The following is a 56563-nucleotide window of genomic DNA, read 5'->3' on the forward strand; positions in this document are numbered from 1 at the left end:
CCGCCAGCCGCGCCGGTGGTTCCGCCTGCCCAAGCCCCAGCGGCGCAACCCGGCGTCCCGCCCCCCGCCATCGCCTCACCGCGCCGGACGATCGATGCCGGCACCGCGCGCGCGGCGGTCATCGGGCGCGATGTCGCGCTGGCGATCGCGCGCCATGCCAAAAGCGACGGCGGGAATACGCTGACGATCCGGCTCGATCCGGTCGAACTCGGGCGAGTCGAGGTGCGGATGCAGATCGACGCAACCGGCAAGCTGACCGCCACTGTCTCCGCCGAGCACGCGAGCGCGCTCGACCTGTTGCGGCGCGATTCCGCCATGCTCGCGCAAACGCTGTCGCAAGCCGGGGTGCAGGCCGACGCCGGCAGTTTCCGCTTCGACACCCAATCCGGCGGCAACGGTGCGGGTCCCGGCAGCGGCAGCGAGCGCGGATGGGTCTTCGCCGCCCCATCGCGCAGCGCCGACGACGAACCGGACGACAGCCGCAGCGCGCCGTCCCCCACACGCCCGGGCCTGCGCGCCAGCGGGCGGATCAACCTCGTAGCTTGAGGACGCCCCGATGACCACGACCACCGCCGCCACCGCCGCCGCAACCACCCCAACGGCACCATCGTCCGCGCTGACGAAGCTGACCAACGACTCGACCACGTTCCTGAAGTTGCTGACGACGCAAATGCAGAATCAGGACCCGCTCAAGCCGATGGACACCTCCGAATATACCCAGCAACTCGTCCAGTTCTCGCAAGTCGAACAGTCGATCCAGCAAAACCAGTCGCTGAAGGACATCCTTGCCAAACTGTCGTCCGCGGATCTGTCCAACGCCGCCGCGCTGATCGGCCATGTCGCGAGTTTCGACAGCAGCATCGCTGGGCTGGGTTCGACCGGCGACGCCACTTGGCGCTTCGCCGCCGACCGGACGCCGCAAACGATGCTCGCGACGATCAGCGACGCCAACGGCAATACGGTCACGACGCAGCCGGTCGATCCCGCAAGCGGACAGGTCCGCTGGAACGGCACCGACAGCCACGGCGCACGTGCCCCGAACGGTACCTATACCTTGTCGCTCACTGCAACCGATGCCGCCGGGTCGAGTATTCCGGTGACGATCGCGGCGGAAGGCATGGTGAGCGAGGTATCCGTCGAAAACGGCAAGCTGACATTACTGGCGAATGGTCAGCACTACGCCGCCGACAGCCTCGCGCGTCTTGCGGCGACCAGTGGAGCTTAGACCTCCTCCGAATAGCTTACACTGTTCGTATCATAGATTTGCACTCTTTCGATCCGTATACATCGGGTGCGTCTTCGCTGTTCCCCTGTCTCCAGCACATATTGGCCGATCGTGATCATGTGGTCCGTAAAATCCGACGGAAAAAGGCTGTCCGGCCAATCCCCGCGCGATCCCGCACCGGACGACGGCCTTTGGCGACTCCGGCGCGAACCGGTGCCGCAACGACGGCTCCGGCACCGCCGTAGTCGCACCCGGCCACGGCCATGAAAACAGGACGTTAACGCCTATCGTTTAGCGGAATATGTGTCGGGGGTTTTTCGCAATGCCGTTTTCCAGGATCCATCTGCCGCCGGGCGAGCAACCGCTGGTCGTCGCGACGCTGCTGCACTTCCGCCGGCAAGTCCCGTGGATGTACACACTGCTGATCATCAACGCGGTTGCGTTGGCCTATACGCATGCGAACCTCGCCCCGCGGTGGCTGACCCACGCCATTCCGGCGATGCTGATCCTGCTGATCGCCTCGCGCCTGTTCCGCTGGCTGATGCCGCCGACCCCCGACATGCTCACCGAAAACGGGGCACAGCGGGTGATCCGGCAGTCCACCATCCTCGGGTCGGTCATGGCGGTCGCGTTCGTCGCCTGGGCGCTGTCGCTGGGCGCCTATGGCGGCCCGTATGAGCAAGGCCATGTCGTCGTGTTCGTCGGCACGACCGTACTGTGCTGCCTGTTCTGCCTGACGCACCTGCCCGGGGCCGCCGCCGCGGTCGGCACGCTCGTCAGCCTGCCGTTGGTGACCTATTGCCTGGTCAGCGGGAATCCGGTGTTCGTCGCGGTCGGCATCAATCTCGCGCTGGTCACCGTGGTGTTCCTCGTCATCCTGCGGGATGCGCACAAGGTGTTCCAGGGCCTCGTCATGTCGCGCAATGCGCTGATCGTGGAGCGCCAGCAGGCGCAGCGGTTGAGCGACGAGAACCAGCAACTCGCGCATACCGACCCGCTGACCGGGCTCCCCAACCGCCGCTTCTTCTTCGGCGCGCTGGAAGCCTTACTGGCCGCACGCGGGACGGCGGCGGATTCGGCGGAAGTGGCCCCCTTTTGCGTCGGCGTGCTCGATCTCGACCGGTTCAAGGCGATCAACGACACCTACGGCCACGTCTATGGCGATCGCCTGCTCGATGCGATCGGGCATCGCCTGGCGTTGCGCGCGGGCGGCGCGGTGACGATCGCGCGGCTCGGTGGCGACGAATTCGGCGTGCTGTTCGACGGACCCGCCGAACAGGCGGAACCCGCGATCGCGGCGCTGTGCGCAGCAATCCACACGCCCGTCGCGATCGACGGCATGGAAGTGACGCTCGGGTGTTCCGCAGGGATCGCGGTCTATCCCGAAGCGGGGACGACCGCGCACGCGCTGTTCGACCGGTCTGATTACGCCCTGTACCACGTCAAGGCGCACCATCGCGGCGGATGTGCGGTGTTCTCGCCCGAACAGGAAGCGCTGATCCGGGTCGAACAGCGCGTCGAGGCGGCGTTGCAGGTCGCCTCGCTCGAACGCGAGCTGGAGGTCCATTACCAGCCGATCTTCGACACGCGCTCGATGACGATCAGCAGCGTCGAGGCGCTCGCGCGGTGGCGGTCTCCGGTCCTCGGCGAGATTGCCCCCGCCACCTTCATCGCGGCGGCGGAACGCATGGGGATCATCAACCGGGTCACGCTGATCCTGTTCGGAAAGGCACTGGAAGGGCTGGCCGCGCTCCCCGATCCGATCGCCTTGTCGTTCAACCTGTCGGCCCAGGACCTGATGTCGCCCGCGACGATGCGCGAGATCGTCCGGATGATCGTGGCGACCAACGTCGCGCCGCGCCGGATCGTGTTCGAAGTCACCGAGACGTCGCTCGTCACCGACATGGCGACCGCACGCGAGGCGTTGCAGCGGTTGCGCAGCTTCGGCGTGCGCACCGCACTCGACGATTTCGGGACGGGCTATTCGAGCCTGTGTTCGCTCCACGAACTCCCGCTCGACATTCTGAAGGTCGACCGCACCTTCGTTACCGGCATGGCGACCGGATCGGGCCGCAACATGGTCTCGGCGATCCGCAACCTCGCACAGTCGCTGTCGCTCGAGTGCACGATGGAGGGGATCGAGACCGAAACCCAGCTGATCGAGATATCGCTCGCCGGCTACCGCTATGCGCAGGGGTTCCTGCTCGGCCGTCCGATGCCGATCGACGCGCTGTTGATGACGATGCGCGAGCAGACGATGCAACTGCCCGAAGCAACGCGGCTCGGCGTGCGCGGCGCCGCATAAGGTCGAACTGGGCTGCCCCTACCCTCTGCCCCTTACTGTCGAACCGCATCGCGCCGACCGCAGCTGCGACCCCCTTGTTCACTCCGAAAAGAGGGCCGTCAGCGCGCCTGATCGAAAGCCGCGCATTCTCCTGTTGCACCGCACCGACATTTTCGTATACGTTATATAAAGTTCAAGCGAGAAAGGTCGAGACGCAATGTCGGTTGCATGGAAGGGTGTTTTTCCCGCGGTAACGACGCAGATCCGTGAAGACCTCTCGGTCGATTTGGCGGACACCCAGCGCGTCGTCGATGATCTCATCAAGGACGGCGTCACCGGCGTGATCGCGCTCGGAACGGTCGGCGAGAACAACTCGTTCGAATATGACGAAAAGGTCGAAGTGCTGACCGCAATCGTCGAGGCAGTCGCCGGGCGCGTGCCCGTCATCACCGGCGTTTCGGAATATGACACACGCCGCGCGGTGCGCTACGCCAAGGCCGCCGAAACCGCGGGCGCGGACGGGCTGATGCTGCTCCCGCCGATGGTCTATGTGCCCAAGCCGCACGAACTCGTCGCGCATTTCAAGGGCGTGGCGGACTCGGTCGGCCTGCCGATCATGCTCTACAACAATCCCCCGGCGTATCGGACACTGATCGACAATGACGTGCTTGCCGCCTTGGTCGATGTCGCCAACATCGTCGCGGTCAAGGAATCCGCCCCCGACACGCGCCGCTTCACCGATGTGAAGACCGCGTTCGGCGACCGCTACGTGCTGTTCGCCGGGCTCGACGACGTCGCGCTCGAGGGGCTGTATCTCGGCGCGCAGGGCTGGGTCTCGGGCCTGACCAACGCCTTCCCGCGCGAATCGGTCGAGCTGGTCAACGCCTTCGCACGCGGCGACCATGCCAAGGCGATGGAAATCTATCGCTGGTTCATGCCGCTCCTCCACCTCGATGCCGAGCATGACCTCGTCCAGTCGATCAAGCTCGCCGAGCAAGTGATGGGCCGCGGCTCCGAACGCGTCCTGCCGCCGCGCTACCCGCTGATCGGCGCACGCCGCGCCGAAGTGATCGCGATGGTCGAGAAGGCCGCCGCCACCCGTCCAACGCTTGCCCCCCCGGCACCCCTCGCGTCCCCTAAAGCCGCCTGATAGCCTCCGCCGATGCGCCATACCTTCTTCTGCATCGACGGCCACACTGCCGGAAACCCCGTCCGCCTCGTCGCGGGCGGGGCACCGCTCCTGAAGGGGGCCTCCATGTCGGAGCGGCGGCAGGATTTCATGACTCGCTTCGACTGGATCCGCACCGGGCTGTGCTTCGAACCGCGCGGGCATGACATGATGTCGGGCGGGTTCCTCTACCCGCCGACGCACGGCGATACCGACGTCGGCATCCTCTTCATCGAGACGAGCGGTTGCCTGCCGATGTGCGGGCACGGTACGATCGGGATGGTGACGTTCGGGCTCGAACACGGGCTGATCCAGCCCGCCGAGCCGGGCCGATTGCGGATCGAAGTCCCTGCGGGCGTGATCGACGTCGCCTATGAGACGCAGGGTGACAAGGTCACCGCGGTGCGGATCACCAACGTCCCCGCCTATGTCGCGGCCAAGGGCATTCAGGTCGATGTCGACGGGATCGGCCCGCTGACGATCGACGTCGCCTACGGCGGCAATTATTACGCGATCATCGAGCCGCAGGGCGACTACACCGGGCTCGACGCGATCGGCGCGGCGCGCCTGATCGACCTCAGCGGCAAGATCCGCGACGCGGTGCGCGCGGTGTACGAACCCATCCACCCGCTCGACCCGACGATCCGCGGCGTCAGCCATATCCTGTGGGCGGACGTCCCCCGCGGAGACGGCGCGGATGGCCGCAACGCCGTCTTCTACGGCGACAAGGCGATCGATCGCTCGCCCTGCGGGACCGGGACCTCGGCCCGGCTCGCGCATCTCGCCGACCAGGGCCGGCTCGCCCCCGGCGACCGTTTCGTCCACGAAAGCTATATCGGCAGCCGCTTCATCGGCCGGGTTGAGGCAGCGACCACGCTTGGCGACCAGGCCGCGATCATTCCGTCGATCGAGGGATCGGCGATTGCCACCGGCTTCAACACGATCTGGATTGATCGCAGCGATCCGTTCTGGGAAGGTTTCCAGGTTACGTGAGCCGCGGCGTCGCCAGCAGCTTCGTCCCTTCCATCGGAGCTGACCGTTCATGAGCATCGTCGTCCGCACTCTGTCCGAACAGGTGTTCGAGATCGTCCGCGAGCAGATCGTTACCGGAAAGCTCGCCGGCCACACCCCGATCCGCCAGGACGCGCTGGCGAGCGAACTCGGCGTCAGCAAGATTCCGCTGCGCGAAGCGCTCGCGCGGCTCGAACAGGAAGGGCTGCTGACCAGCCATCCCAATCGCGGCTATGCGGTCCAGCCGATGTCGGCGGCCGAAGCCGACGACATCTTCGCGCTGCGCCTCAGCATCGAACCCGCCGCCGCTGCCTATGCCGCCACCGTCGCCACCGAAGCGGACCACGCGATCGCGCAGAGTGCCTTCGAGGAACTCGACAGCGCCGCGAGCGACCGGCTTGCCGAAGTCGCGATTCGCAACCGTGTGTTCCATACCGCGCTCGTCCGCCCGGGGCGCCGGTTGCTCACCACGCAAATGGTCGAGCGGCTTGCGATCCTCGCCGAACGCTATGTCGTCGCGCACCTCCAGCCCGCCGGGCGCGAGGATCGCGCGCATCTCGAACATCGTGGGTTGCTGGATGCCTGGCTCGCTCGCGATCAGGCGCTGATGACGACGTTGCTCGCAAGCCACATCCAGTCGACGCTGACCGATCTCCGGGGCCAGCTCGGCACCCAAACGAACTGACGGAGACTGGGGATGGGGACTATGTTCGGACCGCGCAAATCATTTGAGTCCCCCGTTTCCGACAAACATAGCCTCGCCAAGACGTTGAGCTGGCCGCATCTGATCGCGCTCGGCGTCGGCGCGATCGTGGGCACCGGAATCTATACGCTGGTCGGCGTGGGGGCCGAACGCGCCGGGCCCGCCGTCATTCTCGCCTTCGTCATCTGCGGGATCGTCTGCGGGTGCGCGGCGCTCGCCTATACCGAACTCGCCACGCTGATCCCGGCGGCGGGCAGCGCCTATACGTTCAGCTATACAGCCCTCGGGGAGACCGTCGCCTGGGTCGTCGGGTGGAGCCTGATCCTCGAATATTCGCTCGCCTGCTCGACCGTCGCGGTCGGCTGGTCGGGCTATCTGGTCGGCTGGATCGAGGCGGCGGGGGTGCATTTGCCACACGCGCTGCTGGTCGGGCCGCATGGCGGCGGGCTGATCAACTTGCCCGCGGTCGGGGTCGCGCTCGCGGTGATGGGGATGCTGATCCTCGGCACGCGGCAGAGCGCGACGCTCAACATCATTCTCGTCGTCATCAAGCTCGTCGCGCTCACGCTGTTCGTGATCTACGCGCTGCCCGCGTTCAACAGCGCGAACCTCCACCCGTTCATGCCCTACGGCTTCGGCTCGGTCGAAAGCGGCGGGCACAAGCGCGGGGTGATGGCGGCGGCGGCAATCGTGTTCTTCGCCTTCTACGGCTTCGATGCGGTCGCGACCTCGGCGGAGGAGACCAAGAACCCCAAGCGCGACCTGACGATCGGGATCGTCGGCTCGATGCTGGTCTGCACGGTGATTTACATGGCGGTCGCGATCACCGCGATCGGCGCGCTCCCCTTCACCGCGCTCGCCAATTCGCCCGAGCCGCTCGCCTTGGTGCTGCGCCAGCTGGGCGAGCCGTTCGCGGCGCAGCTGATCGCGCTGGCGGCGGTGATCGCGCTGCCGTCGGTCATCCTGGTGATGATGTACGGGCAGAGCCGGATATTCTTCGTGATGGCCCGCGATGGCCTGCTCCCGCGCGGGCTCGCGACGGTGAGCAAGCGCACCGGCTCGCCGACGCTGATCACGCTGCTCACCGGCCTGTCGATCGCCGCGGTCGCGGGCTTCTTCCGGCTCGACGAGATTGCCGAGCTGGCGAATGCGGGGACGCTGATTGCGTTCATCTCGGTCGGTGTGTGCCTAATCGTGCTCCGCCGTACCGCGCCGCTGATGCCGCGCGTGTTCCGCTGCCCGGCGGCGTATGTCGTGGGGACGCTGACCGTGCTGGGCTGCCTGTATCTGCTCGCGAGCCTGCCGACATCGACTCTGGTGCGCTTCGTCGGGTGGAACGTGATCGGGCTGGCGCTGTATTTCATCTACGGCCGTCGCCAGAGCAACATCGCAAAGCACGGCGCAGCGGCCGCGATCTGACCCGTGCTCCGGCGCAAGCCGGAGCCCAGGGTTACTGAGGACCGCGCTCACCCCACACGCCCGTCATCCTGAACTCGTTTCAGGATCCAGCCCTCCACGAGTCCGGACCAAGCCCGCCGCACGGTGGATGCTGAAACAAGTTCAGCATGACGGCAGAAGGGGAGAGGCGAGCGCCAAGAACGATTCCGTTTCCTTGCAATAGCGACTAGGCCAGCCCCATGCCCGCGCAATTCCCCTGGCAATTCGGCTCAGTCCTTCCGTGGCTCGACCTGTTCGGGATCGCCGTGTTCGCGATCACCGGCGCGCTCGCCGCGATCCGGCACCGCCAGACGCTCGTCACCGCGACCTTCTTCGCGCTCATCACCGGCACCGGCGGCGGATCGGTGCGCGATCTGCTGATCGGCGCGCCGGTGTTCTGGGTGCATGACCGACTCGTCGCGGGAACGTGCCTCGCGGTCGCGGTGCTGGTGTGGACGACCCCGCAACGCTGGTGGAAGGGCACCGCGCTCGACTGGCTCGATGCGGTGGGCCTCGCGGCCTACGCGGTGTTCGGCGCGGCGAAGGCGCTCGCGTTCGGCATCCCCCCCGTCCCCGCCGCGCTGATGGGCGTGGTGACGGCATGCATCGGCGGCGTCATCCGCGACGTGCTCGCAGGCGAACCGTCGATCCTGATGCGACCGGAATTGTACGTGACCGCGGCGGCGCTGGCGGCGGGGCTGTATGTCGCGCTGGTGATGGTGGGGGTATCCCCCAACCTCGCCGCCCCGATCGCCGCAGCCTGCGGATTCGCGCTGCGCGCGGCGGCGATCCGCTTCAAGCTCGCGCTCCCCGCCTATGGCGACCGCTAGGCCGTTTCCTGCGGAACCCTCGTAACCGGCCGCGCGCTTTCCTATTTCCCTATCTGGCGCTCCCATCAGAACAGAAGTAGAACTCGCCTTATGCTGACTCATATTTCCGTGCGCGGCGCGCGCGAGCACAATCTCAAGGACGTGTCGGTCGATATCCCGCGCGATACGCTGACGGTCATCACCGGGCTGTCGGGGAGCGGCAAGTCGAGCCTCGCGTTCGACACGATCTACGCCGAGGGCCAGCGCCGCTACGTCGAATCGCTCAGCGCCTACGCGCGCCAGTTCCTCGAACTGATGCAGAAGCCCGACGTCGACCATATCGAGGGCCTCTCCCCCGCGATCAGCATCGAGCAGAAGACCACCAGCCGCAACCCGCGCTCGACCGTCGCGACCGTTACCGAGATCTACGATTACATGCGCCTGCTATGGGCGCGCGTCGGCATCCCGTACTCCCCCGCGACCGGCGAGCCGATCGCCGCGCAGACCGTCAGCCAGATGGTCGACCGCGTCATGGCGCTCCCCGAGGGCACGCGGCTCTATCTGCTCGCGCCAGTCGTGCGCGGGCGCAAGGGCGAGTATAAGAAGGAGCTGCTCGAATGGCAGAAGGCGGGGTTCACCCGCGTCCGCATCGACGGCGAGATCCACGAGATCGACGAAGCCCCCGCGATCGACAAGAAGTTCAAGCATGACCTCGAGGTCGTCGTCGACCGCCTCGTCATCGGTCCCGACATCGCGACGCGCCTCGCGGAAAGCTTCGAGGCCGCGCTGAAACTCGCCGACGGGCTCGCTTATGTCGACCCCGCCGATCCGGTCGAAGTCCATACCCCCAAGCAGGAAGTGCTCGGCGACAACGCGCCCCCCGGGCGCATCGTGTTCAGCGAGAAGTTCGCCTGCCCGATCTCGGGCTTCACCATCGCCGAGATCGAACCCCGGCTGTTCTCGTTCAACGCCCCCCAGGGCGCGTGCCCGGCGTGCGACGGCTTGGGCGAGAAACTGCTGTTCGACGAGGATCTCGTCGTCCCCAACCATGCGCTCAGCATCAAGAAGGGCGCAGTCGTCCCCTGGGCGAAGTCGAACCCCCCGTCGCCCTATTACATGCAGGTCCTCGGCAGCCTCGCGCGCGAATTCGACTTCAGCCTCGAAACCCCCTGGGAAGACCTGCCGGACGAGGCGCAGCGCACGATCCTGCACGGCACCAAGGGCAAGCCCGTCACGCTGACCTTCATCGACGGCAAGAAGTCCTACGACGTCAAGAAGCCGTTCGAAGGCGTGATCGGCAACCTCAACCGCCGCATGCTCTCGACCGAGAGCGCGTGGATGCGCGAGGAACTCAACAAGTACCAGAGCGCCGCCCCGTGCGAAGTCTGCCACGGCGGCCGCCTCAAGCCCGAGGCGCTCGCGGTCAAGATCGGGATGCGCGACATCTCGAGCGTCACGCGCCTGTCGGTCGTCGACGCGCTGAAATGGTTCGAACAAGTCCCCGCCGACCTCAGCGACCAGCAACGCGCGATCGCCGAGCGGATCCTCAAGGAAATCCTCGAACGCTTGGGCTTCCTCAACAACGTCGGGCTCGATTATCTCAACCTCGATCGCACCTCGGGCACGCTGTCGGGCGGTGAATCGCAGCGCATCCGGCTCGCGTCGCAGATCGGCAGCGGGCTGTCGGGCGTGCTCTACGTGCTCGATGAACCGTCGATCGGGCTTCACCAGCGCGACAACGACATGCTGCTCAAGACGCTGCGGCGTCTGCGCGATCTCGGCAACACCGTGCTCGTCGTCGAGCATGACGAGGATGCGATCCGCACCGCCGATTATGTGATCGACATGGGGCCGGGCGCGGGCGTGCGCGGCGGGCATATCGTCGCGCAAGGCACGTTCGAGGAAGTCCTCGCCAACGAAAACAGCATCACCGCGGATTATCTGTCGGGCCGGCGCGAGGTCGCGGTGCCCAAGACCCGGCGCAAGGGCAATGGCAAGAAGATCACCGTCCACAACGCCACCGCCAACAATCTGAAGGGCGTCACCGCGAGCCTCCCGCTCGGCACCTTCACCTGCATCACCGGGGTCAGCGGCAGCGGCAAGTCGAGCTTCACGATCGACACTTTGTTCGCCGCCGCATCGCGCACCCTGAACGGCGCGCGGATCGTCCAGGGCAAGCACGACAAGATCACCGGCCTGCAATATCTCGACAAGGTCATCGACATCGACCAGTCGCCGATCGGCCGCACCCCGCGCTCCAACCCCGCGACTTATACCGGCAGCTTCACCCAGATCCGCGACTGGTTCGCCGGGCTCCCGGAATCGCAGGCGCGCGGCTACAAGCCCGGGCGGTTCAGCTTCAACGTCAAGGGCGGGCGCTGCGAGGCGTGCCAGGGCGACGGGCTGCTCAAGATCGAGATGCACTTCCTCCCCGACGTCTATGTGACGTGCGACGTGTGCCACGGCGAACGCTACAATCGCGAGACGCTCGAGGTGAAGTTCAAGGGCAAGAGCATCGCCGACGTGCTCGACATGACGGTCGAGGACGCGGTCGATTTCTTCAAGGCGGTCCCGCCGATCCGCGACAAGATGGCGATGCTGCAGGAAGTGGGCTTGGGTTACGTCAAGGTCGGCCAGCAGGCGACGACGCTCTCTGGCGGCGAGGCGCAACGCGTCAAGCTCGCCAAGGAACTGTCCCGCAGGGCGACCGGGCAGACGCTGTACATCCTGGATGAGCCGACGACGGGGCTGCATTTCGAGGACGTGCGCAAGCTGCTCGAAGTGCTCCACCAGTTGGTCGAGCAGGGGAATACGGTGGTCGTGATCGAGCACAATCTGGATGTCATCAAGACCGCGGACTGGGTGCTGGATCTTGGGCCTGAGGGTGGGGTCAAGGGCGGCGAGATCGTCGCGCAGGGGACGCCGGAGGTTGTGGCGAAGGCTAAGGGGAGCTTTACTGGGAAGTATTTGGCGCCGTTGTTGGGGAAGCGGTCGGCGAAAGCGGCAACACAGTAATGGTGCCTGTGCCTAGCGATTGCTTCCTACACGATTTGGAATCGATAGGAGCCCCGCACGGGCGCAAGCGTTGGCGAAGTTACGATGGCAAGCGATTATACGAGTGGGATTCACAGCACGGCGAAGTTGAGGTATATACGAAACGTGGTTTCCATATTTTCGTCGGTGACCCCGTAACCGGGTCACCGATCAAGCCTGCGGTAGAAGGAAGGCGGATTGATGTTTGATTTCTCTCGCTCCTTCATGGAGCAGGCACTGAACGGTGAACTGTTCCCCGATGAGATCGAAGCGTTCATCGAGCGATGGCACGAGGGCGGCACAGGAAAAGAGCTGCATGACTATCTTGGCCTCTCGTGGGACGAGTTTAGTTGGTGGGGGATGGACGCAGATCAGATGCCCTTGATAATAGCGGCTAGGCATCAAAATCGCTCTTTTCTTGACGCAGCCAACGATAATATGTTTGAGCAGCGTTTAGCAGCACGATCGGATCAAACCGCCAAGATAGCGCGCTTAAGTGCATGGCTATCAGAGCGCGGCACACTGCCTGAGTGATGCGTCCTGAAGAGAATCTTGCGAAAAGGTTGGTTTGGCGGCATAGTTTATCTCCTCGTATCGATGTTATGCACCTTGCTAGTCTTTACGCCACGGTGGAGGTTTGTAGGTTTCCCGTCGATGTTGACGGAGTTAGCCTGTTTCTTAAGAACAAGCAGCGCAGACCTCACATACTTGTAAGTGAAGCATTATCTCCACGACGGCAGAGATTTACTCTTGCTCATGAACTTGGGCATGTTCTGATACCTTGGCATCTTGGGTCTATTGTCGATGAGACGGATCTGATCAATTCGATCGAGCGCTCGACGTATTGGGATCTTGAAGGCGAAGCCAATCGTTTTGCGTCGGAATTACTGATTCCGACAGACTGGATGCAAAGCATAGTCGCAAGTACGTCTGATGCAGCAGCATCAACTAGGATAGTAGTAGAGTCAGCTGACGTATCAATTCAAGCAGCCACGGTAAAACTGCTAAACAGCCTTCCAGCCGGATATGTATTCGCTAGAGTTCACGCAGGCGAAGTGACTTGGTCCGGAAATAGCATCGGCACTTTGGCAAGTCGCGTGCCGTACGGACCAGTTGACGTTGATTCACTGTTTCCGGCTGCGGAACAGCATAGCTGGGCGGCCGGAAGCGACGGATATTATCATTGGTGGCAACTTAAAGACGCTTTGCCACTTCCGGATATTGAGGAAGGCGATGACTGGCGTCTGCTACTGCAACAGATATTAGACGACATACCCCTTTTCGATCCAAATAAACTCAGATCATCGATCCACGGTGTCATAGCCGCAGCAAATGGGAGTGTTAGGGAAAATCGTTCCACTGAACGAATATATGCTGTGTGCCTAAACAGATTGGAAGGACGGGCTAATGACGCGAGCGGCATTCAGCAAGTGATTAAGCACGCCCTATTCAGTAGATTTTTGGTTGCAAAGGTCCGGGACTTTAGAGTGTGAATAATCGTGCATGAGCGATAAAATAATCGTGCATGCGCTATAAATAGTGTTTGTATTATCACTACCCTGCCGCCTTCAGCAAAGTCACATTGCTCGCCCCCTTGCCAGACCAGCCCTTTTGACATGAACGTGGTCGGTTACGTCGGGGTCGAAGCACAGCACTTACCGCTTGGTTACGGCGCGCTGCAGCGGGCTGCTTCGCATGACGCCGTTAGGGCCAAGATAACCCGTCGCCGGGCGGACCACCGCCCCGCCGACCGACACTTCCGCCACATCGAGCAGATCGTCCGTCAGCTCGGGCGCATCGTCCGCTGGCTCAAGCCAACCGGGATCGGAATCTCGCGCGCTCTCGGTCATTGGCCTTTCTTATCACAAGGAGCCGTCGTCCGCGCGGGGGAAGCAACGCCAAGACTTCCCGACGCATGCCCTCCCACCCCCGCCGTCACCATGAACTCGTTTCAGGGTCCACCGCTCCACAGGGGCGGTCCGAGCGTGTTGCGCCGTGGATGCTGAAACAAGTTCAGCATGACGGAAGAAGGGAGATCAGCGCCGTCTCGGCGAAGCGCGCGCGCGCCCCGCGTGGGGTCGCGCTTGGCCGGGTCGAAGCTGACCTCCACCTGCCCTTCATGGAACTCCGAAAAGGCGAGAGTCAGCCGACTGCGCACCCTTCGCCTCAGAAGCTCCCTCCCGGATCAGCGCCCCGCCATCGCCGCTGTCCTACACGCCCCCGAAAGCCTAAGCTCCCGCCCGCTCTTTGACACCACCGCGCCCCAAGATTTCGCCCGCACCACCGGGCGATCCGCACCCCGCGTCCGCCCGACGCGCTACCCTTCCACAGCGCCCGCCGCCCCCGTCGCCAGCACCGACCGCCGCCGCGAATAGCCGAAGTACAGCGCCGCCGCCCCGCCCAGCCACACTGCGAACAGCAGGTACGTGTCCTTCGGCAACCCCGCGATCAGATACAGGCAGAAAGCGGCGCTCGCGATCGGCAGAACAGGGTAGAAGGGCACGCGGTAGCCGCGCGGCAGGTCCGGGCGGCTGCGGCGGAGCAGGATCACGCCGATCGACACCGAGGCGAAGGCGATCAGCGTCCCCATGCTCGTCAGGTTGACCAGCACGTCGAGCGGCACCAGGGCTGCGAGCAGCGCGACCCCACCCGCGACGACCCAGGTGTTCTGCCTAGGCACCTGCCGCACCGGGTCGACCCGGCGGAAGAAGGCGGGGAGCAGCCCGTCGCGGCTCATCGCGTACAGGATCCGCGTCTGGCCGTAGAGCACCACCAGCGTGACGCTGAAGATCGACGCGATCGCGCCGAGCGACAGCGCGAGCGCGGGCCACGCCGCCCCGGTCAGAGTGTGGAGGATCACCGCGAGCCCCGCCTCCTGCCCCTTGAACGCGGTCCACGGCTGCGCGCCGACCGCGGCGACCGAGACGAGGATATAGGCGGCGGTGACGATCAGCAGCGACAGGATGATCGCGAGCGGCAGATTGCGGCGCGGATTGTCGACCTCCTCGCCCGCGGTCGAGACCGCGTCGATCCCGATGTAGGAGAAAAAGATCGACGACGCCGCCGATCCGATCCCGATCAGCCCGCGTGGCGCGAAGGGGTGGTAATTATCGACTGAAAAGTGTGCAAAAGCGACGCAAACGAACAGCAAAAGCACCGCAATCTTGAGCAAAACGAGCACGGAATTGACTGTTGTCGACTCCTTTGCGCCACGCAGCAGCAGCGTCAGGCACAGTCCGACCAGCACGACCGCGGGCAGATTGACCACCCCGCCCGCCCCCGGCGGCCGCGCGATCGCATCGGGAATTCTCCAGCCGGTGGTGAGGCTTAGCGCCTCGTTGCAATATTGCCCCCACCCCACCGCAATCGCCGAGGCCGACACGCCATATTCGAGCAACAGGCACGCGCCGATCAGGAAAGCGGCAAATTCTCCCATCGTTGCATAGGCATAGGAGTAAGAAGACCCCGCCACCGGCACCGCCGACGCGAGCTCAGCATAGCAAAGCGCGGTCAGCGCAGCGGTAATCCCGGCGATCACGAACGACACGCTCACCGCCGGCCCCGCCTCGGGCACCGCGGTGTTGAGCGCGACGAAGATCCCCGTCCCGATCGTCGCGCCGACGCCGAGCATGGTCAGCTGGAACAGCCCGAACTTGCGCCCGAGGCCGTGGCTATGCCCTTCTCCGGCCACGATAAAGTCGGCGACGGGCTTGCAGCGGAACAGCGTCGTCCACAGCGATGGGTTGGTCAAGGCGGCGGTCCTTCATGCCCGGGCTGGGATGCCCAAGCCGCTCGCATAGAAGCGTTTTCCCCGCCGCGAAAGCGCAGCCGCTACCCCCGCTTCGCCGCGATATAGCGGTTCACCTGCTCGTCGAGCACGTCGAGCGGCAACGCCCCTTGGCTCAGCACCGCCTCATGAAAATCGCGGATATCGAAGCGCGGCCCCAGCGCCTTCTCCGCGCGCTTCCGCAGCTCGGAGATTTTTAGCTGGCCGATCATGTAGCTAGTCGCCTGCCCCGGCCAGTTGAAATAGCGATCGACCTCGCGCGCGATGTCCTTGTCCGCCACCGAACTGTTCGCCTTGAAGTACGCGATCGCCTGTTCGCGGGTCCAGCGCTTGGAATGGATTCCCGTATCGAGCACCAGGCGGATCGCCCGCCACACCTGGAGCGACAGCATCCCGAACCGCGCATACGGGTCCTTATAGACCCCCATCTCGTCCGCAAGTCGTTCAGAATACAGCCCCCATCCCTCGCCATAGGCGCCGTAGAAGCCGAACTTGCGGAACTTCGGCAAGCCCGTCAGCTCCTGCTGCCGCGCGAGCTGGAAGTGATGCCCCGGCGCGCCCTCATGCGCCGCGATCCCGGCGACCTGCACCTTCTGCGTCTGGTTCATGTCGACCAGATTGACGTAATAAATCCCCGGCCGCGACCCATCTGCCGAGGGCGGGTTGTAGAAGGCGGTCGACGCAGTCCCCTCGCGCCACTTTTCGACCGCGCGCACTTCGAGCGGGATCTTGGGCAAAATGCTGAAGTAGCGCGGCGCGACTTTCATCACCGATGCGATCACGGCGCGCGCATCGGCAAGATAGGTTTCGCGCCCTTCCGCGGTGTTGGGATATTTGAACCGGGGTTCGGTGCGGATGTACGCGAAGAACTGTTCGAGCGTCCCCTTGAAGCCGACCTTGCGCTTAACCGTCTCCATCTCCTGCCTAATTGCCGCGACCTGGCGCAGGCCGAGGGTATGGATCTCGTCCGCGGTCAGGTTGGTCGTGGTCGAACTTTTCAGCTGATCGGCATAATAGGCCGCGCCATCGGGCAAGCTCCACGCACCGAAATTGCCCTTGGACAGCGGCTCGATCGCGTCGAGCGATGCGAAAAGCGTGTCATACCCCTTGCGAAACGGCCCAGTCAGCGCCGCAGTCGCGTCGGCAATCAGTTTCGTCTTGGTCTCGGCGGGCGCATCGAGCGCGCCGACCTTCTTGCGGAAGTCGGCGAGCAGCGTGGAATCGGGCCCGCTGTCGAACGGCGCTCCGGTGATGACCGCACGCGCATCCGCCCGCGCAGGCGCGAAGTTGACCTTGTTGGGAATGATCCCGGCGGCCGCCTGCGCGCGCATCGTCGCCGACACTTCGCGCATCACGCGCTCGGTCTCGCGCAGCCGGGCGATGTACGCCTGCGCGTCGGCGACCGTATCGACCTTGTGGTTGTTGATCAGCAAGACGGGGATGTCGCCCGCCGGGCTGCCATTGGTCGAGACAGGAAAGCGCAACTTGCGGAATTGGAACGACTCCCGCCCCCGCGCGACCTGATATTCGAACAGGCGATAGCTGACCCGCGCGCTCTCGCCGAATTGATCGGGGCGGAAACGGGCGTGGAGGTCCTGCAACTGCCGTTCGGATAGCGCCTGCGCGCGCACCGCGGCCGCGTCGGTATAATCGTCGAGGCGATCGTAATGCGTCTTGAGACCGAGCTGTGTCAGCGATTCCGGGCTGAGATCGAGTTGCGCGTCATACGCCTGGTCGAGGAATTGCAGCAGCGCCGCGTCCTGCGCCTGCGTCGCCGCCGGGGCCTGTACCGGACTGGGCGCTTGCGCCTGGATCAGTGGAGCGGCGGACAACAGCATGACTGCAAGGGCAAGACGCATCGAGATTTTCTCCTGAGGACGCGCCTTGTCGCGCGCCGGTGATCGCGGCGCAATCGGCCAACACCGATGCCACTGGCGTTGGACGCCCCTTAAAGCATCGTGCGTTCGACTGCCTTGCGCCAGCCGGCGATGAGGTCGGTCCGCAGGCCGTCGTCCATCGTCGGCACGAAACGGCGCTCGCACGACCAGGTGCTGGCGATCGCATCGAGATTTTCCCAAACGCCCGTGGCGAGCCCAGCCAGGAAGGCCGCACCCAGCGCGGTCGTTTCCACGCCGACCGGGCGTTCGACCGGTGCGACCAGCACGTCGGACAGGAACTGGCACAGCCAGTCGTTGACCGCCATGCCGCCATCGACGCGCAAAGCTGGTGAATCCGGGTGCGCGTCCGCGCGCATCGCCTCAATCAGGTCGCGCGTCTGATAGGCGACTGATTCGAGCGCGGCGCGCGCCAGATGCGCCTCGGTCGCATCGAGCGTGAGCCCGCAGATGAGACCGCGCGCATCCGGATCCCAATGCGGCGCCCCCATGCCGACGAAGGCGGGCACCATGTAGACACCGTGGTTGTTCTGCACCCGCAGCGCCATGTCATGCGTGTCGGACGCGCGCGTGATGATCCTGAGCCCGTCCCGCAGCCATTTGACCGCGGCCCCGGCGACGAAGATCGCCCCCTCCAGCGCATAGGTCGGCACCCCGTCGAGCCGGTACGCCGTGGTCGTCAGCATCCGGCTCTTCGATCGGATCGGCTCGGTACCGATGTTCATCAGCGCGAAGCAGCCGGTGCCATAGGTCGATTTGGTCATCCCCGGCTCGAAACACGCCTGGCCGAACAACGCCGCCTGCTGGTCGCCCGCCATCCCGCCGATCGGGATCGCGCGCCCGAGGATCGACGGGTCCATTTCCCCGAAGATGTGCGCATTGTCGAACACGTCGGGCAGCAACGGCGCCGGGATGCGGAACAGCCGGAGCAATTCGTCGTCCCATCGCTGCGCCGCGATGTCGAACAGCAAGGTGCGCGATGCGTTGGTGGGGTCGGTCGCATGCACCTTTCCGCGCGTGAGCCGCGACAGCAGGAACGTGTCGATCGTCCCGAATGCCAGATCGCCGCGCTCCGCAGCATCGCGCGCGCCCGAAACATTGTCGAGGATCCACGCGAGCTTTGTCGCGGAGAAATAAGGATCGATCAACAAACCCGTCTTTTCGGTCACCATCGCCTCGGCCCCGTCGGCCTTCAGCTTCGCGCAGACGTCGGAGGTACGCCGATCCTGCCACACGATCGCGCGGTGGACCGGCGTGCCGGTCTTGCGATCCCACAGCGCGACGGTCTCGCGCTGGTTGGTGATACCGAGCGCCGCAATGTCGGCAACGTCGATCCCTGCCTTGGCGACCGCCTCTCGCAGCATCGCGACCGAATCGCGCCAGATATCCTCGAGATCATGCTCGACCCAGCCGAGCGCGGGATAATGCTGCGCGAACTCGCGCTGCGACACGGCGATCGGGGTCGCGGTCGAATCGAACACGATGCAGCGCGTCGAGGTCGTGCCCTGATCGAGCGCGACGATATAGGGGGCCGTCATGCGATGCTCTCCATGGCTCGTTCGTATCAGTGTGGTTGGTCCATCCGGGTCCAGGCCGGATCCGGCACTAGCGTGGCGGCGACCTGTCGCGACGGAAGGAACGGGCGGATCAACCACTGGTAGACACTGGCGCCCGCAACGCCGCCGCAGAACGGACCCGCGATCGGCACCCACCAGTAATTGAGCGGTGCGGGAAAGGCGGCGGATCCCCATCCCGTGAAATAGCAGAACAGCCGCGGACCAAAATCACGCGCCGGGTTGATCGGCCAGGCTTCGAGATAGCCCCCGGCGCCCCCGATCATCGCGACAAGCAAGCCAATGATGAGCGCACTTGAATCCGCGCGCGGCGCTTGGGTGTTATATTCCTCCGTCACTGCGAAGATGCCCAGGACGAGGATACCGGTCAGCACGATCTCGTTGAAGAACGCGCGCACCGGAGTGATACCGTCTCCGGGATGCGTGAAGAACACGCCAGCGGCACCGCCCGCCTCGCGCGTCAGGCCGTGAGACTGGTTGAAGCTGTCGATCACCGGCCCGTACATCATGTAGACAAGCGCCGCACCGATGATCGCGCCGATCACTTGCGCCACCCAATAGGGCACGATCTTGCGTTTCGGAAAATCACGATAGATCGCGAGGGCCAGCGTGACCGCGGGATTGGCATGCGTGCCGGACACGGCTCCGGTGACGTAGATCGCGATCGTGACCGCCAGCCCCCAGGTGATGCAGACGCCCCAATACGCCGTCTTGTAGGGGCTCGGATCGTACAAGGTGAACATCGCCGCGGCCGAGTTGCCGATGGTGATGATGATCGCAACCGCGATGCATTCCGAGATCAACTCGCCGATAAAGGCCTTTGTCACAGCCATTGTCCCCTCCCAAGGACCTGCTGTGTCGCTGCATATCGCCGCGCCGTCAATCGCATCCGGCCCGGCGCGGTGAAATGGCGTTCGTCCTCTGGGGACCAGCGCCGGGCTGGTTCGCATTCGTTTCAATGTCGCACCATGCTGGACGTCGTATTGCGAGCGTCATCGACGCCCCCGACACTGGCGTTCCATTCTCCCCCGAGACGATCGAAATCGCCCCCCCTAAGTAATTTCCGACGCTGATATCAGACTGCACCCTCGCCTATTTCACAAATGCCGATCCAGTCGAAGGCATTCGATTGGACGACCATAACCGCATTTCGCGAAGGATGCGGGATCAGCAGCGTGCGGACCGATGGAGGCATTTGTGAATAATGATGTCGCCGGGAGGAGCTCCGAAATTCGCGTTAGAAAGGCTGTATTTTCATGACCTATCAAAGCGTCAATCCGTTCGACGGCAAGCTCGTCCAGACGTTCGAAGATCTCGAAGACGCCGAGGTCGAACGCAAGATCGCTGCGGCGCATGCGTGTTTCCAGACGTGGCGCAACACGTCCTTTGTGGACCGCGCGAGGATCATCGCGAAGGCTGGCGAAATCCTCCATACCCGCGCCGACGCGTTGGCCCGGATCATGACCGGCGAGATGGGCAAACGCATCGGCGAAGCGCGCGGCGAGGTCGAATTCAGCGCGCGGATCATGGCCTATTATGCCGCGAACGCGGAACGCTTCCTCGCCCCGGTCAAGCTTCATCCCACCAATGGCGAAGCGCATATGGAGAGTAGCCCGATCGGTGTGATCTTCTGCGTCGAGCCGTGGAATTTCCCCTATTACCAGCTCGCCCGCGTCGCCGGGCCGCACCTGATGGCGGGCAACACGATGGTCGTGAAACATGCCGCGATCGTACCGCAGTGCGCGATCGCGTTCGAACAGGTGCTGATCGAAGCGGGCGCGCCGGTCGGACTCTATACCAATCTGCTTATCAGCCATGCCCAGTCCGATACCGTCGTCGATGACCTTCGGATCAGGGGCGTCGCGCTGACCGGGAGCGTCGGGGCGGGGCGCAGCGTTGCAGCGCGCGCGGGCAAAAACCTCAAGAGCTCGTCGATGGAGCTTGGCGGCAGCGACGCCTTCATCGTGCTGGAGGATGCCGATCTCGACGTGACGATTCCGTGGGCGGTGTGGGGCCGGATGTATAATACCGGCCAGACCTGTTGCGCGGCCAAGCGCTTCATCGTGGTCGAAAGCATGGCCGACGCGTTCCTCGAACGGTTCACGGCGGCGCTCGCCGCGCTCGAGGCAGGCGATCCGCTGGACGAGAAGACGACGCTCGGTCCGCTGTCGACCGAGCAGGCGCTGCTCGATCTGGTCCGCCAGGTGGACGGCGCGGTCGCGCACGGTGCCAAGCTGGCGCTGGGCGGCAGACGGATCGATCGTCCCGGGTCGTACATGGCACCGACCATCCTGACCGATATTGCACCGGACAACCCTGCGTTCCGGGAAGAATTCTTCGGGCCGGTCGCATCGTTCTTCCGCGTGAAGGACGAGGAGGCCGCGATCGCGCTGGCCAATGATTCAGACTTCGGCCTCGGCGGATCGGTGTGGACCAAGGATGTCGCACGCGGTCGGCGGGTCGCTAGCCGGATCGAAACCGGGATGATGTTCATCAACAATCTCGACTGGACCGACGCCGAACTGCCCTTCGGCGGGATCAAGGATTCCGGTTACGGGCGCGAGCTGGGCGACATGGGCATCCAGCAGTTCGTCAACAAAAAGCTGGTCCGCACGCACGACGTCAAGGCGCCTGCCTGACCGCCCCCGCAGGACACCTTCCCCTTCGACCGTCAGCGCCGCCGGAAGGCGACCGAGGTCCTCCCGTTCTGGAAAGAGATGCTATGATCGCCAAGACCATGCACGCCGCCGTCGTCACCGCCTTCGGCAAGCCGCTGGAGCTGCAGGAATGCCCGGTCGCCATGCCCGGACCCGGCCAGATCCTGGTCAAGACCGAAGCCTGCGGTGTCTGCCACACCGATCTCCACGCCGCCAAAGGCGACTGGCCGGTCAAGCCCAACCCGCCGTTTATCCCTGGGCATGAGGCGATCGGCATCGTCGTGGCGCTCGGCGACGGAGTCACGATCGTCAAGGAAGGCGACCGGGTCGGCGTGCCGTGGCTCTATTCCGCCTGCGGTCACTGCGAGTATTGCCTGTCGGCGTGGGAGACGGTCTGCGCCGAGGCGCTGTTTGGCGGCTACACCAAGAACGGCGGCTTTGCCGAATATGTACTGGCGGACCCGAACTACGTCGCGCACATCCCCAAGGGACTGAGCGCGACCGAAGCCGCACCGCTCATCTGCGCGGGCATCACGACCTACAAGGGCCTCAAGGAAACCGAAGCCAAGCCGGGCGAGTGGGTCGCGATTTCGGGCTGTGGCGGGCTCGGTCATCTTGCCATCCAATATGCCAAAGTCATGGGTCTCAACGTCTGTGCGGTCGATATCGACGACGGCAAGCTCGATCATGCGCGGCGGCTCGGTGCGGACCTTGTGGTCAACGCTAAAACCCAGGATCCCACCGCGATGCTCGCCGACGCGATCGGCGGCGGGGCGCACGGCGTATTGATCACCGCGCCGTCGATCACCGCCTTCAAGCAGGGCATCGCGATGACGCGCAAGCGCGGCACGTGCGTGTTGGTCGGCCTGCCACCGGGCGAGTTTCCGACGCCGTTGTTCGACGTGGTCGCCAATTGCATCACGGTTCGCGGATCGTTCGTCGGGACGCGCAAGGACATGGCCGAATGCCTGCAATTCGCCGCCGACGGCAAGGTCAAGGCGGACATCGAATTGCAACCGCTCGCCGCGATCAACACCGTCTTCGACCGGCTTGAAAAGGGCGACGTCCCTTCGCGCGTTGTCCTCGACTTCCGCGGCGGCTGACCCGCCCAACGAGACAGCGACACTCTGAAAAGGCATTTTACATGAGCACCCATATTTTCGTCGGTGGCGGCATTGCCTCGGTCGCCGGTGCCGTCATCCTGATCCGGGACGGTAACGTTGCCGGCAAGGATATCGTGATCCTTGAGGAAAGCCATCATATGGGCGGCGCGTTCGACGCGCACGGCAACCCCGAAACCGGCTACTTCATGAGCGGCAGCCGCATGTTCGAGGCGATGTACCGATGCACTTTCGATCTGTTCGGCTCGATCCCCTCGGCAACCGACCCGACGATTTCGGTGACCGAAGAAACCAAGCGCGCCGCTGCCAGGATTCCGTGGGACGCCAAGACCCGCTTGGTCAACCGCGACGGCAGCATTCCGGACGCGCATACCATGGGGTTTACCGAACATGACCGGATCAACCTCGTCACACTGATCGGCGAACCCGAAGGACTGCTCGACGGCAAGCGCATAACGGATTGTTTCACGCCCCATTTCTTCGAAACGAATTTCTGGCTGGAATGGTGCACGTTGTTCGCGTTTGAACCCTGGCACAGCGCCATAGAGTTCCGCCGGTATCTCCGCCGCTTCGTTCACCATTTCTCGACGATCGACGTGCAGCACGACATCTACCGCACCGCGTACAACCAATATGACAGCATGATCGCCCCCGCGATGACATGGCTGGCGGCGCACGGCGTACAGGTCCGCCACGGCGTGCGCGTCGAGGATCTTGGTTTCGCCGCGGGCGGCGACGCGATCACCGTTACGAGCATCGCGACGCTCGGTGCGGACGGCCCTGGGGCAATTGCGATCGCTCCAGGCGATCGGGTATATGTCACGAACGGATCGATGACCGCGGACAAAACCTTCGGATCAATGACCGCTGCACCAGGGATCGACACGAGCAACCATTCAGGCGCGTGGAATTTATGGGAGAAACTTGCGGAAGGGCGGCCCGCCTTCGGCAACCCTGCTGTGTTCAATGGCGATATAGCCGAAAGCGCCTGGATCTCGTTCACTGTCACGGTGCGCGATCCGCTCTTTCTGGAGTTGATGGAACGGTTCAGCGGCGGACCGGCTGGTACTGCAGGGCTAATCACGTTCAAGCAATCGAGCTGGTTGCTCACATTGTCGATCTATCATCAGCCGTTCTTTCCGAACCAGCCCAAAGACGTCGCAGTGTGGTGGGGGTATGGCCTCTTCCACGATCGCCCGGGAGATTTCGTGAAGAAGCCTATGGCTGACTGCAGCGGTGCGGAGATTTTGGAAGAAGTGCTCGGCCATCTCCGTTTCGCCGCCACGGACAGTGCCGCAGTGCTTGCGGCGTCGATCTGCATTCCCTGCGCGATGCCCTATATCACCAGCCAGTTTAGGGTCCGCAAGGCGGGCGACCGGCCATTGGTCGTGCCGGAAGGATCGACCAATCTGGCATTCATTGGGCAATATGCCGAGCAACCGGATGATGTCGTTTTCACCGTCGAATATTCTATCCGCAGCGCAATGACCGCGGTCTACACCCTCCTCGGCCTCGATAGGGCTCCACCCCCGGTATACAAAGGTTTGCATAGTCCACAGGTCATTGTGGACGCGATCCGGACGTTGCATCGGTAACGGCACCCGTTAGAGGCACCGTGCTATCCGCAATAACGCGGTACCTCTTACGGCGCCCGAAATAGACTGGTGCCGTTTCTTCGAGACCTCTCGTCATCTCGCATTTCGGCAAAGCTGGTGTCGACGTAGGGCATCGCTATAGACGGACATCGGACGGTTGGAGGTTCAGATCGAAGCATGGGCCGCAAGCATTCAAGACATGAGCCCTATGGCGATGAGGACCGTGCGGCAGAGGACGCGCCCGCGGCGGCGACCATCTGCTGGCTGTGCGGCCGGCCGACGGGCAAGACCATCGTCTGGCACCATCCCGTACCCAAAAGCCGCGGCGGGCGGGACGTCGTTCCGATGCATGCGATCTGCCAACAGACGCTGACGGCAAATTTCACCAACGCCGAACTCCAGCGCGCCGGGATGGACGTGGAAACCCTGTTGGCGAACCCCAACGTGCGCAAGTTCGTCGACTGGGTGGCGAAAAAGGACCCGGACTTCACCGCGACCATCGCCAAGAAGCAGCGATGAGCGACGCTGCGAAACCGTGGGACGCGGCACTGGTGCGGCAATGGCTGGAAAGTCGGTTCGACGCGGCCAAGCTAGATCAGGCCGCCGCGGACCGGCGCGGCTACGACGCGCAGGACGATTACGACAAGGCGGCCGCCGAGGAATGGGTCTGCCGCACGCTGAAAGCCGATCTTTGCGTGAACGACCAGGCCGCACTGGCGGCCCGAGTTAAACAGCTGATCGCACAGGACGAATACCGCATGACCGGCATTTACGACGACGTGCGCTTCGAACGCAACGTTCGCGGAACGCTCCGCAAGATCGCGAAGATGACCAAGAGCAACAGTGGCTTCGACAACCGGCTGCGCTACCAATAAGCGCTGTCGGCGAAACCGTTCCTAGCGCCGTCGTTTGGGATAGACCGGTGCGACCACATTCTCGGACGCCAGCTGCCGCCACCGATCGAACCGCTCTACGGTAAGCGTCCCGTCCGCGATCCCTGCCTGCACCGCGCAGCCAGGTTCCCCGCCATGCGCGCAGTTCGAGAAACGGCAGTCCTGTGCCGCGAGGATGAAGTCGTCGAATACCTCGGCGATGCCATCCCCCGCGTCAGCCAGTTGCAGCGCGCGCATTCCGGGCGTGTCGAGCAGCCACCCGCCCAGCTCCAGCCGGTGCATTTCGCGGACCGTGGTGGTGTGGCGGCCGGTATCGTCACTGGCGCGGATCGCCTGGGTGGCGATGCTGTCCGAACCACGCAAAGTGTTGACGAGCGTCGATTTCCCAACGCCGGACGACCCGAGCAGCGCGACCGTCTGGCCAATGCCGCAATAGGCGGCGAGCCGCGCCGCGTCGGCGGGTTCACGACCGTTGACGGTTTCCACGCGCAGTCCGGGCTCGATCGCCCGGGCCGCCGCCGCATATTCTTCCGGGGTTTCGGTCAGGTCGGTCTTGGTGAGCACCACGACCGGTGCCACGCCGACTTCACGTGCCAGCACAAGATAGCGTTCCAGGCGCGCAACGCTGAAATCCTGGTTGCACGAGGCGACGATGAACACGGTGTCGATATTCGACGCAATCATCTGCTCCTTGCGCGGGTCACCCGGCGCACGTCGTTTGAACAGGTTCATTCGCCGTAGCACGCGGACGGGATCCGACGTAGCGTCATCGACCAGTACCCAGTCGCCGACCGTCGGGTGATCGTCGGACGGCAGGGCGCCAGCGATATAGGGCGTGATCGAACGCTGTCCGACCGCGTCAGCAACGACGATCTTGCCGCGGTGGACCGCCATCACTCGGACGGGATGACAGAGTTCTGCTTCCGCATCCGAAACTTGCTCGCTGAAAAACCGAGTCCAGCCGAGCACCTCCAAAGTCTCATCCATCGATTTCATATCGCAGCGGCAGCATCTTTCTCGCTAACCCGTAAAGCGGGGTTGGGGCGTGGGGGAAGTGGTAGTCTCCGCTACCACGGTAGGCCATCAGATCCTACCAAGCTCGTACGCTGTCCGACGCGACTGTCCGTCGTTTGCAATCGCGCAGTCTCGTATTCCTCTAGGATCGATGCGGAACGGTAGCGCTGCAGCGGGCATGCTCATGCGGTGAATTACGCGATCGAGTGCCGCTCCAGATGCTCAAGGGGAAAGATGTTTCTTGAAGCCGCCCCCGCTCCGTTTTGCTCGACGCTGCAATGCACGACGTATGGACAACACAAGTTTGACAATCAAAACAGCCCATTAGGCAAGCCCGACCATTCGTTAGTATGATAATTATTAATTAAATTGCGAAAAATAGCTTTAGCGCGTTACTGCTTCTATCACTGCGTACCCAAGCGTATTTTTTGGAAAAACCATGCGCTACCGTGACGCTTTGAAATTTAGCCACAATCGAAATTCAGTTTCTTTTACGAAGAGGGAAAACCCCCTCGATGAAAATGGCGTTTTGCAAAACAGTGTCTCGCTTCTTTTACTTTTAGAAATATTCTACAGCATTCTGGTATTGCTCAGCGGTTTTACTGATAGAATAGATATCGAATTTTTAGCTCGCTACGATTCTTTGGCACACCCCCTAGCAACGCTCGGTTACGCTGCGATGTCTGCAGCGCTTTTATCAGAAATACGATCTAGGCATCAGATTTCTAACGTTTTTGTTATCGCAACAGTAGCCGTACTGGTCCTGATCGCCATCGAAGATAGCACCGGCATCTCGGTCCGCATCGATCCAGGGAAGTTCCCGGAAGCGGTCGCGACAGTCGAAGCCAGTCCCGGTGGCGGACCCTATATCGTGACCGTTGCACCATTAATCTTATTGGCCATCGCCACTGCAATGGCTTGGCGCCGGGGTCGGCGCGCGACACAAATCGTCATCACGACGGCCAGCATCGTCCTGGGCATCTCTATCCTTGCCGTTTGCATTTCCGTCCTGGGAAGCGTTCGAACCGATCCCGTGGCGGTCCGCTTCCTGCCCTCCGTACCGGCTGCCGTTCAGGCGAGTTTCCTGGCGATCGCGCTCTTGCTGTGGCGGGGAAGATTCGGATGGTCGGATCTGCTCAGTCTGGACTCGGCGCAGGCGGGAACAATGCGACGCGTGTTCCCGTACGTCATCCTGATTCCTGCCTTGACGGCGCTTGTCGAAATTACGCTCGATCATAGTGGAACCGTACCGCCAATCGTGCTCGATATTGCGGGCGCGGCTGTCAATATCTTCGTACTGGCGCTTTTGATCTTCTGGTCGATGTCTCGCATCTCGGCGGAGCATGAAGCCCTTGCCGAAATCACCCACGCCATGGCCTCTGCCCCCATCGCACTGACGTCGCTGACTGGCGAGATTCTTCATTGGTCGCGGGGTTGCGAGGAATTATATGGCTGGTCCGGCGAGGACATGATCGGTCGCTGGAAATACGAAGCGTTGCAATCGGTCGATACAAAACGCGCCTCTTCACTTCGCCCGGAAGATCAGCACGACGCGGAGCGGGAACTCGTCGAGCGTCGCCGCGACGGATCGGCCGTTCATGTCATCGAGCGGGTTCGGCGCGTTTGCGTTCCAGGACGCGCGCCGATCTGGGTCCAGTCGATGACCGACATATCGGCGCGCGTTGCGGTCGAAGCTGCGCTATTCAAGAGCGAGACGAACTTGAATCTGGCGTTAAGCGCACACGAAATAGGGGCATTCGACTGGGAAATGGCGTCAGGAAAAGTCACTTTTTCGCCCGGCGCGGAACAGCGGCTCGGCTTCAACCCAGGTGAAATCGAAACGCTGGCGGGGTGGGCAGCACGGGTCGATCCCATCGACATGGCCGCAATGTCCGAAACGATCGCCAGCGCTGCCAGGACTCATGAGGAGCGAGTCAGCTTCCACTACCAAATCCATATCCCAAATGGAGGGGTCCGCGCGATCGAGGGGTCCTCTCGCTGCCTGTATGATAATGACGGTCGCTTGGAACGGACGATCGGCGTCCTGCTCGATGTGACCGATCGCGACGAGCGCGAAAAGGCCCTGCGCGCGCAGGAAGACCAGCTTCGCTCGGTGCTGGAAACCGTCCCCTCGCCCATGGTGATCTTCGACGCGGCCGGGACGATAAAGGCCTTCAGCGCCTCTGCCGAACGCATGTTCGGCTATCCCGCCGGAGAAGCAATCGGCCTCAATGTCGAGATGCTGACGTCAAGTTCGCTGGGCGATCAGCAGGAAGGCCTGATCTCTCGCTATCTGGCCACGGGAGAAAAACCCATCCTAGGCGAACCGCGCGTGCTGTGGGTGCTGCGGCGTGATGGGACCCCGGTACCGGTTGAACTGTGGCTCGGGGAATCTCAAGGTGGGCAGCAGCACCTGTTCACCGGCTTCTGCAAGGATCTTTCGGAGCGGTACGCGGCCGAGGAAGACATGTCGGATATGCGCGACGAGCTGCTCCATATATCGCGCGTGAGTGCGATGGGCGAAATGGCGACCGGCCTCGCTCATGAATTGAACCAACCGCTGGCCGCCGCCGTCTACTTCCTGGCATCGGCTGATCTGCTGCTCGCTGATTCCGCCAATATCGAACGCGCGCAGGCGTTCATCCGGATGGCCAGCGAGCAGGCGCTCCGGGCTGGCGAGATCATCCGACGCATGCGGACTTTCATGAGCAAGGAAGATGTCGATGCGCAGATGGTCGATGCCAACGCGATCATCGAGGATGCGGTTTCTTTGACACTGGCCGCCGGCAGGACATTCGGCATCCGGTTTCAATACGAACTCGATCCCGCAGCGACGACTGTCCTCGCGGATCGCGTGCAAACGCAACAGGTTCTCGTCAACCTGTTGCGCAATGCCATCGAGGCGCTGGCTAAATCACCCATAGGCCAGCGCATCATCACGATCACTACCGCTCTGGTGGATCCGGACATGGTCGAGTTCAGTGTCGCCGACACTGGCCCGGGCATGAGCGCGGCAGTGCTTGATCGCCTGTATATGCCGTTCGTTTCGACCAAGGGCGGCGATGGCATGGGCGTCGGCTTGTCAATCTCCCGTCGCATCGTCGAGGCGCATCGCGGCACTTTTAGCGCGGAAAACCAGGCCGGCGGTGGTGCAATCTTTCGATTCACGCTTCCAAGAATAAGCCAACACAGCAGGGACGATGCATGACGACACGTAGCATATACATTGTCGACGATGACGATTCCGTCCGTGCCGGGCTGCAAGGCCTTCTGTCGATGCAATCCGACGTCCTGCTTCTTCCTTATCGCTCGGGTGACGCCTTTCTGGCCGACATCGACACGATGCAGCCCGGGTGTATCCTGCTGGACTATAATATGCCGGGTACCGATGGCCTGGGTGTCCTACGCCAGATCCAGCATCTGAAACCGAAATTCGGGGCAATCATTTTGACGGGCCAAGGAGCGACCGCGATCGCGGTACAGGCCTGGAAGCTGGGTGCGCTCGACTTTCTCGAGAAGCCGTGTGATCCGACCGTCCTGCTCGATGTGGTCAAAAGTGCGTTTGCGACGTTGGAGCACGATCAGCACTCGGTTGCGCTGGTCCAGACCGCACAAGCGTCTATTGCGAAACTGACGACCCGAGAGAAAGAGGTCCTCGCCCGACTGGTCGAAGGCTGCGCCAACAAGGTCATTGGCCATGAACTCGACATCAGCCCACGCACGGTAGAAATCCACCGCGCCAACATGATGGACAAGCTCGGCGTGCGCAGCCTTTCGGAAGCGCTGCGGATCGCTTTCTCAGCGGGCCTTATTCCTGCCGACTGAGGAAGTTGACGGGTTTCGCCTGCCACTGCCGAATAAGGTCGGGAACGGCCCAAACCGCTTGGTCGCGTCCGACAATGGCAATACCGTCGGCTTCACACGTGCCGTGGGGCATCTGGCCGAACGGCATGGCATCGACGATGATGATCAGTTCGCTGGACCAACATTGATCACGGAGTGTCTCCGCCCATTCCCAAGGCTGGGTTGCAATGAGCACTTCACCAATGACGAGAATCGCAGCCCGTCGCACCGCTTCACTCAAGGCTGGATCACGATGATCTGCACAAATGATAGGCATCTCGCCAATCATTGCGAGTTGAGCCGACAACAAGCTGCGCAAACCCAAATCACCCATCGCAAGGATCAGTGGTCGCCGAGGATGTTTCAAAAAACGATTTTCATCAAACGGTCCATTTGCGGAGATTTTCTATTTAACCGGCCTCAGACCGTCCCTAAGGGAAAGTACATAAGCGGTTGAAGGTATCAGGCTGGGCAGTGCTGTGTCTTCCTGGGGGGCATCCAGCACCCGTCCTAGAATTCGGTGGCAAGATCGAAATAGGCATAGTGCGTGCTTCCGGTCGAAGGAGCATTCGAGGCCTGATGCAGGAACCGCCCCTTCGCGAGCAGCGCAACGCCGGTATCCATGCGGAGCCGCTTAGGCACGACCCAATAGCGCACCCGCCCCTCGATCTGAACACCGGCATGCCGGCCTGATTGGCCGCTTCGATCGCGCACCCCGGTCGAGGAGAAACTATCGTTAGCGCTGTCCAGCCATAGTTCGCGTAGCATCACGAAACTGTCCAGTCGGCGCGACGGCTTGGCCTCCAGTCTGATGCCTGGCGACACAAGGTTGCTCCGCCCGATCGGGCCGTAAAGGTCGACCGGCCCGAAATCGGCACGGCGCGCGCCGAACAAGGCATCGAAACGGCCATATTCACCCGGCGCGCCGCGGTCACCGCTCGCGCGATCGAAATGGAGCGAGACGCGCGGACTCCAGCCTATAACGAACGTTCGGCCGAACTCGGCGTGTACGAAATAGGCCGACACGGAGAGATCACTGCGGTCGGTGGTGGCAATGGTCGCTCGCGCCTTCCCAAATTGATAAGCGCCCTCAACATCGACATCGAACTGGCCGCCAGGGATACGCAGCAATCGCCCCCCGACCGTGATCAGACGACGATTGCGCGTACTCAAATTTGGAGAGTCCCGCTCGGCCAGCCGGTAGCCGTACAGCTCGCCGCTGACATCATGCAGGAGTCGCCCCTTGACGTAGCTTGCCCCAAAGAATTGCTGATCGGTGCTTTCCCGGTCCCAGCGGATCGCATTGTCGTGGATCGCGACGGTTTCGGTTGGCAGCCTCGTTTGGGGCATTGACCAGAACGCGACCAAACGATCCTTTCCCGCCCCATGCCAGTCGAAGTTGAGCCCGGTATAGGAATTGACGGTATTGGGAAAATCGGTGCGGCCCACGAGACGGCTCGACCCGATATCGAGCGTGAAGCGCCCCCCGGTGAGCGCCGCCTTCGATTCAAGTCCGAAACGACCGTCCATCCCAACCGCCACGAACGCCTGCGCCAGTTCGACCGCATCGACTTCCGTACTACTTGTAGAAGACGTGTTTTTCTCACCGTAACCGCGGGCATCGATGATTTCCCCGCCGATGCGGATCGGACCACGCTTGTAAGCAGCGAATAATGTCGTTCGCATTGACCACAGGAAGTCCGAAGTGGCGCGCGCCGGTCGGAACTGACCGTCGATCGCCTCGACGCGGGACCGGACGGATCCACTTATCTCCAGGCTGGCAGGTGCACCAAGGGCGGTCAACAACGGGCCGGGCGCGGTGGGTTTGGCCGCACAAGGCACTGCCCATACCATGCCAGCTGTAGCGAGCAGCCAAACGGACCGGCGACAGCGCATTGGCTCATAGTGCGCAATCCGAAATTGGAACATCTCTTGGTCGCCTCGATACAATGGACACAGTCCATTATAGGACGAGCATGAACGCATTCGATGCGTCCACATTTTAGTCCTTGACATTCGTCCGCATGCTACCAGCCAGCAGTCACGGCCACGGCTTGGCAGATCCGGGTTTTCGGTGTCAGCGCAGCGCCTTCCGGCCTCAGTAGAACGCAGGCGATCCCCGACGTAATACTAGATACTCGGGACAACCCGCCGTCGGCACGCAGAAATTATCCAGCGGCAAACTGCGAGTAGGACAGATCATCCTACAATGAGTGATCCGCTCGTGGGGTCCGCCCGTGGGCTGATACGATTGCTCGGTCGGAGACCTGTATGTCTTTCACGCCTTTTTTCGGAGCACCGATTCGATTCCGGCAAGGTGTGCCGCGACCACGACGCTCATGACGGCATCACGACCGGGACCGACGACTGGATCGTGGTCCCATCGCAAAGCCGATCCTCCTCTCGACGTGCCCGGCACCGCCTGCTGCCAGATCTCAAGGAATGCTTCATGAAACTGTTAGAGAACACCAGAATCACGACCAAGATCGTCGCCATGCTGGCGATGCTGGGTTTGTTGACCATCGCCGTGGCGTGGGTCGGCTCAAGCCAGATCCGCAATACCGATGCCGTCTATTCGGCTCTCACCAAGCAGTTGACGGCAACAATTAAGCTGACTCAGGTCAACCGGCGCCTCTCGGTGATGACCGGCTCCGCGTATCAGTCGGTGGCGTACGATGGCGCCAGCGTACTGGCGAAGGCAGCCGGGGTAGCCGAGAAGGAAGCGTATGAAAGTGCGCTGCCGCGGATCGCCTTTGCCGAAAAGATTTTCCCGGACAAAGCGGCTGATTTGGCCGATTTCGGCTCTGAACTATCAGCCCTCCATCAACTGACCAACGAAGCGGTCGCGCTTGGCATGGCGAATAAAAACGACGCTGCGCTTAAGGTGGTGCAACAGGCCGATATCGTTGCAACCCGGTTTTCCAAGAAGCTCACCGCGTTCAACGAAGCCCTTATTGCCTCTTCCACGGCGACGTCCGATAAACTCAGCAACACTGCACTGGCAACCTCGTGGATGGTGATGGTCGCCAGCATCGTCGGCACAATCGTCGTCATGGGCTTCAGTTTCCTGGTGGCGCGCGCCGGAATTACCCGCCCGCTCGAAAATCTGCGCGGAACCATGGCGCGTCTCGCCACGGGGGATACGAACATCGAGGTGATATGTGCCATCCGCGGTGACGAAGTCGGCGAGATGGCCAAGACCGTTGTCGTCTTCCGTGACGCTGCGCGCGACCAGGAAGCGGCCGCCGCTGCCAAGCTCGAAAACGAAGCCCAGCAACGCGATGTCGTCGAAACCGTATCGGCCAGCTTGGCAAGCCTTTCAGATGGTGATCTCACCGGCGATATTCACAAGCAGTTTCCGCACAATTTCGAAGACCTGAAAACCAACTTCAACGGTGCTCTGCTCAAGCTGCGCGGGTTGATCGGCGGCGTGACGCAAAGCGCTGATGGCATCCGCACCGGATCGAACGAGATCGCTCAGGCATCCGAAGATCTGGCGCGTCGCACCGAAGGCAACGCAGCCAGCCTGGAGGAAACGAGTGCCGCGCTCGTGCAGATCGATGGCCGGCTGAAGGCGACCGCTTTGTCCTCGACGCAAACGGTCTCACGGGCAGACCAGGCGATTGCCACGGTGGGCGGCGGTCGCGCCACAGCCGAGGAAGCGGTACAGGCGATGGGTCGCGTCAGTGACAGCGCCAAGGGCATCGACAGCGTGATCGAGGGACTCGACAAGATCGCGTTCCAGACACGCGTCCTTGCAATGAACGCTGCCGTCGAAGCGGGTCGTGCCGGTGACGCCGGTCGCGGTTTCGCGGTCGTGGCCGATCTGGTCTCGGCGCTGGCGATGCGTGCAGAAGAGGAAGCCAAGCGCGCTCGGGATCAGCTCACGCTGACACAGACGGACATCGTCACTGCGGTTCAGGCTGTACAGCGGGTCGACGGTGCACTTGCCAATATCTCGAGCGATGTCGGCGAAGTTCACAAGTTGCTCGGCACGATGGCGGACGATGCCGCGGCGCAATCCTCGGCGATCACGCAAATCTCGGCGGCGATCGGCGCGATGGACCAGTCGACTCAGCAGAATGCCGCGATGGTTGAGGAAACATCCGCCGCTGCCCGGAACCTTACTACCGAAGTCACCGCACTGTCCGATCAGGCCGCGATGTTCACAGTCGACAGTGGCTCGTCCGGACGTCGACCGCAGGTGAGTCAGGTCGTCCAGCCGATGCCATCCAAACCCAAGAAAACGGCCTCGGCGCCCTACCGCTCCCCCGTTGCCGCGCTTGCGGCGAATGGGAAGCACAGCGCGCCAGTCTCGGCCGGTGCGGATGACTGGAACGCGTTCTAAAGGAAAGGACGCCCGCCCCAGCGACGTGGCGGCAGGCACTCAAGTGCGACAATCGTACTGCAAAAACGCCCCATCTTCGCAGAAGATGGGGCGTTTTTGCGTTATCGAAAAACTATAGTATCGGACTTGTACCGGGCAAACAGCGTAGCGTGCCTGTGTGCCCCCCTCCGAAGACTCAACCCGGGTTGCAGGGCGGATGACCCACGTCCGATCCGGGGGATCTCGCCGTCGACGGTAGCGCAAGACACTACCCAGATCCCGCCGATTACAGATCAGCAATCAAGGAACGGCGGCGATCCATGCCATCGCACCGTACCGACCTCCCCCCGTCGAGGCGCCGCGGCGCGGACATGTCGGCAGCCATGTGCGCTGAACAAAGAAAAACCGGAGGCCGCATAGCGACGTCCGGCTTCTAGATTGATCAGAAAAATGGAGGACGGGCGTCGCGAGTCCATTTCGGACGACAGCGTTGGCTCCAACGGTCAGCGGAAACGATCAGTCAAACCGCCCTTATCGCCGCAAACACTTGGGGTGCGGCGGGCCCTCGATACGGGCTACACTCGCACGCCCAACCACGAAGGCCCGGGGTCCGGACCATGACTCCTTCGGTAAAAGCGCGGGACAAGGCTCAGTTTGGAGCGCCGACGCCTGTCAGCCCGTCGATCATGTCACGGTTGACCGCAATCAAATCATCGATTGATTCCCGACCAGCAACGACGTCGCTCGTGAACTGGTCGACCCAGAGCGCGAGCGAGATGATGCTCGCGCGCAAACCATCGGGCAGCGTGTTTCCGACCGTTCCACACACTGCAGCAAACGTCCCCCACACTTCACGATTGCGATGCAGAGCGGGCATCAACGCGCCCCGTACTTGCCCTGCATCCCTCGCCCGGATCATGTCACTGGTAATTTCCAGCATCAGCCGGCGTTCCGCCTGGCGAGGCGTTTCCACGATGGTACGCGCGCGGTGATAGGCGTGGAGCGACATAGCAATTCCTCTAGCTGATCCCCTATTTTAGCGGATTTTCAGCAGAAACCATATCCATGCACTGCTGAACTCTATCCTATAATGACAGGGACGCTGGTGCCGTATCGGGCGACCGGCACTGGCAGGAAGTCTATTGCATGAACGACACGATCCTTGCCGGCGATGTAGCACGCGCGCTCGATGGCCGGCCGGACATCCAGGTCCTGTCGCTCGACTGTTTCGATACGCTGCTGTGGCGAGACACCCACGCCCCGAGCGACGTTTTCCGCGCGCTCGACGGCCCCAACCCGATGCAGCGGATCTGGGCGGAGCAGCGAGCACGTACGGCGTCCTTGCTGCGGCATCGCCGGACCGAAGTCGGCATTGCCGAGATTTACGCCGAACTGCTGCCGAATGCCGACATCTCGGAGCGCGCGGCAATGGTTGCGCAGGAACTTGCTGCGGAGGCGCGGCATTGTTTCGGCTTCGCACCGGTCATCGCGCTGATGCGAACGGCCCGGGCGCGCGGACTGACGATCGTCATTGTCAGCGACACGTATCTGAATTCGACACAGCTCGGCACGTTGATTGCGCAAGCCGCCGGCGAGGAAGTGCGCGCACTTATCGATCGCATTTTCTGTTCATCGGAGTTGGGCGTATCGAAGGGTGACGGCCTGCTGGATCGCGTGGTCCAGCAATTGGGTGTTTCACCACAGCACATCCTGCACATCGGCGACAACCGCAACGCTGATCTCATCGGGGGGCAGAAAGCCGGCGTACAAGCGCTGCACCTCAGGCAATTTACCGCGACGACCGAGCAGCGGCTTCGGCTCGAAGCCGCGACCGGCGCGCTGATCCACGTCGGCACAACGGCCGAAGACAGGAACAGCCAGCCGCACCGCGCGACGATCGCGATCGGCGAACCTGGCGTCAATGATCCTGCCGAGCGGCTCGGCTACACGACCATCGGTCCACTGCTTCATGGCTTCGCGCATTGGATTGCCAGCGAAGCGGATACGCTGCGCGCAACGACGTCTGGCCAGGTGCATATGCTTTTCCTGATGCGCGACGGGCATCTGCCGAAGCTCGTATTCGACGTAGTTCACCCGGATGGAACCGTCAGCCACGCGACTGAGATTAGCCGGTTTACCGCAACCGCCGCGTGTTTCCGCAGCGAAGCCGATGTATTGCGCTACCTAGAAGCGGAGATCGTGTCGGATACCGAAGCGGTCCTGAAGCAATTGCTGTTCACCTCGCACGAGATTGTCGCGATCCTGCGCGACCTCCCGACCGGCGCCGGCGTTCCTGCGCTGGTCCGTGTCATCCGTACAGCCCCGCGCATGAAGCGCATCCTCGAGCGGTCGCGTGCCTTTGCAGACCGATTGATCCGATACCTGCGCGTCACCGTCGCCCCGACCGAGGGCGACGTGCTGATGCTCGTCGATCTCGGCTACAACGGATCGGTCCAGAACAAGATCGACGAGATGTTGCGTGCAAGGCTCACGGTCGGGGTCGCTGGCCGCTATCTGCTGTTGCGAGAACAGGACATGCCGGGGCTGGACAAGAGGGGTTTCATCGCTGCGGACCATTACGATGCCAACACGCTAGAGGCGCTGTCGGGCAACGTCGCCGTACTCGAACAGCTCTGCACCGCTGCGCAAGGTTCGGTGATCGATTATACGGTCGATGGCCGTCCCGTTCGCGCCGCCAACGCAATCAAAGGCGCGCAAAGCGCAACTCGCGACGCGGTCCAGGAAGGTACGATCCGCTACGCACGCGATAGTGCCGGGGCGATCGTAAGGCGGACCGATACGGTCGACATGGCGAGCTTACGCAGTTCTGCTGTCGCCGTGCTGGCGCGTTTAATGTTCCTGCCGATGCCGGAAGAGCTCGCGGTGCTTGCGCGATTCCAGCATGATGTGAACCTCGGGATCGACCATGTCGTTCCACTGTTCGATCCCGACATCGCCAGGCGCGGTCTGCGCCAGCGCGGCCTGTTCTACATGCGCGGTGCAGAACGGATGTATTTACCCGCGGAGCTGCACGGCGAGGGGCTCGCCGTCAAACTGACGTTGCTGGCGCACAAGCGCTTCGGCCTCGGTCTCAAATACGCCGATTTCATCGACCAGACGATCACCCTTCCCATCCTGATCGCAGATGGTCGAACGGTCGATACCGCCACGATCACCGCGACACCAACGCACGACGGCTATTTCGTTGCGCCGATCCCGATCGACGACTGCCGCTTGTCGATCGGGCTGCAATTCGGCCGGCTCTACGAATGGCTTCAAGTCGACAGCGTCGTGTTCATGCCGGTGGACCGGTTCCTCAGCGAGCGGCAGCGTTCCGGACTGGAGGAAGTTGTCGCCGTGCCCACGCTCGAAGGCATGGAGCAGGCCGCTCCGCATCTGTATCGATGTGAGGACGACGCGGCGTTCATGATGATCCCGCCGCCGTCGCGCCGCGATGCCCGCGCGATGATGCTTGCGGTCGTATTCCGCCCGATCGCGCCCCGCGCCGCCGCATCCCCCCTTGCAGCGACACCTTCCGCTGTCCTCACACAGGCTATTTCATGAGCAATTTGCTGATCCATTCCATGTCGGAATTTTCTGACCTGATCCTCGGTAGCCTTACGATCGCCGGGGCGAAGCACATCGTCGAAATTGGCGCGGAATTTGGCGGCATGTCGCAACGGCTTGCCGACCATGCCGCCGCAGCAGGGGGTCGGCTCACGAGTGTCGATCCCGCGCCGCGCGCCGAATTCATTGAATGGGCGCGGACCGCGCCAGGCGTGACCCATCTTGCCGCGCCGAGCCTCGATGTCCTTCCCAACATGCGCGACGTCGATGCCTGGGTAATCGATGGGGACCATAATTACTTCACGGTTTTGCACGAACTCGAGGCGGCTGATGCTGCCAGCAAGCGGGACGAAAAGCCGCTGCTCGTATTCCTGCACGACGTAAGCTGGCCCGCCGCGCGGCGCGACATGTATTATGCACCCGAGCGGATCCCCCAGGCCTTTCGTCATCCGCATACCTTCGGTGCCGGCACGATGCTGGATCGCGCCGACCTCGTTCCCGACCGGGGATTTCGCGGCGGCGAGGGCTGGGCGATGGCCGACCATATGGGCGGTCCCCGCAACGGCGTGCTGACGGCGATCGAGGACTTCCTTGAAGGGGCACGATCGACTGGTCGAAGCCTCGCATGGGCGCATGTCCCTGCAGTCTTTGGCCTCGGCATGGTGTTCGATGGCGATGCGCCGTGGAGCGCTGCCGTCGCGGAACTGGTTGCGCCGTTCCACGACAACACGTTGCTCGCCGCAATGGAGCTCAACCGGCTGCGCAATTACATGAAGGTCATCGAATGGCAGGATAACGCGCCATAGGCCGCGTGCCAGATAGAATTGTCCGCACCACACGCCTCACCACCCGCCTCTCCTATAATAAATATAGATATTGGCTAGTTCGGAGTGTCTCAGCGCGTCATGTTCAACGGTGTCGGTTTTCTTCTCATCCTAGGATGTGTCTTCGGCAGCTTCCTGATGTCGGGCGGCAAGATGGCCGTAATTCTGGAAGCATTGCCGCATGAATTGCTCGCCATTGTGGGCGCTGCGATCGGTGCCTTCATCGTCGGTAATTCAATGGCGACGGTGAAGCAGGCGGGCAAGGGCATCTTGCGCGCGTTCAAGGGCTCGCGCTGGAAACAAAGCGATTATCGCGACCTGCTCACGATGTTGTTCGGATTGCTCAGCACCTTCAAGAAAGGCGGCGCAACAGGGATTGAACCCCACCTCGACAACCCCGCCGAGAGCAAGCTGTTCATGCCGTATCCACGCCTTCTGACCGACCATCATCTGATCGAGTTCATCTGTGATTACTTGCGGATGATGACCATCAATTTCGAGGATCCTCACCAATTGGCGGAGGCGATGGAAAACGATCTCGAGAAGCATCACGCCGAAGAACTGATGCCGCAGCTAGCGCTGCAGACGATGGCCGACGGCCTTCCTGCAATCGGCATCGTCGCCGCGGTGCTGGGGGTAATCAAGACCATGGCGTCGATCGATCAGCCGGTGGAAGTACTCGGCGCGATGATCGGTGGCGCGCTGGTCGGCACCTTCCTTGGCGTGCTGCTCGCTTACTGTCTGGTCGGGCCGCTCGCCTCGAAACTGCTCAGCATCGTGGACGACGACTGCAAGCCGTTCACGATCGCGAAGACCGCAATCCTCGGCCATGCCCACGGGCTCCCAACTCAGGTCGCCATCGAGTGCGCACGGCGGATGGTCCCGTCGGACTTCGCACCTTCTTTCCAGCAACTCGAGACCACACTCGATGAGGCAAAAAATGACCTTAATGCTTTCCCCGCCTGACCCCTCCCTCGAGGTCGATGCCGAACCCGGCGTGATCATCCTGACCGGCCACGGCACCACCGTAACCGCCGACGCGCTGCGCACCCAATTCGTGATCGCGTCCGATTGCGCCGCGACGACCGCGATCGACGCATCGGAAATGCTGAGCGTCGGCCAGGCAGTGTTGCAATTGCTCATCGCCGCACGCCGCGACGCGGCGCTGAACGACCACCCGTATCATTTCACCGCCGCCAGTGCGGCTTTCACCGAACGCGTGCTCGGCTGTCAGCTCGCCGATGCAATCGGCCTCGATGCCGGAAAGGACATTTCCCTGTGAGCAAGCTCATCCTCACCGTCGATGACTCGGCCAGCATGCGAATGCTGCTCAAGACGTCGCTAACTGCGCAAGGCTTTCGGATCGAGAGCGCCAATGACGGCGCACACGGGCTGGAACGGATGCACGATGTGGTCCCCGACCTGTTGATCACCGACATCAACATGCCGAAAATGGACGGCTTCGAGCTGATCGAAGCGGTTCGCGCGGTCGCGCAGTTCCGTGGCACCCCGATCCTGGTGCTGTCGACCGAATTCTCCGACGAGAAGAAAACCCGCGCACGCTCCGCCGGGGCGACTGGCTGGATCACCAAGCCATTCGATGCCGAAAAGCTGGGGGCGGCGATCCGCCGCGTGTGCCCGTGAACGACGAACTCGACGAAATCCAGGCAATCTTCTTCGAAGAATGCACTGAGGGGCTGGCGGTCGCTGAACAGGGACTGTCCGCCATGGCCGCCGGTGATGTCTCGAAAGAGGTGATTGCGGGTGTGTTTCGCGCCGTCCATTCGATCAAGGGCGGTTCCGGCGCGTTTGGCCATGCCGCCTTGCTGGCCTTCTCGCACTGTTTTGAAAACGTGCTGGACGAGGTCCGCAGCGGCAAGATTCCAGCGACCCCAGACGTCACCAAGGTGATGCTGACCGCGTTCGATATCCTGGCCGATCATGTCGCGGCCGCGCAGGGCACTGCGCCAACCCCAGCCGACAGCGCGGCGCTGGCCTTGCTCGAGGAAGTACTTGCCACCAAGGCAGGCGCGGTACCGCCTGTCGCCGCCACCGCGGTCGTACCCGAGCCCGCAAGCGACCAGTTCGGCTTCACGCCCGTCATCGCACCGATCGAGGATTTCGATCCGTTTGGGTTCGAGCCGGTCGAAATGGTGCTGGACGATCTTGAAGACGCCGTACCGTTACCCTGGACGGTACGGTTCGGTCCATCGCGTGCTGCGCTTGCCAACGGCGCCGAGCCGTTGCTCAGCGTCCGTGAAGTCGAACGCCTGGGCGGCGCGATCGTCTCGGTCGACAGTTCGGCGCTCCCGACGCTGCGCGAGCTCGATCCGGAAGACAGTTATCTCGTCTGGATCCTGTCCGTACCGGGCACGATCGAGGAAAGCGCGATCGCCGAATGCTTCGATTTCGTAGCACCGGATTCGCTTGTCGAGATTACCCGTGATCTCGCGCCCGTCGCGGCAATCGCGGAAGCGCCCACAAAGGTCGAGACACCCCGCCTGGTCCTGGTGGAAAAGGTCGACGTGCCGGTTGCGATGGCGACCACCGCCGCGCCACCCGAAGCACGCCCGATGGATGCAATCCAGCAAACCATTCGCGTCGACCTCAACAAGCTCGACATGCTGCTCAACCTGGTCGGCGAACTGGTGATCCGCGGGTCGATCCTGTCGGATCGGTTGTCGCCGGTCGATCAGGAACGAGTCGAACTGCCAGAACTGGCTCGGCTGACTCGCGAGATCCAGGACAATGTCATGTCGCTGCGCGCGCAGCCAATCCGACAGGCATTCTCGCGTGTGCCGCGCATGTTGCGCGATCTGGGCGTCGAAACCGGCAAGCAGGTGATCCTGGAGATCAGCGGCGAGACCACGGAAGTCGACAAGGGCGTGATCGAGAAGATCGGCGATCCGTTGACCCATATGATTCGCAATGCGGTCGATCATGGAATCGAAAGTCCAGCTGAACGGATCGCCGCGGGGAAACCTCCTGAAGGACTGATCACCCTGTCCGCGGAGCAGAAAGGTGCGCGCATCTTCGTGCGCGTCAGTGACGACGGCAAGGGTATCGATCGCGTCCGCGTCAAGGCGAAGGCAGTCGAAAAGGGCATCATCCCGGCCGATGGCGTCATGTCTGACGAAGAGATCGATCAGCTGATCTGCGCGCCCGGTTTCTCCACGGCGGAAACCATCTCGAGCATTTCTGGTCGAGGCGTCGGGATGGACGTGGTGCGATCGAACGTCGAAGCGTTGGGCGGCCGGGTGGACATCACCTCCGTACCGGGCGCCGGTACCAGCTTCACGATGATCCTCCCGCTCACGCTTGCAATCCTCGACGGGATGATCGTGCGCCTGTCCGGACAACGCTTCGTCCTGCCGCTCGCCAATGTCATCGAGACGGTCCGGCCCGAACCCGGCCAAGTCCGCGCAATGACGCCGAGCAGCGAAGTGATTGAACTGCGCGGCGCCTATCTCCCCGTCAAACGCCTGACCGATCTGTTCGGTTTTGTCGGCGAAGACCGGCGCAGCCCGGAGGAATCGCTCGTCATCATCGTCGAGAGCGAGACCGCCGGGAATGTGGGCCTGATGGTCGATACGATCGACGACCGGCGCGAGGTGGTGATCAAAAGCCTTGAGCAGAACCTCCACCCGATCCGCGGTCTCGGCGGCGCCACCATCTTGGGGGACGGCTCGATCGCGCTGATCCTCGACATCGACGCGCTGGTGTCCTCGCCAGGACAAATGGTTTCGAAATTCCCCCTGAAAGGATTGGCGGCATGAGCACTCTAAACACTCCCGACGAACGCAAGATCGTCACCTTCTCGCTTGGGCAGCAGATGTTCGGCATCGACATGAAGGCGCTGATCGAAATTCGCGAATGGGAAGAGCCCACCCCGCTCCCCAGCGTGCCGGCCTACATCAAGGGCGTTACCAACCTGCGCGGCACGGTCGTTCCCGTGGTCGGCCTGTCCGAGCGTCTCGGGTGGACGCCCAGCGTACTGCATTCACGCTCCTGTATTCTGGTCGTAACGATCGCGGGCAAGCAGGCCGGCTTCCTGGTCGACGAAGTCGCCGACATCATCTTGATCAAGGCGAGCGAAATCCAGCCGGCGCCCGAAGTCGAGATCGGCGAACAGAACGTCATTGCCGGTCTGATCCAGGTCGCGCCGCGGGCGCAGGAAGGCGCCACGATCGTCGAGGGTGCCGACATGGTGCTGTTGCTTGATCTCGATGCGCTCAACCTGACGCGTCACCTCGATCTGGCCGCGTGATGCAGGACGTCGCGCCACGCGTGGATCCCGGTGGGCTGAAAGCGTCGGTCTCGGCCGAACTCGGCAGTGCCGAGTTCGCCGTGATCGCCCGGATCATGCAAACCGATGCCCGCATTCACTTGACGACCGCCAAGAGCACGTTGGTTCAGTCGCGATTGAGCCGTCGGCTTCGCGACCATGGGCTGACGACCTTCCGCGACTATGTGCGCCTGGTCGAAGCGGATGCCACCGAACGCGCGGCAATGATTGTCGCACTGACCACCAATCACACGCATTTCTTCCGCGAAAATCATCACTTTGAACATCTCCGCAACACCACGCTGCCATGGCTGCAGGATCGTGCGCGCCGTCAGCCCGTTCGGATCTGGTCAGCAGGCTGCTCCAGCGGCGAGGAAGTCTATACGATCGCGATGTGCCTGCTCGGGCAGGATCGCAACACGGCGGGCTGGTTGCGCCAAGGCGACGTTCGCCTGTTGGCCACCGATCTGGCGCCACATGTCGTCGAAAGCACGCAGCGCGGCGTCTATTCCGCGGAGACGGTCGAGCCGGTCCCGGCGGCTTATCGCACCAGTTGGATGCGCCCCCACGGCGCGGACTTCGTGATGGCGGAAGACGCGCGGGCGCTTGTGACGGCGCGCGTTCTCAACCTCTTCCACGAGTGGCCGATGCGACAGCAATATGACGTCATCTTCTGTCGCAACGTGATGATCTATTTCGACGATGCGGCAAAGGCCGAGCTGGAGGCGCGCTTCGTGTCAATGCTTGCCCCCGGTGGGTATCTCTACATCGGCCATTCGGAACGCCTGATCGGTACCGCCGCAAACGGCATGACCAATTGCGGCCAGACGATTTACGTCAAGCATGGAGGAACGGCACAATGAGCGGTCCTCCCGTCAGGGTCCTGATCGTCGATGACAGTGCATCGATGCGGGCTGCGCTCAATCGTATTCTGTCCTCCGACCCCGAAATCGAAGTGGTCGGCCTTGCGCCCGAACCGAGCGCAGCGCGCGCCATGATCAAGGATCTCAACCCCGACGTTCTGACGCTCGACATCGAGATGCCCGGGATGGACGGCCTGTCCTTCCTCGAACGGATCATGCGGTTGCGGCCAATGCCGGTAGTGATGTGCTCGACGCTGACCGCCCGCGGAGCCGAAGCGACGATCGAGGCGCTGCGGCTGGGTGCGGTGGATTGCATTGCCAAACCAACCGGCAACCCGCTTGAGATCGCCCGCGACTCCGCGCGACTGTGCGCGACGGTAAAGGCCGCCGCGCGATCGACTGTGCGACGGGCGCCAGACGCGATCGTCCCGGTCACGTCGGGCGCTCCGGGATCGCTACGCGATGTCGTGATCGCAATCGGTGCATCGACCGGCGGGGTGGAGGCGCTCTTTTCGATCCTCAAGGCCTTGCCAGCCGATTTCCCGCCGATTCTTGTCGTCCAGCATATGCCGGCGGCGTTCACGCCGGGCTTCGCGGCGCGTTTGCACAAGGAATGCGCGCTGCGCGTCACCGAAGCGCAGGACGGCATCGCGGTCGAGCGCGGCAACGTTTATATCGCCCCAGGCGGGCTGACGCATATGGAGCTCATGGGCGGCGTTCACGGTCGCATAAAGCTTCGCGCGACCGATCCCGTGGGCGGGCATCGCCCTGCCGTGGATGTGTTGTTCCGCTCGGTCAGCCAGATTGGCGCCGCCGCAATCGGGGTGGTGCTCACCGGAATGGGTGCGGATGGCGCCGAGGGGTTGCTCGCGATGCGCACCGCCGGTGCCCGCACGCTCGGCCAGAGCAAGGAAACCTGTGTCGTCTACGGGATGCCCCGTGCTGCGTTCGCCTTGGGCGCGGTCGGGCGCGAAGTCGACCTGTCCGCAATGCCCGAGGCTATCCTCGGCGCTTGCCGCAAATAAGTTTGGGAGCGATCAATGCCAGCCGCAGCTGCAATCAAGGTGATGGTGGTCGACGATCAGACCAGCATGCGCGCAATGATCCGTCGGACCCTTCAGGATCTGGGGTTCAAGGATATTCGCGACAAAGCGGGGCCCGTCGAGGCGCTCGGTGCGATCCGCGCCGACCGCGTCCACCTGATCATATCCGATTACAACATGCCCGACATGGACGGACTCCAGTTCCTGGAAGAAGTCCGCAAGGATCCGGTGATCGGGAAAACCGTGTTCATCATGCTCACCGGCTCTGCCGATCGCGAGATCGTGCAGAAGGCGGCGGTGCTGGGGGTCAACAATTACGTCGTAAAGCCATTCTCCGCTGCCGCGCTCAAGGAAAAGATCGAGCGCGTCTTCGGCGAGCTGACCTGATCCGATGCGACGCGTCTCCATCATCCAGGGTGAAAATCACGTTTCCGGAGAACCCGACGTCGTCATTTCGACGTTGCTCGGGTCGTGCGTCGCAGTGTGCCTGCAAGACCCGGTCAACCGGGTCGGCGGAATGAACCATTTCCTGCTCGGCGAACCGGGCAAGGACGATATGGTCCACCACCGCGACATGGCCCGCTACGGCGTGCACGCGATGGAATTGCTGATCAATGAACTCATGCGCCGTGGGGGCATACGGTCGCAGTTGCGCGCGCACCTGTACGGCGGTGCCAACATCATCGCGGGACTGGGATCGATCGGCAGCAGCAACGCCGCCTTCGCGCGGCGTTTCATGGAAACCGAAGGCATCGCCATCGGTCATTGCGATCTCGGCGGCACCCAGGCGCGCAAGGTCGAATTCGTACCCTACGAAGGTAAGGCGCGATCGCGATCTGTCGCGGAAATCCCCAAGATCATCGCGGCGCCAGTCATCCTTGCCAGCAACGATGGCGATCTTGAACTCTTCTGATGCCTTCGCTGTCCCCCATCCCTTTCCATACTCCCGAACAGGCCCTTTAGAGCATGGCACATATCGATGACCTCGCCGCTTCGCTCTACGTCGCGATCGCGGCCGAAATCCGGGACATGCGCGTGCTGATCGAGCATCTCGCGGACACCCTCGTGTCCGACGAGGCGTTTGCCATGGCCTATATGGAGCAACTCCAGACTTTCGATCTGGTGATTCAACGGGCCGACGAAAGCGCCGATCTCATCGACCGCATGGCGGGTGGATCGGGGTCGCTGGATGCGATCAGCAAGGTCCGCCTTGGTGCGGTGCAGGAAAAGCTGCGTTCCGCGCTGTCGATCGCCGCCTGATCCGCGATGGCCATTCCTCCCAAGGCGAACCAACGCCCGATCATCATCCGCAAGGTCAAGAAAGGCGGTCATGCGGCGCACCACGGCGGCGCGTGGAAGGTTGCCTATGCCGATTTCGTGACGGCGATGATGGCGTTTTTCATGCTGCTCTGGCTTCTCGCCAATCCCGACAAGGAACGTTTGAAGGGCTTGGCCGAATATTTCTCGCCCGCCTCCGCCAACAGTTCCCCCTCGACGACGCTAACCACCAACCCGGGCGACCAGCCCGGCCTCGGCGGTCGCACGCGGCGCGCGCAGGCCGATAGCAAGGCCACAACCGGCCAGCCCTCCGCCGAAAGCGCGAAGAGCGGGATCTCGCGGGGCGGCACCGCCAACATTCCGGACGCCTCCATGCGGGTGATGGCGCAGGAAATGCGCGTCGCGCTCGAGGCGGCGCCGGCGGCACAGGATGCCAAGGACAGCATTCGCGTAGAACCCGAACGCGACGGGGTTCGCATCAGCTTGATGGACACCGCGCAGCGATCGATGTTCGTCGGCGGCACGGCAGTGCTCAACCCGTTCGCCAGCGCGATGCTCGGGGAGGTCGCCCGCAAACTTGCGAAATCCGGCGCGCAGATCGCGATCGAAGGCCATACAGATTCGCTCGGAGGCCAGAGCGCGATGAACTGGCGGCTATCCGCGGACCGCGCACTGGCCGCACGGTCGGCGATGCTCGCGGCGGGGCTCACCCCGGACCGGTTCGCCGAAGTCGTCGCCTTGGCGGGGACACAACCGATCTATCCCGGTGAACCCGGCCGAGCCGAAAATCGCCGGATCACGATCGTTGCGCTGGGGGCGGCACCGACGCTGCCCAGCGATTCCAGCTTCAAATTCTGATCGGAACGAAGGTGAAAGCGGCTTTCCTCATCCCCTTGCTCCTCGTGGCCGGCGTCGGCCTTGGCGGCGGGACCGCTTTCGGCGTCCACCAGTTGCTGCCGTCTCCGGCGACGGCGGCCACCGCGCCGGTGAAAGCCGCCCCGGTGTTCGTACCAACGGGAAAGATCCTTGCCCCGCTGGTCTCCACCACGGGGCGCTTGTCCGGCTACGTCTCGTTCGAGGTTCAATTGGAAACCGAAGAAAGCGACGCGGCTTTCGTAACGGCACGTCTGCCGCTGCTGCTGGATGCGATCAACATGCGCACCTTTCGAGCACCGATGGCGAGCGGGCCGGACGGCATGCTTCCGGATCTCGCGGTGTTCCGCAAACTGGTGACGGCCTCCGCGAGCGAAGCCTTCGGCATGAACAAAGTTCGCCGCGTCGTGATCATGCAGGCCACACCAGCGTGATGGCTCACCTTGCCAGCCATCATGACATGACGGGGAGGAATTCAGAGATGATGGATACGCCGCGACCGGCCCCAGCCGACTTCCCGAAACGCGATGATCGGCTGACGACGATCCTGCTCGTCGCACGGCTGTCCACCGAAAATTGGGACGATCTGTGTCGCATTCGGAACGTCTCGTCCGGCGGCATGCGGCTCGAGACCCGGGCGGCACTCGTGACGGGCGAGCGCGTCGGCATTGACTTGAAAAACGGGAACGCCGTCGCTGGCGTCGTTGTCTGGACCGATCGTTTTGAAGTTGGCGTGCAGTTCGATCAGCCCGTCGACATCGTTGCGCTGCTGGCGCCCACCGCACAATCGCCTCGGTCGCTGCGCCTGTCCGCGCGGTGCCCGGTCGTGCTGCGACTGGACGGCCATATCGTGCCAGGTCTGCTCCAGAACATTTCGCAGGGCGGCACGCGGGTCGTTCTGGCTACTCCCGCTCGACTCAACGATGGCGTGGTTGTCGTCATTCCCGGGCTGAAGTCACAACGCGCGTCAGTGCGCTGGATCGCACCGGGAACGGTCGGCCTGGCGTTTTCGGAAACGGTGGCGTTCGCCGATCTGTCGCACTGGCTGGCGCAGCAGCACCGCTTCAGCGCCACCAGTTCAGCGCCGCTTAGCCCGAACCGCCAAAGCTCCTGATCAACGACCCGGCGACCAGCGCCCATCCATCGACGAGAACGAAGAAGATGATCTTCATCGGCAAGGCGATCGTCGGCGGAGGCAACATCATCATCCCCATCGCCATCAATACAGCGGATACGGCGAGATCGATGATCAGGAAGGGCAACAGCAGCAAGAAGCCAATCTCGAACGCGCGCCGCAATTCCGAAATCATGAACGCCGGCATGAGCGTCGTCAGCGGCACCTGCGCGCGCGCGACCGGTGGCTTGCCCGACAGGTCGGCGAACAACTGGAGGTCGTCGTTGTGGACGTGCTTCAGCATGAACTGGCGGAACGGTTCGGACGTCCGCACAAACGCCTGTTGCTCGGAAATTCGACCGTTGGTGTATGGGTTGACCCCCTGCTCCCAGGCTTGTTGGAAGGTCGGTGCCATCACGAAGAAGGACAGGAACAGCGCGAGACTGATCAGCACCGGATTGGGCGGCACACCGGGCGCGCCGATACCGGTCCGCAGCAGCGACAGCGCCACCACGATCCGTGTAAACGACGTGACTGTCATCAGGATGCCGGGCGCGAGGCTCAGTACGGTCAGCATCATGATTAGCGTGATCGCCTGACCGGAGACCGACCCCTTGCCCATCGTGACCGATGCGGTTTGCGCAAGCGCGCTGGACGGGATCGCGAGGGTCAGCGCAAATAGCAGGAGAGCGACTTTACGCATGAGGCTTGTCCAGGGGCGTCAGGGGGAGCTCGGCGCGGGGCGGAGCCGGGTCGTCCGGCGGGGAAGCGATGGGGGGTGTCGGCGTGACGGCGCGGCGGATCATCGCCTTCAGCGCGGCGCCCTTCGGCGCGGCGTGATCCCGGACCCGTTCGACCAACGCCGCAAAGCTTTCCCCGGCGGCGGCCACCTCGGCACGAAACTGCGGCGGATCGTGCGGCAAGGCGGACACCGCCGCCTGATGTGCCGCGAGATCGACCGCATCGCGCACGAAGCCGCTTTCGAGCATCACATGGCTTTCGGGTGAAATCAGAATGAGATGTTCGTGTCCGTCGCGGCGCAACAAGACGACAGAGCGGCGTGCGTCGATCGGCAGCTTTTCGACGAGTTCGAGCCGACTGACCCGCATCATTCCGGTGCGGCCAGGCAAACGGATGTCATAGCGGCGGACCAGCCAGAGCGCACCGGCCAGCGCCCCCAGCACCGTTCCGAGCCCGCCCAAAGTGCGCAACAGCGCGAGCAAGTCCATCAGCTCCGGACCCGCTGAACGACATCGGTGATCTCGAGCGACATCTGGTCCCCTTCGACCAGCACCCGTCCCTTCGCGACCAGCGCGTCGTTGACATAGACCAGCGTTGGATCGTCATGCCCGCAATCGAGCGGAATCATGGCGCCACGCCCCATCTTCAGAATCTGGCGGATCGGCACCTGAGCGGAGCCCAGCACGATCGACATATCGACGTAGATGCTTTCGAGAACGGACATACAACGACACTCCTTTCTCTAACTTATAGGAAAATCTTTCCGGTTTTCCGGGTAGCTAGGCAATTTTTGCCTATAACGAAAAGGAGGCCGACGGGGCCGCCGGAGCTGAACCATGAACTTGAAGTCGTCTATGGAGGTGTCCGCATCGGGACTGCGCGCGCAGTCGCTACGCATGCGGGTCATCGCGGAAAATCTCGCGAATGCGGACTCGGTGTCGCGCACCGCCGGCGGCGATCCCTACCGTCGTCGGCTCCCCAGCTTCAAATCGGAGGTCGACCACGAGACCGGCGCAGCCGGCGTGCGGGTCCAATCGATCCAGTCGGACAAGAGTGCGTTCCAGCGTGTCTATCAGCCGGGCAGCCCGGCCGCCGACGCGACCGGTTACGTCAAGATGCCCAACGTCAACGCACTCGTCGAGAGCGCCGACATGAAGGCCGCGCAGCGCTCCTACGAAGCCAATCTGAGTGCGATCGAAGCGGCCAAGAGCCTGACGATGCGCACCATCGACCTTCTCAAATAAGGAGTTGATTCATGTCGATCGGAGCATTTGACGCAACCTCGGCCTATGGCCGCGTCCTTGGCGCGACCAAGCTACCCAAGATCACCGAAGCCGAAACAACCCCGGGCGCCGGCAGCGGTTTCGGCTGGATGATCGAGAAACTCGTGACCGACGCAGCGGGCAACATGCGCAGCGCCGAGAGCGCCAGCGCCAAGCAGGTTGCGGGCAAGGGTGACCTGATCGACGTGGTGACCGCCGTCGGCGCCGCCGAAACCGCGCTCGACACTGTGGTCGCGGTGCGGGACCGGATGGTGAATGCCTATTCCGAAATTATGCGCATGCAGATCTGATCCGCCATGACGCCGTTCGACGCGATGGAACTGGCGCAAGCCGGGATGATCCTGGTGCTGACGATCGTCGGCCCGATGCTGCTCACCTCGCTGGTGGTCGGCGTCGTGGTCGGCCTGTTCCAGGCGCTGACGCAGGTTCAAGAAATGACGCTGACCTTCGTCCCCAAACTGCTGGCGATCGGCGTGGTAATGCTGCTGTCGTTGCCGATGATCGGCCATGCCTTGTCCACGTTCATGGCGCAGCTTTGCGACCACATCGTCAGCGGCTGAGATGGAGGGGTTTCCCGCTGAGGCAAGCGCCTTCTTCATCCTGTTCGCGCGCGTCGGCGCAGTGCTGATGCTATTGCCGGTGTTTTCCGAAGACGCGATCCCGGGCAAGATCCGGCTGATGCTCGCGCTGGGCATGACCGCCGGTCTGTGGAGCCTGCTCGGCTCACGGATCGCGCCGATCGCGCAGCACAGCACCGCCCTGCCCGGCATTCTCATTGCCGAATTGATGACCGGCCTTGCGATCGGCATGATTATCAAGATCATGTTCCTCGCCGCCGCGATGGCGGGGTCGATCATCAGCCTCCAGGTGGGATTGTCGTCGGCGCTGATCAACGATGCCGCGCAAGGCGGACAAGCGTCGGTCCTGTCCAAGCTGATGAGCGTTGCCGCTGCGGTCGTCTGCATGGGCATGGGCGTGCACCATTTGTGGATCACCGCAATCGTCCACTCCTACACCGTATTTCCCGTCGGCGGCCTGCCACCGGCAGCCGATTTCGCGCAGCTTGCGATTCTCACGATCGGCCGATCGATGACGCTCTCGATCAGCCTCGCGGCGCCGCTGTTGATCTATGGAATCGTGTTCAACATGGCGCTCGGCCTCTCGGCAAGGCTGGCCCCTGCGATCCAGATCTTCTTTATAGCACAGCCGCTCAACCTGCTGCTCGGCATGGCGCTGTTCGCGACGCTGATCGGTTCGATCCTGACCGCCTTTTCAGCCGCGATGGTCGCTTGGCTTCACACGGGTTGGGTCTGAGCCGTGGCGGACAAGGATCAGAAAACTCAGGATCCGACCCAGAAGAAGCTCAGCGATGCGCGCGCCAAGGGCGACGTCGCTACATCCACCGAGATGCGCCACGCGGTGATGTTCGTCGCCGCGATCATCGTCGCCGGGGGAATGGGCAGTTGGACACTTGCACAATTGGGGCCGATGCTAGTGCGGCTCTGGGGCAATGCCGACGATTATCCGCTGAACAGCGACGGCGCGCAGGCCTTTGTCACCGGAGTCCTGATTGCGGTGTTCCGCGCGATGATGCCGATCCTGGGCTTGTTGTTCGGGTTCGCGCTATTGATCCTGTTCGTCCAGGGCAGCCCGACCCTGTCCTGGTCGCGGGTGAAGCCGAAGTTCTCGAAACTCAACCCGGTCGCCGGCTTGGGCAAGATGCTCGGGAAGCGTGCCCTGATCGAATTCGCCAAGACGCTCGCGAAATTCGTGGCGGTCATCACCGTTGCGACGATGGTGGTGCGGCCGCACCTCGTTGCGCTCGACCAGTTGATCGGCGCCGAACCGCTGACGATCGCGGATACGGCAGGCGCGATCGTCAGCGCGATGATCAAGACGGTCGGCATTCTGGTGGGACTGCTCGCACTGTTCGACTTCGTCTATCAACGACGCGCCTTCATCACCCGCATGAAAATGTCGCTCCAAGAGGTGAAGGATGAGCACAAGCAAAGCGAAGGCGATCCCAAGGTCAAGGGCAAGATCCGTGCGATCGGCATCCAGCGCGCACGCCAGCGGATGATGGCCGCGGTACCGACCGCGAGCGTCATCGTGACCAACCCCACGCATTATGCGGTTGCCCTCAAATATGACCACGACGCGATGGCCGCGCCCGTCGTAGTCGCCAAGGGCATGGACGAAATCGCGCTGCGTATTCGTGATATCGCCAAGGCGGCCGGCGTACCGATTGTCGAAAGCCCGCCGCTTGCCCGCGCGCTTTACGCCAGCGCGGTCATCGACCGGCCGATCCCGACGGAGCATTTCAAGGCCGTGGCCGAGATCATCGGCTATGTGATGCGGCTTGCCAAACGGCGCGTCTGACGACACCGTCCCCGCCAGCAGCACGCAGCGCCTTCAGACGATGAATTCGTGTTTTGCCAGCTCGATCCGGACGCGCAGCTCCAGATCCCGGACGATCCCGGCGAGCTGGGGGTCCTCCGGCGCGCGCTGTTCGGCCGACCAGGCCGCCACTTCCTGCAACGGTTCCACCGCCGGCAGACCCGCTGCCAAGGCCGCCTCGAGCCGCTCCAGCGCGCGCAACCCACGATCGGCGTCGACCGATACCCGCCGCCGACGATCGATCGACGGCTCCACGGTGGCAAGCGTCACCAGCATTTCCACACTGACCGGTTGGGCCGCTGCCGCGGCCGGGGTGGGCGGCAGCACAGCCGCCTCCGCCGTGGCAAATTGCGCCACCTTCGGCAAAGCCGTCAGGAGCAAAGTCTGGATCGGCGGCGAAAGACCGGTGATGCGCAAGGTTTCTCCTGTCCGGAACGCGAAAGAAGCTCCTTATTATCCTATAAGAAGAGAAGTGAACTATTTCCACCAAACCAGGATGTTTATGCGCATTGCTTGTGTTTCGAGGCGGGTTCCGGTGCTGCTGTTTGCTCCATTGATGGCCCCATTGCTGGCAATGCTCGTGCCGGTTGCCGCGCTGGCCGCACCGCGCATCAAAGACATCGTCGACGTCGAGAACGTCCGGCCCAACCAGTTGGTCGGCTATGGCCTCGTCGTCGGCCTGGCCGGCACCGGTGACCGGATCCGAAACGTTCCGTTCACAGAAGAATCGATGCAGGCCATGCTCGAGCGCATGGGCGTCAACATTCGAGGCACCCGGATGCAGACGCAGAACGTCGCCGCGGTCTCGATTTCCGCAACCATGCCGCCGTTCGCGCGCGCCGGGTCGCAGATCGACGTACAGATTTCGTCTCTGGGGGATGCCACCAGTCTGCAAGGCGGAACGTTGCTCGTGTCGTCGCTCCGCGCGCTCGACGGTGAGATCTACGCCGTAGCGCAGGGACCGGTAGCGTTGTCCGGGTTCAAGGCGCAGGGCGCCGGCGCAAGCATTACGCGCGGCGTCTCGACATCGGCGCGGATTGCCGGCGGCGCGATCGTCGAACGCGAAGTCAACTTCGCCTTCAAGAATGCTACCAGCCTGAAACTGGCGCTCAAAAATCCCGATTTCACGACCGCGCAACACATTGCAGCGGTCATCAACGCACGGTTCGGTGGCGCGGCCGAAGTGCTCGATCCTGCAACGGTCGAGATCGCGGCACGCGGCGGCTTCAGCGGATCGTTGATCAGTCTGGTCTCGGCGATCGAGAATCTCGAAGTGACGGTCGATCAACGCGCCCGGATCGTCATCAACGAAGCATCGGGGACGGTGGTGATGGGAACCGATGTCCAGATCAGTCCGGTTGCGATTGCGCAGGGTGGCTTGACCATCAGCATCTCGGAATCGCCGGTCGCCTCGCAGCCAGCACCGCTGTCGAACGGCACCACCGCGATCCTGCCCCGGACCAAGATCGCGGTCGACGACGGCGGCGGCAGGTCGCTCGCGCTCCTCACCGGCGGGACCTCGCTCAAGTCGCTTGTCAGTGGGCTCAACCGCCTCGGCGTCAGCCCGCGCGATCTGATTACGATCTTGCAGGCGGTCAAAAGCGCGGGTGCGCTCCAGGCGGAAATCGAGGTACAATGATGTCGGTACCACCAGCGGTGCAAACCAGTGCGGCGGCCACGCCGCCGCCCTCACCCAAGATCGCAAACGCAAAGCAGACCGCCGAGAAATTCGAAGCCGTCTTTCTCGGCCAGATGACTCAGCTGATGATGGAAAGCGTGGACGTCGGGGACCAGTTTTCCGGCGGGCACGGCGAAGCGATGTTTCGCGGAATCCTGGCCGAAAAGCTTGGTACCGAAATTGCCAAGAACGGGGGTGTCGGTCTGGCACCCGCCGTCATGGCGCAGATTATCAAGATGCAAGGGGGATCCGGCAATGGCCAGTGAGTTCATCGATATCATCCAATCACTGACTGCGATCATGGACGAGGAGACCGCGCGTCTCGTGTCACCGACCCGCCACAGCGATTTTGCCGAGATGGCAACGGCCAAGATCAAACTCGTTGCCTCGCTCGAAATTGCGACCGCTACGCACGATCGGACGCGCGCCGACTGGCTGGCGACGCTCGACGACGAAACACGCGACACGATGAGCGCGGCGATTCGAGAGCTTTGCGGATCGGCGGAGGCGAACGCGCGTGTCCTGCAGCGCCAGATCGATCTTTCTACCGAGATGATGGCCGCGGTCGCGACCGAAGCGCGGCGCCTGTCCGGCATGCGCAGCGCAATCTATGGCGCGAGCGGGATCGTATCCCGGGTCGAACTCGCGACGCCGATCTCGGTCAACGCAAACCTGTAACCGCGACGCGATTGCGGTCGACCAAGCCCGGTGTCCGGGACCTTGGCCGACCGTGTTTCACTGCCCGTGCCCGATCGCCGATTTCAGCAAGCCGATCTGCTTGCGATACAGGCTCGTCATCGTCGCGAAATCGGCCTGGATCTGGCCCATCTTGAGCAACTGGTCTTCCAGCACGACATTGTTGCCATCCGGCTTGGTCTCGGAAACGTCGGAATCGATGGTGATGCTCCCGTTCATCGGTTGACGCGCACCCAGCGCAGACATCCCGTTGCTCAACTGGATGCGCGGACGCGTGACGGCTGGCTTGCCGGTGTCCTGCGCGGACACGAGGCTGGAAAAATTGGGGGCTGGCACCTCGCGCGCCTTGAAGCCGGGCGTTTCGCTATTGGCGATGTTCTGCGCGATGACGCGCTGCCGATCGGACAAATGTCGCATCGCCTGGCCTATCCCGGCCAGCAAGGGGGGCGTCGAAATGGACATGATCAAAATCCTGTGAAGAACGTGCTGGCGCTGCCGTCGGCGACGGGCGTCAGCCGGTTGAGCGCTGCCTGATAGCTGGCAAGTTGCGCCTGCTGTGCGGGTGTCCCGGCCGAGTTGGGCGCCGCGCCGTTCGTCAACGCGACCTTGCCGGCGTCCCAATAAAGCGACCGATAGGCGGTCTGTGTCGTCGAGATCGCATTGTTGATCACGCTCAGCGTTGCCGCCGCGTCCTTGCTGGTCGAGACGTTCAGGGCCTCGGTCAGCGCGAGTCCGAAATTGCCGCCGGGTCGGACCTTCGGCGCATTCCTCTGGGGAAGCGGCGGGACCGCTAGGCGCGTCGGATCAAGGCCGAGTTTGCCAAGCGCGTCCTTTCCCTTGGCACCGGCGACGAGCGCGACCGACGATCCGGTCTTGGCATCGATGCGCAGCACCAAGGCGCCATTCACCGTCGCGGTGGCGACCGTTGCCTTAGAGCCCGTCAACCGCCGAATGCGATCGCCCAGCGTCGTCAGCGTATCGTCTGCCTGGATCACGATCTTCTTGGCGGCGCCCCCCTGAATGCGCAGCGAGAATTCGTCGCCTGCGCGCAAGCTGGTTTGTGCAACGAGCTTCTCGGACGTTTCCGGATTGAGCGCACCACGATGCAGACCGAGCGCGCCGAGCACGGTATCGTCTCCAACGCCAGCGGCAACGCGCACGGGCTCGGTCTGGAACGTCGCCTGGCCGAACTGTGTCACGCTTTGGATCGCACCATTGGTCGCATCGATCCGACCGACAAACCCGTCCACGCTGCCGCGCCGCGTGCCATCCATCGCCCCGGTGGTTCGCCCACCGACATACAGCGCACCGTTCATGAACGCCACGCTGTCGAGTTGGTCGTCTGCCCCGGTCGCGAGATAGGACGTCGTGCCTGCACTCAGCGCACTGTCGATGCGCGTAACAAACCCGTCGCGACCGCCCGCCATCGCATTGGCCTGGGCACCGGTCAGCGCCGTGCTCGTTGCCCCTGCGACCGCAATCGTGCCATCGGCTGCAACCGCAATCGCCCGCGCATCCGCGTGGCCTAACGACAGACTGGAGAGA

The 56563-nt window shown here is 62.9% G+C and carries 58 protein-coding genes (1 of these 58 cut by a window edge); 43 read left to right on the forward strand and 15 right to left on the reverse strand.

Going from position 1 to position 56563, the window contains the following annotated elements; genetic code table 11:
- The 12 genes from QBJ92_RS09690 to QBJ92_RS09740 all read left to right on the forward strand — a co-directional run.
- Positions 1-546: flagellar hook-length control protein FliK (locus QBJ92_RS09690; RefSeq protein ID WP_277969488.1), on the forward strand; the 546-nt coding region annotated here is incomplete at its 5' end.
- Positions 547-556: 10 nt separating this feature from the next.
- Positions 557-1225: a flagellar hook assembly protein FlgD gene (locus QBJ92_RS09695; protein ID WP_277969489.1), complete on the forward strand. Its 669-nt coding sequence runs from the start codon at positions 557-559 to the stop codon at positions 1223-1225.
- Positions 1226-1547: 322 nt separating this feature from the next.
- On the forward strand, positions 1548-3530 hold the full coding sequence (locus QBJ92_RS09700) for a putative bifunctional diguanylate cyclase/phosphodiesterase (RefSeq protein WP_277969490.1): 1983 nt from the start codon (positions 1548-1550) through the stop codon (positions 3528-3530).
- 196 nt (positions 3531-3726) lie between these two features.
- Positions 3727-4659, forward strand: coding sequence for a dihydrodipicolinate synthase family protein (locus QBJ92_RS09705; protein WP_277969491.1), 933 nt, complete (start codon positions 3727-3729; stop codon positions 4657-4659).
- 12 nt (positions 4660-4671) lie between these two features.
- Positions 4672-5670, forward strand: a complete 999-nt coding sequence (locus QBJ92_RS09710; RefSeq protein WP_277969492.1) for a 4-hydroxyproline epimerase — start codon at positions 4672-4674, stop codon at positions 5668-5670.
- A 49-nt stretch (positions 5671-5719) separates the two neighbouring features.
- Complete coding sequence (locus QBJ92_RS09715; protein ID WP_277969493.1) at positions 5720-6373, forward strand: GntR family transcriptional regulator; 654 nt, start codon at positions 5720-5722, stop codon at positions 6371-6373.
- Between the two features lie 12 nt (positions 6374-6385).
- Complete coding sequence (locus QBJ92_RS09720; RefSeq protein WP_431358384.1) at positions 6386-7810, forward strand: amino acid permease; 1425 nt, start codon at positions 6386-6388, stop codon at positions 7808-7810.
- A gap of 218 nt (positions 7811-8028) precedes the next feature.
- The gene (locus QBJ92_RS09725) at positions 8029-8658 is read left to right on the forward strand and encodes a trimeric intracellular cation channel family protein (RefSeq protein ID WP_277969494.1); all 630 of its coding nucleotides are present in this window, start codon (positions 8029-8031) and stop codon (positions 8656-8658) included.
- Between the two features lie 90 nt (positions 8659-8748).
- Positions 8749-11652, forward strand: a complete 2904-nt coding sequence (uvrA, locus tag QBJ92_RS09730; protein WP_277969495.1) for an excinuclease ABC subunit UvrA — start codon at positions 8749-8751, stop codon at positions 11650-11652.
- Positions 11652-11879: a colicin E3/pyocin S6 family cytotoxin gene (locus QBJ92_RS20635; RefSeq protein WP_431358385.1), complete on the forward strand. Its 228-nt coding sequence runs from the start codon at positions 11652-11654 to the stop codon at positions 11877-11879. The genes uvrA and QBJ92_RS20635 overlap by 1 nt, the downstream gene beginning before the upstream one ends.
- Complete coding sequence (locus QBJ92_RS09735; protein WP_277969496.1) at positions 11872-12204, forward strand: hypothetical protein; 333 nt, start codon at positions 11872-11874, stop codon at positions 12202-12204. Before QBJ92_RS20635 ends, QBJ92_RS09735 begins: the two co-directional genes overlap by 8 nt.
- Positions 12204-13163, forward strand: coding sequence for an ImmA/IrrE family metallo-endopeptidase (locus tag QBJ92_RS09740; RefSeq protein WP_277969585.1), 960 nt, complete (start codon positions 12204-12206; stop codon positions 13161-13163). The genes QBJ92_RS09735 and QBJ92_RS09740 overlap by 1 nt, the downstream gene beginning before the upstream one ends.
- Positions 13164-13325: 162 nt before the next feature.
- On the opposite strand, the gene QBJ92_RS09745 is transcribed toward QBJ92_RS09740, so the two are convergent.
- The 5 genes from QBJ92_RS09745 to QBJ92_RS09765 all read right to left on the reverse strand — a co-directional run bounded on the left by QBJ92_RS09745 (position 13326) and on the right by QBJ92_RS09765 (position 19759).
- Entirely contained in the window at positions 13326-13520 is a 195-nt protein-coding gene (locus QBJ92_RS09745) for a hypothetical protein (protein ID WP_277969497.1), read from the reverse strand.
- Positions 13521-13987: 467 nt separating this feature from the next.
- A complete protein-coding gene (locus QBJ92_RS09750) occupies positions 13988-15421 on the reverse strand; it encodes an APC family permease (RefSeq protein ID WP_277969498.1) in 1434 nt (477 codons plus the stop codon).
- A gap of 80 nt (positions 15422-15501) precedes the next feature.
- Positions 15502-17316, reverse strand: a complete 1815-nt coding sequence (locus tag QBJ92_RS09755; protein WP_277969499.1) for a DUF885 domain-containing protein — start codon at positions 17314-17316, stop codon at positions 15502-15504.
- A gap of 89 nt (positions 17317-17405) precedes the next feature.
- Positions 17406-18890 (reverse strand): glycerol kinase GlpK, encoded by a 1485-nt coding sequence (gene glpK, locus QBJ92_RS09760; protein ID WP_277969500.1) that lies wholly within the window; start codon positions 18888-18890, stop codon positions 17406-17408.
- Between the two features lie 26 nt (positions 18891-18916).
- On the reverse strand, positions 18917-19759 hold the full coding sequence (locus tag QBJ92_RS09765) for an MIP/aquaporin family protein (protein WP_277969501.1): 843 nt from the start codon (positions 19757-19759) through the stop codon (positions 18917-18919).
- Between the two features lie 423 nt (positions 19760-20182).
- On the opposite strand from QBJ92_RS09765, the gene QBJ92_RS09770 reads away from it, so the two are divergent.
- From QBJ92_RS09770 to QBJ92_RS09790, 5 genes are all read left to right on the forward strand, one after another.
- Positions 20183-21565, forward strand: coding sequence for an NAD-dependent succinate-semialdehyde dehydrogenase (locus QBJ92_RS09770; RefSeq protein ID WP_277969502.1), 1383 nt, complete (start codon positions 20183-20185; stop codon positions 21563-21565).
- 86 nt (positions 21566-21651) lie between these two features.
- Positions 21652-22686 (forward strand): zinc-dependent alcohol dehydrogenase, encoded by a 1035-nt coding sequence (locus QBJ92_RS09775; protein WP_277969586.1) that lies wholly within the window; start codon positions 21652-21654, stop codon positions 22684-22686.
- Positions 22683-24299 carry an oleate hydratase gene (locus QBJ92_RS09780; protein ID WP_277969587.1) on the forward strand — a complete coding sequence of 539 codons (1617 nt, stop codon included), beginning with the start codon at positions 22683-22685 and terminating at the stop codon, positions 24297-24299. The genes QBJ92_RS09775 and QBJ92_RS09780 overlap by 4 nt, the downstream gene beginning before the upstream one ends.
- Positions 24300-24476: 177 nt before the next feature.
- Positions 24477-24818: a hypothetical protein gene (locus QBJ92_RS09785; RefSeq protein WP_277969503.1), complete on the forward strand. Its 342-nt coding sequence runs from the start codon at positions 24477-24479 to the stop codon at positions 24816-24818.
- Entirely contained in the window at positions 24815-25174 is a 360-nt protein-coding gene (locus tag QBJ92_RS09790) for a hypothetical protein (RefSeq protein ID WP_277969504.1), read from the forward strand. The genes QBJ92_RS09785 and QBJ92_RS09790 overlap by 4 nt, the downstream gene beginning before the upstream one ends.
- Positions 25175-25195: 21 nt before the next feature.
- Here QBJ92_RS09790 and rsgA read toward each other — a convergent pair whose 3' ends face one another.
- Positions 25196-26179: a ribosome small subunit-dependent GTPase A gene (gene rsgA, locus QBJ92_RS09795; RefSeq protein ID WP_347342790.1), complete on the reverse strand. Its 984-nt coding sequence runs from the start codon at positions 26177-26179 to the stop codon at positions 25196-25198.
- 466 nt (positions 26180-26645) lie between these two features.
- Between rsgA and QBJ92_RS09800 the strand changes: the two genes are divergently transcribed.
- Together QBJ92_RS09800 and QBJ92_RS09805 are read left to right on the forward strand one after the other, a co-directional pair.
- Positions 26646-29414 (forward strand): PAS domain S-box protein, encoded by a 2769-nt coding sequence (locus tag QBJ92_RS09800; RefSeq protein WP_277969506.1) that lies wholly within the window; start codon positions 26646-26648, stop codon positions 29412-29414.
- Complete coding sequence (locus QBJ92_RS09805; protein ID WP_277969507.1) at positions 29411-30031, forward strand: response regulator transcription factor; 621 nt, start codon at positions 29411-29413, stop codon at positions 30029-30031. Before QBJ92_RS09800 ends, QBJ92_RS09805 begins: the two co-directional genes overlap by 4 nt.
- On the opposite strand, the gene QBJ92_RS09810 is transcribed toward QBJ92_RS09805, so the two are convergent.
- Both QBJ92_RS09810 and QBJ92_RS09815 read right to left on the reverse strand, forming a co-directional pair.
- Positions 30015-30383: a hypothetical protein gene (locus QBJ92_RS09810; protein ID WP_277969508.1), complete on the reverse strand. Its 369-nt coding sequence runs from the start codon at positions 30381-30383 to the stop codon at positions 30015-30017. The two genes, QBJ92_RS09805 and QBJ92_RS09810, sit on opposite strands and share 17 nt — an antisense overlap.
- Positions 30384-30559: 176 nt before the next feature.
- Positions 30560-31999: an alginate export family protein gene (locus QBJ92_RS09815; protein WP_277969509.1), complete on the reverse strand. Its 1440-nt coding sequence runs from the start codon at positions 31997-31999 to the stop codon at positions 30560-30562.
- Positions 32000-32258: 259 nt separating this feature from the next.
- Between QBJ92_RS09815 and QBJ92_RS09820 the strand changes: the two genes are divergently transcribed.
- Positions 32259-34397 carry a methyl-accepting chemotaxis protein gene (locus QBJ92_RS09820; protein WP_277969510.1) on the forward strand — a complete coding sequence of 713 codons (2139 nt, stop codon included), beginning with the start codon at positions 32259-32261 and terminating at the stop codon, positions 34395-34397.
- Positions 34398-35025: 628 nt separating this feature from the next.
- Here QBJ92_RS09820 and QBJ92_RS09825 read toward each other — a convergent pair.
- Positions 35026-35385: a flagellar biosynthesis regulator FlaF gene (locus QBJ92_RS09825; RefSeq protein WP_277969511.1), complete on the reverse strand. Its 360-nt coding sequence runs from the start codon at positions 35383-35385 to the stop codon at positions 35026-35028.
- A 137-nt stretch (positions 35386-35522) separates the two neighbouring features.
- Here QBJ92_RS09825 and QBJ92_RS09830 point away from each other — a divergent pair, with 137 nt between their 5' ends.
- The 15 genes from QBJ92_RS09830 to QBJ92_RS09900 all read left to right on the forward strand — a co-directional run bounded on the left by QBJ92_RS09830 (position 35523) and on the right by QBJ92_RS09900 (position 48223).
- Complete coding sequence (locus tag QBJ92_RS09830) at positions 35523-37940, forward strand: HAD family hydrolase (RefSeq protein WP_277969512.1); 2418 nt, start codon at positions 35523-35525, stop codon at positions 37938-37940.
- Complete coding sequence (locus QBJ92_RS09835; protein ID WP_277969513.1) at positions 37937-38749, forward strand: class I SAM-dependent methyltransferase; 813 nt, start codon at positions 37937-37939, stop codon at positions 38747-38749. Before QBJ92_RS09830 ends, QBJ92_RS09835 begins: the two co-directional genes overlap by 4 nt.
- 99 nt (positions 38750-38848) lie before the next feature.
- Positions 38849-39733, forward strand: a complete 885-nt coding sequence (gene motA / locus QBJ92_RS09840) for a flagellar motor stator protein MotA (RefSeq protein WP_277969588.1) — start codon at positions 38849-38851, stop codon at positions 39731-39733.
- On the forward strand, positions 39708-40049 hold the full coding sequence (locus QBJ92_RS09845; protein WP_277969514.1) for a hypothetical protein: 342 nt from the start codon (positions 39708-39710) through the stop codon (positions 40047-40049). The genes motA and QBJ92_RS09845 overlap by 26 nt, the downstream gene beginning before the upstream one ends.
- A complete protein-coding gene (locus tag QBJ92_RS09850; RefSeq protein ID WP_277969515.1) occupies positions 40046-40411 on the forward strand; it encodes a response regulator in 366 nt (121 codons plus the stop codon). Before QBJ92_RS09845 ends, QBJ92_RS09850 begins: the two co-directional genes overlap by 4 nt.
- Positions 40408-42543: a chemotaxis protein CheA gene (locus tag QBJ92_RS09855; protein ID WP_277969516.1), complete on the forward strand. Its 2136-nt coding sequence runs from the start codon at positions 40408-40410 to the stop codon at positions 42541-42543. Before QBJ92_RS09850 ends, QBJ92_RS09855 begins: the two co-directional genes overlap by 4 nt.
- The gene (locus QBJ92_RS09860; protein WP_277969517.1) at positions 42540-43034 is read left to right on the forward strand and encodes a chemotaxis protein CheW; all 495 of its coding nucleotides are present in this window, start codon (positions 42540-42542) and stop codon (positions 43032-43034) included. Before QBJ92_RS09855 ends, QBJ92_RS09860 begins: the two co-directional genes overlap by 4 nt.
- Complete coding sequence (locus tag QBJ92_RS09865; RefSeq protein WP_277969589.1) at positions 43034-43915, forward strand: CheR family methyltransferase; 882 nt, start codon at positions 43034-43036, stop codon at positions 43913-43915. Before QBJ92_RS09860 ends, QBJ92_RS09865 begins: the two co-directional genes overlap by 1 nt.
- A complete protein-coding gene (locus QBJ92_RS09870) occupies positions 43912-44940 on the forward strand; it encodes a protein-glutamate methylesterase/protein-glutamine glutaminase (RefSeq protein WP_277969518.1) in 1029 nt (342 codons plus the stop codon). Before QBJ92_RS09865 ends, QBJ92_RS09870 begins: the two co-directional genes overlap by 4 nt.
- A gap of 15 nt (positions 44941-44955) precedes the next feature.
- The gene (locus QBJ92_RS09875) at positions 44956-45345 is read left to right on the forward strand and encodes a response regulator (RefSeq protein WP_277969519.1); all 390 of its coding nucleotides are present in this window, start codon (positions 44956-44958) and stop codon (positions 45343-45345) included.
- A gap of 4 nt (positions 45346-45349) precedes the next feature.
- The gene (locus QBJ92_RS09880) at positions 45350-45871 is read left to right on the forward strand and encodes a chemotaxis protein CheD (RefSeq protein ID WP_277969520.1); all 522 of its coding nucleotides are present in this window, start codon (positions 45350-45352) and stop codon (positions 45869-45871) included.
- Between the two features lie 53 nt (positions 45872-45924).
- Positions 45925-46218 carry a hypothetical protein gene (locus tag QBJ92_RS09885; RefSeq protein WP_277969521.1) on the forward strand — a complete coding sequence of 98 codons (294 nt, stop codon included), beginning with the start codon at positions 45925-45927 and terminating at the stop codon, positions 46216-46218.
- A 6-nt stretch (positions 46219-46224) separates the two neighbouring features.
- Positions 46225-47094 carry a flagellar motor protein MotB gene (locus tag QBJ92_RS09890; RefSeq protein ID WP_277969522.1) on the forward strand — a complete coding sequence of 290 codons (870 nt, stop codon included), beginning with the start codon at positions 46225-46227 and terminating at the stop codon, positions 47092-47094.
- Positions 47095-47105: 11 nt separating this feature from the next.
- A complete protein-coding gene (locus QBJ92_RS09895) occupies positions 47106-47543 on the forward strand; it encodes a hypothetical protein (protein ID WP_277969523.1) in 438 nt (145 codons plus the stop codon).
- Between the two features lie 47 nt (positions 47544-47590).
- Entirely contained in the window at positions 47591-48223 is a 633-nt protein-coding gene (locus QBJ92_RS09900) for a PilZ domain-containing protein (RefSeq protein WP_277969524.1), read from the forward strand.
- Here the strand turns inward: QBJ92_RS09900 and fliP are convergent.
- The 3 genes from fliP to QBJ92_RS09915 are packed head-to-tail and all read right to left on the reverse strand — an operon-like array spanning position 48198 to position 49688.
- Complete coding sequence (gene fliP, locus QBJ92_RS09905; protein ID WP_277969525.1) at positions 48198-48926, reverse strand: flagellar type III secretion system pore protein FliP; 729 nt, start codon at positions 48924-48926, stop codon at positions 48198-48200. The two genes, QBJ92_RS09900 and fliP, sit on opposite strands and share 26 nt — an antisense overlap.
- Positions 48919-49446, reverse strand: coding sequence for a flagellar biosynthetic protein FliO (locus QBJ92_RS09910; protein ID WP_277969526.1), 528 nt, complete (start codon positions 49444-49446; stop codon positions 48919-48921). The genes fliP and QBJ92_RS09910 overlap by 8 nt, the downstream gene beginning before the upstream one ends.
- Positions 49447-49451: 5 nt before the next feature.
- The gene (locus QBJ92_RS09915; protein WP_277969527.1) at positions 49452-49688 is read right to left on the reverse strand and encodes a FliM/FliN family flagellar motor switch protein; all 237 of its coding nucleotides are present in this window, start codon (positions 49686-49688) and stop codon (positions 49452-49454) included.
- A 112-nt stretch (positions 49689-49800) separates the two neighbouring features.
- Here QBJ92_RS09915 and flgC point away from each other — a divergent pair, with 112 nt between their 5' ends.
- Genes flgC through flhB form a run of 5 tightly spaced genes read left to right on the forward strand, consistent with a single transcriptional unit; the run spans position 49801 to position 52626 of the window.
- Positions 49801-50208 carry a flagellar basal body rod protein FlgC gene (flgC, locus tag QBJ92_RS09920; protein ID WP_277969528.1) on the forward strand — a complete coding sequence of 136 codons (408 nt, stop codon included), beginning with the start codon at positions 49801-49803 and terminating at the stop codon, positions 50206-50208.
- A gap of 11 nt (positions 50209-50219) precedes the next feature.
- On the forward strand, positions 50220-50537 hold the full coding sequence (locus QBJ92_RS09925) for a flagellar hook-basal body complex protein FliE (RefSeq protein ID WP_277969529.1): 318 nt from the start codon (positions 50220-50222) through the stop codon (positions 50535-50537).
- Positions 50538-50543: 6 nt separating this feature from the next.
- Positions 50544-50807 carry a flagellar biosynthetic protein FliQ gene (locus QBJ92_RS09930; protein ID WP_277969530.1) on the forward strand — a complete coding sequence of 88 codons (264 nt, stop codon included), beginning with the start codon at positions 50544-50546 and terminating at the stop codon, positions 50805-50807.
- Between the two features lies 1 nt (position 50808).
- Complete coding sequence (gene fliR, locus QBJ92_RS09935; RefSeq protein ID WP_277969531.1) at positions 50809-51561, forward strand: flagellar biosynthetic protein FliR; 753 nt, start codon at positions 50809-50811, stop codon at positions 51559-51561.
- Positions 51562-51564: 3 nt separating this feature from the next.
- A complete protein-coding gene (gene flhB / locus QBJ92_RS09940; protein WP_277969532.1) occupies positions 51565-52626 on the forward strand; it encodes a flagellar biosynthesis protein FlhB in 1062 nt (353 codons plus the stop codon).
- Between the two features lie 33 nt (positions 52627-52659).
- Here flhB and QBJ92_RS09945 read toward each other — a convergent pair whose 3' ends face one another.
- Positions 52660-53061: a flagellar assembly protein FliX gene (locus tag QBJ92_RS09945; protein WP_277969533.1), complete on the reverse strand. Its 402-nt coding sequence runs from the start codon at positions 53059-53061 to the stop codon at positions 52660-52662.
- 139 nt (positions 53062-53200) lie between these two features.
- On the opposite strand from QBJ92_RS09945, the gene QBJ92_RS09950 reads away from it, so the two are divergent.
- From QBJ92_RS09950 to QBJ92_RS09960, 3 genes are read left to right on the forward strand one after another with little or no spacing between them, the layout of a single operon-like run.
- Entirely contained in the window at positions 53201-54283 is a 1083-nt protein-coding gene (locus QBJ92_RS09950; protein WP_277969590.1) for a flagellar basal body P-ring protein FlgI, read from the forward strand.
- Positions 54280-54588 (forward strand): rod-binding protein, encoded by a 309-nt coding sequence (locus tag QBJ92_RS09955; protein WP_277969534.1) that lies wholly within the window; start codon positions 54280-54282, stop codon positions 54586-54588. The genes QBJ92_RS09950 and QBJ92_RS09955 overlap by 4 nt, the downstream gene beginning before the upstream one ends.
- Positions 54578-55000, forward strand: coding sequence for a flagellar biosynthesis protein FlgN (locus QBJ92_RS09960; RefSeq protein ID WP_277969535.1), 423 nt, complete (start codon positions 54578-54580; stop codon positions 54998-55000). The genes QBJ92_RS09955 and QBJ92_RS09960 overlap by 11 nt, the downstream gene beginning before the upstream one ends.
- Before the next feature lie 57 nt (positions 55001-55057).
- Here QBJ92_RS09960 and QBJ92_RS09965 read toward each other — a convergent pair whose 3' ends face one another.
- Together QBJ92_RS09965 and QBJ92_RS09970 are read right to left on the reverse strand one after the other, a co-directional pair.
- Complete coding sequence (locus tag QBJ92_RS09965) at positions 55058-55480, reverse strand: flagellar basal body protein (RefSeq protein ID WP_277969536.1); 423 nt, start codon at positions 55478-55480, stop codon at positions 55058-55060.
- Between the two features lie 2 nt (positions 55481-55482).
- On the reverse strand, positions 55483-56563 hold the 3' end of the coding sequence (locus tag QBJ92_RS09970) for a hypothetical protein (RefSeq protein WP_277969537.1). 1655 nt of this gene lie beyond the right edge of the window; only the last 1081 of its 2736 coding nucleotides appear in the window; its start codon lies beyond the right edge, outside the window; the stop codon is at positions 55483-55485.

The organism is Sphingomonas echinoides (assembly GCF_029623395.1).
Lineage (GTDB): Bacteria > Pseudomonadota > Alphaproteobacteria > Sphingomonadales > Sphingomonadaceae > Sphingomonas > Sphingomonas echinoides_A.

What these genes read in the sequence shown, in the direction of transcription:
- QBJ92_RS09695 (WP_277969489.1), top strand. Translation starts at nt 557, where the DNA reads ATGACCACGACCACCGCCGCCACCGCCGCCGCAACCACCCCAACGGCA.
- QBJ92_RS09700 (WP_277969490.1), top strand. Translation starts at nt 1,548, where the DNA reads ATGCCGTTTTCCAGGATCCATCTGCCGCCGGGCGAGCAACCGCTGGTC.
- QBJ92_RS09705 (WP_277969491.1), top strand. Translation starts at nt 3,727, where the DNA reads ATGTCGGTTGCATGGAAGGGTGTTTTTCCCGCGGTAACGACGCAGATC.
- QBJ92_RS09710 (WP_277969492.1), top strand. Translation starts at nt 4,672, where the DNA reads ATGCGCCATACCTTCTTCTGCATCGACGGCCACACTGCCGGAAACCCC.
- QBJ92_RS09715 (WP_277969493.1), top strand. Translation starts at nt 5,720, where the DNA reads ATGAGCATCGTCGTCCGCACTCTGTCCGAACAGGTGTTCGAGATCGTC.
- QBJ92_RS09720 (WP_431358384.1), top strand. Translation starts at nt 6,386, where the DNA reads ATGGGGACTATGTTCGGACCGCGCAAATCATTTGAGTCCCCCGTTTCC.
- QBJ92_RS09725 (WP_277969494.1), top strand. Translation starts at nt 8,029, where the DNA reads ATGCCCGCGCAATTCCCCTGGCAATTCGGCTCAGTCCTTCCGTGGCTC.
- uvrA (WP_277969495.1), top strand. Translation starts at nt 8,749, where the DNA reads ATGCTGACTCATATTTCCGTGCGCGGCGCGCGCGAGCACAATCTCAAG.
- QBJ92_RS20635 (WP_431358385.1), top strand. Translation starts at nt 11,652, where the DNA reads ATGGTGCCTGTGCCTAGCGATTGCTTCCTACACGATTTGGAATCGATA.
- QBJ92_RS09735 (WP_277969496.1), top strand. Translation starts at nt 11,872, where the DNA reads ATGTTTGATTTCTCTCGCTCCTTCATGGAGCAGGCACTGAACGGTGAA.
- QBJ92_RS09740 (WP_277969585.1), top strand. Translation starts at nt 12,204, where the DNA reads ATGCGTCCTGAAGAGAATCTTGCGAAAAGGTTGGTTTGGCGGCATAGT.
- QBJ92_RS09745 (WP_277969497.1), bottom strand. Translation starts at nt 13,520, where the DNA reads ATGACCGAGAGCGCGCGAGATTCCGATCCCGGTTGGCTTGAGCCAGCG.
- QBJ92_RS09755 (WP_277969499.1), bottom strand. Translation starts at nt 17,316, where the DNA reads ATGCGTCTTGCCCTTGCAGTCATGCTGTTGTCCGCCGCTCCACTGATC.
- glpK (WP_277969500.1), bottom strand. Translation starts at nt 18,890, where the DNA reads ATGACGGCCCCCTATATCGTCGCGCTCGATCAGGGCACGACCTCGACG.
- QBJ92_RS09765 (WP_277969501.1), bottom strand. Translation starts at nt 19,759, where the DNA reads ATGGCTGTGACAAAGGCCTTTATCGGCGAGTTGATCTCGGAATGCATC.
- QBJ92_RS09770 (WP_277969502.1), top strand. Translation starts at nt 20,183, where the DNA reads ATGACCTATCAAAGCGTCAATCCGTTCGACGGCAAGCTCGTCCAGACG.
- QBJ92_RS09785 (WP_277969503.1), top strand. Translation starts at nt 24,477, where the DNA reads ATGGGCCGCAAGCATTCAAGACATGAGCCCTATGGCGATGAGGACCGT.
- QBJ92_RS09790 (WP_277969504.1), top strand. Translation starts at nt 24,815, where the DNA reads ATGAGCGACGCTGCGAAACCGTGGGACGCGGCACTGGTGCGGCAATGG.
- rsgA (WP_347342790.1), bottom strand. Translation starts at nt 26,179, where the DNA reads ATGGATGAGACTTTGGAGGTGCTCGGCTGGACTCGGTTTTTCAGCGAG.
- QBJ92_RS09800 (WP_277969506.1), top strand. Translation starts at nt 26,646, where the DNA reads ATGCGCTACCGTGACGCTTTGAAATTTAGCCACAATCGAAATTCAGTT.
- QBJ92_RS09805 (WP_277969507.1), top strand. Translation starts at nt 29,411, where the DNA reads ATGACGACACGTAGCATATACATTGTCGACGATGACGATTCCGTCCGT.
- QBJ92_RS09810 (WP_277969508.1), bottom strand. Translation starts at nt 30,383, where the DNA reads ATGGGTGATTTGGGTTTGCGCAGCTTGTTGTCGGCTCAACTCGCAATG.
- QBJ92_RS09820 (WP_277969510.1), top strand. Translation starts at nt 32,259, where the DNA reads ATGAGTGATCCGCTCGTGGGGTCCGCCCGTGGGCTGATACGATTGCTC.
- QBJ92_RS09825 (WP_277969511.1), bottom strand. Translation starts at nt 35,385, where the DNA reads ATGTCGCTCCACGCCTATCACCGCGCGCGTACCATCGTGGAAACGCCT.
- QBJ92_RS09830 (WP_277969512.1), top strand. Translation starts at nt 35,523, where the DNA reads ATGAACGACACGATCCTTGCCGGCGATGTAGCACGCGCGCTCGATGGC.
- QBJ92_RS09835 (WP_277969513.1), top strand. Translation starts at nt 37,937, where the DNA reads ATGAGCAATTTGCTGATCCATTCCATGTCGGAATTTTCTGACCTGATC.
- motA (WP_277969588.1), top strand. Translation starts at nt 38,849, where the DNA reads ATGTTCAACGGTGTCGGTTTTCTTCTCATCCTAGGATGTGTCTTCGGC.
- QBJ92_RS09845 (WP_277969514.1), top strand. Translation starts at nt 39,708, where the DNA reads ATGACCTTAATGCTTTCCCCGCCTGACCCCTCCCTCGAGGTCGATGCC.
- QBJ92_RS09860 (WP_277969517.1), top strand. Translation starts at nt 42,540, where the DNA reads ATGAGCACTCTAAACACTCCCGACGAACGCAAGATCGTCACCTTCTCG.
- QBJ92_RS09865 (WP_277969589.1), top strand. Translation starts at nt 43,034, where the DNA reads ATGCAGGACGTCGCGCCACGCGTGGATCCCGGTGGGCTGAAAGCGTCG.
- QBJ92_RS09870 (WP_277969518.1), top strand. Translation starts at nt 43,912, where the DNA reads ATGAGCGGTCCTCCCGTCAGGGTCCTGATCGTCGATGACAGTGCATCG.
- QBJ92_RS09875 (WP_277969519.1), top strand. Translation starts at nt 44,956, where the DNA reads ATGCCAGCCGCAGCTGCAATCAAGGTGATGGTGGTCGACGATCAGACC.
- QBJ92_RS09880 (WP_277969520.1), top strand. Translation starts at nt 45,350, where the DNA reads ATGCGACGCGTCTCCATCATCCAGGGTGAAAATCACGTTTCCGGAGAA.
- QBJ92_RS09885 (WP_277969521.1), top strand. Translation starts at nt 45,925, where the DNA reads ATGGCACATATCGATGACCTCGCCGCTTCGCTCTACGTCGCGATCGCG.
- QBJ92_RS09890 (WP_277969522.1), top strand. Translation starts at nt 46,225, where the DNA reads ATGGCCATTCCTCCCAAGGCGAACCAACGCCCGATCATCATCCGCAAG.
- QBJ92_RS09900 (WP_277969524.1), top strand. Translation starts at nt 47,591, where the DNA reads ATGATGGATACGCCGCGACCGGCCCCAGCCGACTTCCCGAAACGCGAT.
- fliP (WP_277969525.1), bottom strand. Translation starts at nt 48,926, where the DNA reads ATGCGTAAAGTCGCTCTCCTGCTATTTGCGCTGACCCTCGCGATCCCG.
- QBJ92_RS09915 (WP_277969527.1), bottom strand. Translation starts at nt 49,688, where the DNA reads ATGTCCGTTCTCGAAAGCATCTACGTCGATATGTCGATCGTGCTGGGC.
- flgC (WP_277969528.1), top strand. Translation starts at nt 49,801, where the DNA reads ATGAACTTGAAGTCGTCTATGGAGGTGTCCGCATCGGGACTGCGCGCG.
- QBJ92_RS09925 (WP_277969529.1), top strand. Translation starts at nt 50,220, where the DNA reads ATGTCGATCGGAGCATTTGACGCAACCTCGGCCTATGGCCGCGTCCTT.
- QBJ92_RS09930 (WP_277969530.1), top strand. Translation starts at nt 50,544, where the DNA reads ATGACGCCGTTCGACGCGATGGAACTGGCGCAAGCCGGGATGATCCTG.
- fliR (WP_277969531.1), top strand. Translation starts at nt 50,809, where the DNA reads ATGGAGGGGTTTCCCGCTGAGGCAAGCGCCTTCTTCATCCTGTTCGCG.
- QBJ92_RS09950 (WP_277969590.1), top strand. Translation starts at nt 53,201, where the DNA reads ATGGCCCCATTGCTGGCAATGCTCGTGCCGGTTGCCGCGCTGGCCGCA.
- QBJ92_RS09955 (WP_277969534.1), top strand. Translation starts at nt 54,280, where the DNA reads ATGATGTCGGTACCACCAGCGGTGCAAACCAGTGCGGCGGCCACGCCG.
- QBJ92_RS09960 (WP_277969535.1), top strand. Translation starts at nt 54,578, where the DNA reads ATGGCCAGTGAGTTCATCGATATCATCCAATCACTGACTGCGATCATG.
- QBJ92_RS09965 (WP_277969536.1), bottom strand. Translation starts at nt 55,480, where the DNA reads ATGTCCATTTCGACGCCCCCCTTGCTGGCCGGGATAGGCCAGGCGATG.